29 protein-coding genes, 2 tRNA genes and 1 CRISPR repeat array are annotated in these 40,732 nt (G+C 33.8%); of the genes, 7 read left to right on the top strand and 24 right to left on the bottom strand.

Annotation, left to right across the window (positions count from 1 at the left end; all coding sequences use genetic code 11):
- Positions 1-325: 325 nt before the first annotated feature.
- Positions 326-735: a CRISPR direct-repeat array (repeat unit 38 nt; unit sequence TGTCGTAGTACATTGTCCATTAAAACAAGGATTAAGAC).
- A gap of 498 nt (positions 736-1,233) precedes the next feature.
- Genes HPY79_08600 through HPY79_08570 form a run of 7 tightly spaced genes read right to left on the bottom strand, consistent with a single transcriptional unit; the run spans position 1,234 to position 9,172 of the window.
- Positions 1,234-2,751, bottom strand: a complete 1,518-nt coding sequence (locus HPY79_08600) for an MBOAT family protein (GenBank protein ID NSW45857.1) — start codon at positions 2,749-2,751, stop codon at positions 1,234-1,236.
- Positions 2,748-3,959, bottom strand: coding sequence for a hypothetical protein (locus HPY79_08595; GenBank protein NSW45856.1), 1,212 nt, complete (start codon positions 3,957-3,959; stop codon positions 2,748-2,750). Before HPY79_08595 ends, HPY79_08600 begins: the two co-directional genes overlap by 4 nt.
- Positions 3,956-5,377, bottom strand: a complete 1,422-nt coding sequence (locus HPY79_08590; protein ID NSW45855.1) for a hypothetical protein — start codon at positions 5,375-5,377, stop codon at positions 3,956-3,958. The genes HPY79_08595 and HPY79_08590 overlap by 4 nt, the downstream gene beginning before the upstream one ends.
- A 10-nt stretch (positions 5,378-5,387) precedes the next feature.
- Positions 5,388-6,920, bottom strand: coding sequence for a LysM peptidoglycan-binding domain-containing protein (locus tag HPY79_08585; protein NSW45854.1), 1,533 nt, complete (start codon positions 6,918-6,920; stop codon positions 5,388-5,390).
- A gap of 27 nt (positions 6,921-6,947) precedes the next feature.
- Positions 6,948-7,499, bottom strand: a complete 552-nt coding sequence (locus HPY79_08580) for a hypothetical protein (protein ID NSW45853.1) — start codon at positions 7,497-7,499, stop codon at positions 6,948-6,950.
- A 6-nt stretch (positions 7,500-7,505) separates the two neighbouring features.
- Positions 7,506-8,369 (bottom strand): ParB/RepB/Spo0J family partition protein, encoded by an 864-nt coding sequence (locus HPY79_08575; GenBank protein NSW45852.1) that lies wholly within the window; start codon positions 8,367-8,369, stop codon positions 7,506-7,508.
- Positions 8,366-9,172, bottom strand: coding sequence for a ParA family protein (locus HPY79_08570; protein NSW45851.1), 807 nt, complete (start codon positions 9,170-9,172; stop codon positions 8,366-8,368). Before HPY79_08570 ends, HPY79_08575 begins: the two co-directional genes overlap by 4 nt.
- Positions 9,173-9,509: 337 nt before the next feature.
- Here HPY79_08570 and folE point away from each other — a divergent pair, with 337 nt between their 5' ends.
- From folE to corA, 4 genes are all read left to right on the top strand, one after another.
- On the top strand, positions 9,510-10,139 hold the full coding sequence (gene folE, locus HPY79_08565) for a GTP cyclohydrolase I FolE (protein ID NSW45850.1): 630 nt from the start codon (positions 9,510-9,512) through the stop codon (positions 10,137-10,139).
- Positions 10,140-10,210: 71 nt separating this feature from the next.
- Positions 10,211-10,283: transfer RNA gene (locus HPY79_08560), tRNA-Thr, on the top strand.
- Positions 10,284-10,290: 7 nt separating this feature from the next.
- A tRNA-Gly gene (locus HPY79_08555) sits at positions 10,291-10,363 on the top strand.
- Between the two features lie 33 nt (positions 10,364-10,396).
- On the top strand, positions 10,397-11,341 hold the full coding sequence (gene corA / locus HPY79_08550) for a magnesium/cobalt transporter CorA (protein ID NSW45849.1): 945 nt from the start codon (positions 10,397-10,399) through the stop codon (positions 11,339-11,341).
- A gap of 4 nt (positions 11,342-11,345) precedes the next feature.
- On the opposite strand, the gene HPY79_08545 is transcribed toward corA, so the two are convergent.
- From HPY79_08545 to HPY79_08510, 8 genes are read right to left on the bottom strand one after another with little or no spacing between them, the layout of a single operon-like run.
- Positions 11,346-12,107, bottom strand: coding sequence for a tetratricopeptide repeat protein (locus HPY79_08545; protein ID NSW45848.1), 762 nt, complete (start codon positions 12,105-12,107; stop codon positions 11,346-11,348).
- Between the two features lie 11 nt (positions 12,108-12,118).
- On the bottom strand, positions 12,119-13,939 hold the full coding sequence (locus HPY79_08540) for a protein BatD (protein ID NSW45847.1): 1,821 nt from the start codon (positions 13,937-13,939) through the stop codon (positions 12,119-12,121).
- Between the two features lies 1 nt (position 13,940).
- Positions 13,941-15,650 carry a VWA domain-containing protein gene (locus HPY79_08535; protein ID NSW45846.1) on the bottom strand — a complete coding sequence of 570 codons (1,710 nt, stop codon included), beginning with the start codon at positions 15,648-15,650 and terminating at the stop codon, positions 13,941-13,943.
- A gap of 1 nt (position 15,651) precedes the next feature.
- Positions 15,652-16,635: a VWA domain-containing protein gene (locus HPY79_08530; protein ID NSW45845.1), complete on the bottom strand. Its 984-nt coding sequence runs from the start codon at positions 16,633-16,635 to the stop codon at positions 15,652-15,654.
- Between the two features lies 1 nt (position 16,636).
- The gene (locus tag HPY79_08525) at positions 16,637-17,611 is read right to left on the bottom strand and encodes a hypothetical protein (GenBank protein ID NSW45844.1); all 975 of its coding nucleotides are present in this window, start codon (positions 17,609-17,611) and stop codon (positions 16,637-16,639) included.
- 1 nt (position 17,612) lies between these two features.
- Entirely contained in the window at positions 17,613-18,482 is an 870-nt protein-coding gene (locus tag HPY79_08520) for a DUF58 domain-containing protein (protein ID NSW45843.1), read from the bottom strand.
- Between the two features lie 12 nt (positions 18,483-18,494).
- Positions 18,495-18,890, bottom strand: coding sequence for a hypothetical protein (locus HPY79_08515; protein NSW45842.1), 396 nt, complete (start codon positions 18,888-18,890; stop codon positions 18,495-18,497).
- A gap of 11 nt (positions 18,891-18,901) precedes the next feature.
- A complete protein-coding gene (locus tag HPY79_08510) occupies positions 18,902-19,897 on the bottom strand; it encodes a MoxR family ATPase (GenBank protein NSW45841.1) in 996 nt (331 codons plus the stop codon).
- 268 nt (positions 19,898-20,165) lie between these two features.
- Here HPY79_08510 and truA point away from each other — a divergent pair, with 268 nt between their 5' ends.
- Positions 20,166-20,927 (top strand): tRNA pseudouridine(38-40) synthase TruA, encoded by a 762-nt coding sequence (gene truA / locus HPY79_08505; protein NSW45840.1) that lies wholly within the window; start codon positions 20,166-20,168, stop codon positions 20,925-20,927.
- Here truA and HPY79_08500 read toward each other — a convergent pair.
- From HPY79_08500 to HPY79_08485, 4 genes are read right to left on the bottom strand one after another with little or no spacing between them, the layout of a single operon-like run.
- Positions 20,902-21,492: a response regulator transcription factor gene (locus tag HPY79_08500; protein NSW45839.1), complete on the bottom strand. Its 591-nt coding sequence runs from the start codon at positions 21,490-21,492 to the stop codon at positions 20,902-20,904. The two genes, truA and HPY79_08500, sit on opposite strands and share 26 nt — an antisense overlap.
- Positions 21,492-22,193, bottom strand: coding sequence for a hemerythrin domain-containing protein (locus HPY79_08495; GenBank protein NSW45838.1), 702 nt, complete (start codon positions 22,191-22,193; stop codon positions 21,492-21,494). The genes HPY79_08500 and HPY79_08495 overlap by 1 nt, the downstream gene beginning before the upstream one ends.
- A gap of 1 nt (position 22,194) precedes the next feature.
- On the bottom strand, positions 22,195-24,261 hold the full coding sequence (locus HPY79_08490; protein NSW45837.1) for a PD40 domain-containing protein: 2,067 nt from the start codon (positions 24,259-24,261) through the stop codon (positions 22,195-22,197).
- Between the two features lie 14 nt (positions 24,262-24,275).
- A complete protein-coding gene (locus HPY79_08485; GenBank protein NSW45836.1) occupies positions 24,276-25,325 on the bottom strand; it encodes a tetratricopeptide repeat protein in 1,050 nt (349 codons plus the stop codon).
- A 308-nt stretch (positions 25,326-25,633) separates the two neighbouring features.
- Here HPY79_08485 and HPY79_08480 point away from each other — a divergent pair, with 308 nt between their 5' ends.
- Positions 25,634-27,025, top strand: coding sequence for a T9SS type A sorting domain-containing protein (locus HPY79_08480; protein NSW45835.1), 1,392 nt, complete (start codon positions 25,634-25,636; stop codon positions 27,023-27,025).
- A 57-nt stretch (positions 27,026-27,082) separates the two neighbouring features.
- Here HPY79_08480 and secDF read toward each other — a convergent pair whose 3' ends face one another.
- Together secDF and pepE are read right to left on the bottom strand one after the other, a co-directional pair.
- Positions 27,083-30,085: a protein translocase subunit SecDF gene (secDF, locus tag HPY79_08475; protein ID NSW45834.1), complete on the bottom strand. Its 3,003-nt coding sequence runs from the start codon at positions 30,083-30,085 to the stop codon at positions 27,083-27,085.
- Positions 30,086-30,216: 131 nt separating this feature from the next.
- A complete protein-coding gene (gene pepE / locus HPY79_08470) occupies positions 30,217-30,921 on the bottom strand; it encodes a dipeptidase PepE (GenBank protein ID NSW45833.1) in 705 nt (234 codons plus the stop codon).
- Positions 30,922-31,253: 332 nt separating this feature from the next.
- Between pepE and HPY79_08465 the strand changes: the two genes are divergently transcribed.
- A complete protein-coding gene (locus tag HPY79_08465) occupies positions 31,254-32,183 on the top strand; it encodes a hypothetical protein (protein ID NSW45832.1) in 930 nt (309 codons plus the stop codon).
- A gap of 26 nt (positions 32,184-32,209) precedes the next feature.
- On the opposite strand, the gene HPY79_08460 is transcribed toward HPY79_08465, so the two are convergent.
- From HPY79_08460 to HPY79_08450, 3 genes are all read right to left on the bottom strand, one after another.
- On the bottom strand, positions 32,210-38,431 hold the full coding sequence (locus HPY79_08460) for a hypothetical protein (GenBank protein NSW45831.1): 6,222 nt from the start codon (positions 38,429-38,431) through the stop codon (positions 32,210-32,212).
- Between the two features lie 162 nt (positions 38,432-38,593).
- Positions 38,594-40,303 (bottom strand): C10 family peptidase, encoded by a 1,710-nt coding sequence (locus HPY79_08455; protein ID NSW45830.1) that lies wholly within the window; start codon positions 40,301-40,303, stop codon positions 38,594-38,596.
- A gap of 52 nt (positions 40,304-40,355) precedes the next feature.
- Positions 40,356-40,732, bottom strand: a 377-nt coding sequence (locus HPY79_08450; protein ID NSW45829.1) for a gliding motility-associated C-terminal domain-containing protein, incomplete at its 5' end; no start/stop codon positions are given.

Genomic DNA, 40,732 nt, shown 5'->3' with positions numbered 1-40,732 from the left:
TGGTAATGTGGAAATTAGGAAATTTGGAAATGTGGGTGTCGTCGTGCATAGTCCATTAAAATTCTACCAACAACTAACGTTGTTTGGAAGAACTTCGCAAGGATTAAGACGTGGTAATGTGGAAATTAGGAAATTTGGAAATGTGGGTGTCGTAGTACATGGTCCATTTTCGTTCCGAATAGGAATTTAGGAGCCAAAGCAAACTAAATTCCTGAGCAGTGATTTTTGTAGTTGGCATTCGGACGAATCCTTTTGCTACAATAGGAAAAACAAGGATTAAGACCCTTTTATTGTTTCGAGATTAGGCAAATCGACATAATTATTATGTCGTAGTACATTGTCCATTAAAACAAGGATTAAGACTTTTTTATACATTCGATTGTACAAATATCTTTGCATACATGTCGTAGTACATTGTCCATTAAAACAAGGATTAAGACGGATCATGATTTGAAATCACGATTAATTTTTTGTTTTGTCGTAGTACATTGTCCATTAAAACAAGGATTAAGACGTCATTGCAATAATTGAACCATTCTCAATGAAGAGAAGTCGTAGTACATTGTCCATTAAAACAAGGATTAAGACCTCTTACGGCTTTTTTATAGCCGTTTAATACATGGTGTCGTAGTACATTGTCCATTAAAACAAGGATTAAGACTCATGATTGCTTATTACTATTAACTTTTTCATAAACTGTCGTAGTACATTGTCCATTAAAATTTTACCAACAACTAGCGTTGTTTGGAAGAACTTCGCAAGGATTAAGACGTGGTAATGTGGAAATTAGGAAATTTGAAAATGTGGGTGTCGTCGTGCATTGTCCATTAAAATTCTACCAACAACTAACGTTGTTTGGAAGAACTTCGCAAGGATTAAGACATGGTAATGTGGAAATTAGGAAATTTGGAAATGTGGGTGTCGTAGTACATGGTCCATTTTCGTTCCGAATAGGAATTTAGGAGCCAAAGCGAACTAAATTCCTGAGTAGTGTTTTTTGTAGTTGGCATTCGGACGAATCCTTTTGCTACAATAGGAAAAACAAGGATTAAGACTTCGACAACTTTGAGCCCTTTGCAAAACTAAAAAAAACGTACTCGTTTATTGCTATAAAAAGTTCAATCATTTATATTGCTTCTTCTCAATTACATGAGACGAATCGTAATGACAAAAAAAAGTTTTGCAAAGGTCTTGTATTTACACCAATTGATGATTGATAGTAACTCAAAACTGCTAAAACTGGAAATAAATAAAAGGCTGAATATTGCTCGATTTGGCTTGATAAAGCACCAAAATAACCAAAATAACAATTATCATTTTTAACCATAGAGGTGTTTTAATAAACACACCTCGATACCATTCTTTAAACCAAGCTGGCAGCCAATGAACACCGTAAGCCAGCATCATTAAAAAAATAACTGTTGGGTAAGCTTTGGTAAAATCGACTAATATGCTGGCATGAAACGAGGTAAATATTTGTTTAAACATAATACCTATATTTTGCATATCGCTTGCACGGAAAAAAATCCACGTTAAGCAAACCAAATTAAATGTAATAAATACACTTATTAAGCGTCCCCACCAGCGTTGGGTAGGTATAGCCCATTTCATTTGCATAAAGCCTTTGTGGAGCATGAGCGATAATCCGTGAATACCGCCCCAAATAATAAAACGAAGGTGTGCTCCATGCCATAAGCCACCCAACAACATGGTTAGCATAAGGTTGATGTTTTGGCGTACACGTCCTTTGCGGTTGCCACCCAGCGAAATATACAAATAATCCCTCAGCCACGAACTCAACGATATGTGCCAGCGTCGCCAAAAATCGGTGATATTTGTAGCTTTGTAAGGAGAATTAAAATTAACCGGAAGTCGAAAGCCAAGTAACAAAGCAACGCCAATGGCAATATCGGTATATCCACTAAAATCGCAATAAATTTGTATGGCATACCCATAAACAGCCAATAGGTTTTCTACTCCCGAAAAAGCCGATGGATTATCGAACACTCTATCTACAAAATTTACCGAAATATAGTCGCTGATGAGCATTTTTTTTATCAATCCATTCAGAATTAAAAAAACAGCATACGAAAATTCGGCTTTTGTAAGTTGATATTTTTGGAACAACTGCGGTATAAATTCCGATGCTCGCACAATAGGACCGGCTACTAATTGCGGAAAAAAAGTAACATAAAAGCCAAAATCAACTATATTTTTTACGGGTTTTAGTTTGCGTCGATATACATCAATGGTATAGCTCATTGTTTGGAAAGTGTAAAACGAAATGCCTACGGGCAAAATAATAGTCGATACATCGAACGATGTTCCAAACCAGCTATTGGTATATTGAGCCAAAACATTATTTACCTCCCAATGAGTATCGAACAATTGATTTACTAAGTCGGTAAAGAAATAAGCATATTTGAAATATGCCAATAAGCCTAAATTCATAACAAGGCTGATGATTAACCACAATCGGCGTTTAAACTTTTTGCGGGTCGAAGCAATCATCAACCCTGCCGTGTAGTCGATGAGCGTAGATAGAATTAAAAGCGAAAAAAAGTATCCGCCCGACTTATAATAAAAAAACAACGAAACAACAAATAAATAAGCATTACGCCATGTATTATGTTTGTATATAAACGAATAAACCAACATGACTAAGCCCAAAAATATCCAGAAATAGAGTTGTGTAAACAACAAAGGCTCGTTATCGTGATACGTTAATATGTTTATCAACCAATCGTTCATTCTACTAAAAAGCCATTTAAATAAGTATTCATAAATGCTTCGAAAAATAAATTTCCTACAAGATGGTATCCGTTAGCATTTAGGTGAAGTTTATCACCAGCAGTTAAGCGATGGCGATACCATTGCATCATGCTGCCATGTCCACCGGCAACGCGATACAAATCCCAAACAGCACAATGCTCATTTTTAGCAACTTGCAATAATATGTCCCTCATTTTAACCACATTCGTGTTTAAAATTTTTCGTTTGCGATAATGCTCCATAGGAGTTGTAAGCAAAATGGGTACATGAGGATTAAGTTTTTTGATGTTTCGTATAAGTTGCTCAAACGACCGATAGGCTAATATACTATCCATTTTTGCCAAATAACAATCGTTGGTTCCTAAAGAAATGATAACCCAATCGTATTGCATAATTCTAATGTATTCGGGGAGCAAAGTATTTAAAAAGGTGGTAGCTTTGGCTCCGTTAAAACCTAATGAATGATAAACAATTCCTGGATCATCGTTCATGGCAACAAGTCCATACAAAATAAATGGTATAGAATCGGATTTTAAATGAATATCAAAATGAATGGTATCGAGGTAGTTGTTTAAATTGAATTGTCGTATGGCAATACTATCGTTGAGCAACGAATAATGGTGCTTTGTTACAGAAGCTGAGTGCAATACCGTATTGAGGCTGTCGTTATTGGTAAAAAGCAATATTTTATTAAAACTAACATTTTGAATAGCTCTCTTATTTATAGTAAACATAAGCTTTGAATGACAAGTATCGCGTGTAATGGCAGTAAATCCAAGTAATGATTGTGCTTGCGATTTTCCGACCAATGTAAACCCTTCCCAATTGCCGTTGCACAAAAGCTTTGCTGTAACGGGGTTGTTTGATTTAATAATACCATAAGGGAAAGCAATAGATGGAGGTCCCAGTAGATGAAAAAAGGTATTGGCAAAATTTTTACGTATCTGATTGGTAAAGATGTCGGCTTGTACATGCGAATCGCCAATGTGTAAAATGCGAATTTGATGTTCACCGGTAATTTGCAAATCATTAAATTTTAAAAATAAGCTGTCGTAATTGCACTGATTACCCCAAAAAATAAACATATTGCTATCATTACGTAGAAAAGGATAAGAGTTCGTATCATTTTGAGCATATAAAACAATACTCATAAACAACAGAGCAATATGGTATAGATATTTTTTCAAAGTGATATTTTTTTTATTTTTTTAAATTTGATGTAATCGTTATAAATGGCATTATAGAGCATGGTAGCAATTTTTTTTGCTCCTTGAGGTGTAAAATGAGTATAGTCTTTGGCGGCAAAACCAGATTTAACCCATTCGGGCATTGAATTGCGTCCACCCATAGCTTGATAGGTATCCCAAAAAGCGCAACCTGCTTTAAAAGCGGCTCTTTTTTGAGCATCTCGAATGGCTTCAATATTAGGATACGATACCAATCCCGAGTCGGTATTCATCGACATATCCGAAACGCCCACCACCAAAATACTCATTTCGGGGTTGGCTTGTTTTAAAAAATGCAATTGCTGATATACCCATTGTTCGTAAAAGTTATAATTGTCGGAAAAATAGGGCACTACATTAACACCAAATTGATAAATAATCAATTTAACATTTATGTTTTTATAGAATGCTGCAACATGACCTAGTGAAGCCCTTGCAATATCGGTTCCCGAACTACCACGCATAGGTACATTATCGACCCAAATACCTCTTGCCGATTCAAAGCTAACACCATATATATCGGGACTATCTTTACCCACAAATTCTAATACAACTTCTTTGGGTTGTTGTTCAAAATCTAATGATATAATTTGTTCTGCCTGAGTGGGGTTTAAGGTTTTCATCCCAATAAAATTATCGCCATCGTAGTATTGAAGTAATACAGGTCGTTTAAGGTTACCATAATAAAGTTGAATCGTATTAAATTTAAAATTAGAACTATATGCATTACTGTTTGATTTAAAAATCAATGATGCTTCGTAAATGATGCTATCGTTAATGAGTGAATCGGCAATTGGGGCATAACGAACAAATTGTAGTAAAGGTCCGTATTTGCGGTGTTTAATTTTTTTATTTTTATTTCCATACAGTGTGTATCTTTTCCAATTTCCTTTATTTTCAACATCAATTGCTTGTACAATGCCATTAACTTTAACTGGAATAATACAACCAGCTCCCGATCCACCCCAGTTGGTTTGAAAGTGTTGACGTATATAACCCGTAATGCGGTCGCCCTCTATTTGACTATCGCCATAATGCAAAATGTGTATTTTGGGTTCAGATTCGATTGCTTTAAAAAATAAATTTAAGCTTGAACTATTGCTATCTGGGTACTCAATAGATTGACTTACAGGTAAGGTAATTAAACTTACGGTGGTATCTGTATTTGTGATGGTATCGGGTGTATTGAATGACTGAATTATAAGTTTTGCTTTTTTGTTGGTTGTAGGTACTTTTGTTTGAAATGATAAGTTGAGTTTTGGAATTTTAATTTCAATCTGATTTAAATAAAATTTTGATGGAATAGGTAATAGTGATAAAATAAAAAAAAACAAAAAAATAGCCAATAATAGTAAAAACGTATATATAGGCTTAAACATATGGCATTTTTTATTTAGCAGGTAATGATAGTTTTTGTCCTACTTTTATAGGTGAGGTGTTTTTGAGGTTATTTGCTTTGCATAATTCATCAAGTGTAATATCATACATTTTAGCAATAGAATATAAGGTATCGCCTCGTTTTACAATGTGAGTATTAGGTTTTTGCGATGGTTGGGGTGTTGGGAGTAATGGTTTTGTAGTATCGGTTGGGTTAATAGATGTTGAAGAATTTAAAGTATCGTTAGATAAAGAATTATTTAAATTAGTTGGATTTTCTTTCTTTTTACGTGTTACAAAAATAACTAAGTTACGACCTGTTTTTAATGGTTTTTTGCTTCGGATATTATTCCATGATCGTAATTCACTAACTGAAACGTGATATTTTTTTGCAATAGTTGCAATGGTTTCGCCTTTTTTTACTTTATGATAGATGGCCACTTCTTCGTAAGCTGACGATGAGTTTGATGCATATAAACTGGGTCGAATCGATTTAAAGAGCAAAGTATCTTTATATTTGTAAATAGAATCGCCAAGGGCAATAAAATTGTTGATGTATTCAATAGGCAAATAAAGGGGTAGAGGTTGTTCGGGTAATGCGGGTATAATATCTTTTTTATATTGTGGATTAAGTAGTTGTAATAATTCAAAAGGGATATTTAATTTTTCTGATACTTGTCGTAAATGCAGCATTTTGTGCACATAAATAGTATCAACTTTATTGGGTAAATATGTTTTTCGTGGTGTGATATTTAATTCTTTATAATAATGAAAAGTGTAAGCGGCAGCAATAAAAGCAGGAACATAGCCACGAGTTTCGCGGGGTAGATAGTTGTACATGCCCCAATATGTGGTTTTACCTGAGCGTTTAATAGCTCGATTTATATTTCCTGGTCCACAATTGTAAGCTGCAATCGCCAAATGCCAGTCTTGGAAAACATTGTATAAGTCGCGTAAATAACGTGCTGCGGCATCAGAAGCTTTAATCACATCCATACGTTCGTCAATAAACGATGTAGCATTAAGTTTATATAATTTGGCTGTGGGTAAAATAAATTGCCATAAGCCCACAGCTCTAGCGCGGCTATAAGCTCTAGGATTAAGAGCCGATTCTATAACAGGTAAATATTTTAATTCAAGAGGGAGTCCATACCTATCAAGAGCTTCTTCAAAAAATGGAAAATAATATTCGCTATTACCAAGCATATACGATACAAGGTTGCGTCGTTTACGTGCGTAAAAGTCTATATATTGTTTGGTAATGTTATTATAAGTCATTTCTATATATGTGTTCATTCGGTTGAGTTGCGTTAATAATACCTCGTCAGAAAAATAAGGTGCTTGTGCCGTATCATTTTTAAAAAAATCTTGTTCTAGGTCTTTATTAAAAGGAGCATTTTGTTTGTACCATAATTGTAAAAGGCTGTCGGTAAATGCTTCAAATTCTTTAAAATCAGCGTCGGCATCGCTAATAATGGTATCGTTTTGAGCAAAAATACTTAAGTTCAGAATTACAAATAGTATAACAATTAAACGTCGCCCCATAATTCAATTTTTAAGCTGTAATATTAGTTATTTTTCAATGTTTAAACAAATTTTAAATCCAGTTCCTATGGTATTTGTTTGGGCTATGGGTAAAATATCGGGTTGTATTTTTAACGACAAATCGTCGCTGACATCGAAATCGAATAAATAACCGTCAACAGCGGCGTCAACAATATTGAGTACATAAACTCCGACTGTGAAAATAGCATACATATCGCGGTAGCGTCGATAGTAATTTTTTCCTGCCTCAAGTCCTGATAAAGTATAGGTGGTGTTGTACATATTATAAAATCCCGAAGGGTTTGTTTCATAAAGAGTTTTATAAGCTTTTTTAAAATCTTGATAGTAATTGTTATTTCTTATTGTAAGATAGGCAAGCGAACCTATACCAGCATAAACAATGGGTATTTTCCAGTATTTTTTATTATATGCTTGTCCGAGTCCGGGTAAAACGGTCGATAAAGTAGCAGCAAGTTTAGGCGAATGTTGTCTTTTTAAAGTGTCGTTCGATAATTTTTGCGAAAAGCCTTGTGCTAATATGGCATAAGTTAGTATGAGCAAGCAAAGACTTTTGTGCATTGAGTTTTATTTTTTTTGAGATAAAACATTAATTAAATGCTCAAATTCTACTTCGTTTTCGAAATGTAAAATAATTTTTCCACTGCCTTCGGATGTCTTTTTTAAATCGACTTTACATGATAGGTTTTGAGCTATATTTTCGCGAATATTTTTCAATTCTTTAGTGCGTTTGTAATGTATAATTGTTTTGGTTGATGATTTTTCAGACAAATTAAGTTCGCGAACAATATCTTCAACTTTACGAACGGAAAAGTCGTAGCGTAAAATTTGATGATAGATCATTTTTTGTGTTTCTTCGTCGTCGATGTTAATAAGTGCACGGGCGTGCCCAACCGATATTTTTCCTTGTCGGAGACCGGCCTGAATTTCGGGAGAAAGTTTGAGCAATCGCAAAAAATTTGCTACTGTAGAGCGATTTTTGCCAACGCGTTCGCTTAGTTGCTCTTGTGTGAGCTGGCATTCGTCAATGAGTCGTTGATAGCTAATGGCTATTTCGATAGGGTCGAGATCTTGGCGGTGTATATTTTCAACCAAGGCCATTTCGAGCATTTCTTGGTCGTTGGCTTCGCGAACATAAGCAGGAATGGTGTCTAAGCCTGCCATTTTAGAAGCTCTGTATCGGCGTTCGCCCGATATAAGCTGATACTTGTTTTCGTTTATTTTGCGAACAGTAATGGGCTGTATTACACCAAGTTGTTTTATCGATTCGCAAAGTTCTTGTAATGCATCTTCGTTGAATTCAGTTCTTGGCTGAAAAGGATTGGGTTCTATGTACTCAATAGGTATTTCTGATACGGCTGCAGGTTTAGTTTCGGCATCGGAGATAAGAGCTCCTAAGCCACGACCTAAAGCATTTTTTTTGGCATTCATACGTTATCAATTATTTTATCTTCGTTGGCTACTCGGGTTAAATTATTTTTTTGTAATACTTCGCGAGCTAAGTTTAAATAGCTAACGGCTCCGCTACTATTGGCATCGTATAGAATAACAGGTTTACCAAAGCTGGGAGCTTCGCCAAGTTTTACATTTCGAGGTATTATGCTGGTAAATACCATGTTTTGAAAATGTTTTTTTACTTCTTGTACAACCTGGTTCGATAAATTTAGACGTGAATCATACATCGTGAGTAAAAAGCCTTCGATTTGTAATGAAGGATTAAGGCGACTTTGGATTATTTTAATGGTGTTCAACAGTTTGCCAATACCTTCTAAAGCAAAATATTCGCATTGTACAGGAATAATAACCGAGTTAGCAGCAGTAAGAGCATTTACAGTAATTAAACCTAGCGATGGGCTACAATCGATAAGAACAATATCGTAGTCGTCTTTAATTTTATCGATGGTAGCTTTCATCATTTTCTCGCGATTGGGTTGGTTGAGCATTTCTATTTCGGCACCTACTAAGTCGATGTGTGATGGAATAAGATGCAAGCCCGGTATTTCGGTTTCGAGTACAATATTTTTGGGATGAACTTCTTCAATTAGGCATTCATAGATGCTTGTTTTAATATTTTTTAAATCGAATCCTAAACCCGATGTGGCATTGGCTTGCGGGTCGGCATCTACTATTAACACTTTGTATTCTAAAATAGCTAAACTTGCAGCTAAGTTTATGGCTGTGGTTGTTTTTCCTACTCCGCCTTTCTGATTTGCTAATGCTATTACTTTTGACATTGTTTGCTAGTGATTAGTTTTAAACTTGCAAAAATAAGTTGAATTTGGCATTTTATAGCTAAAAAAATGCTTAGTTTTTCAACAAAATTTTGTTTATGTTAATAACTAAGTAGGATGGAGGTGCCATTTTATATTTGATCATTTGAAAATTAAAAAATTGGAATAATACTTTTTTAAAGAAATTTTGTTTTATATATCGTTATTTTTAGATTTAGTCATTACTTAAAAATCTTCTTTTAATTTTATAAATAATTGCTTTACTTTGTTTCTTAAAAAAAATATGAAATAGCCAACCGTCATATAGACGAGATAATTTTAAAATAAAAAATATTTACACATGAAAATAGATGATTTTGATCCAACAGAACAAGAAGGTTTTGCTAAAATTGAATTGTATAATGAATCGGTAACTTATGCTTTGTCTGAGCATTATCGTTGGATATTAGGTTTAGTGGGCGAAAATCCAAACCGCGAGGGTTTAGAAAAAACTCCTGAGCGAGTGGCAAAAGCTATTCAGTTTTTAACGCATGGTTATCATTTAAAACCGGAAGAAATTTTAAATTCGGCTAAGTTTAAAGAAGATTATCGTCAAATGGTCATTGTTAAAAACATAGAAATATATTCTATGTGCGAACATCATATGATACCATTTTTTGGTAAGGCTCATGTAGCTTATATTCCAAATGGCTATATAACCGGGTTAAGTAAAATAGCTCGAGTAGTCGATGCCTTTGCTCGTCGTTTGCAAGTTCAAGAAAGACTCACTACTCAAATTAAGGAATGTATTCAACAAACTTTAAATCCGTTGGGTGTGGGGGTTGTTATTGAAGCACAGCACTTATGTATGATGATGCGTGGTATTCAAAAGCAAAACAGTGTAACTACTACGAGCGATTTTTCTGGTGTTTTTTTAAAAGAACCTACACGTTCAGAATTTTTGCATTTAATTGGCCAAAAATTACATTAAGCTATGATTATAAATTTTACAAAAAAGATAAATGACGTACAAAATAATTTCTTAAATTTGCAGTCCGAAATGCCTCTTTAGCTCAGTCGGTAGAGCAGCGGTTTCGTAAACCGCAGGTCGCGGGTTCAAGTCCCGTGAGAGGCTCTTAAAAGCGGGAATAGCTCAGTTGGCAGAGCATTAGCTTCCCAAGCTAAGGGTCGCGGGTTCGAATCCCGTTTCCCGCTCACAAATCAAAGGTGCAATTAAAATTACTACCAATGGTAAATATTTTTTACAAAGAAAACGACCGAATCTTATTGCACCAGAGCACCGATGGTTTGATGCAAATTCCTAAAGAAAACATTATTTGGATTGACCTTATTCAACCTTCATACGATGAACGAATAAAAACTGAGGAACTTTGCAATATAACACTTCAAACACGTCAAGAGATTGAAGAAATTGAGGTGTCGTCGCGTTATTTTGAAACCAATGAACTTATTGTTAATAACTCTCACTTTTTAATTCCATACGATAGTGAGTTTCGTCGAGAACCGGTTTCGTTTATCATTAAAAATAATATATTGGTTTCGTACCGTAACGCTGAGCTTCGAACCTTTGCCGAAATGTATAAGCGAATGGAATTTAACACACGTATATCCGATGCTTTTCATACATTTCTTACTATTCTCGAAATACGCATCGATCTTGATGCCGATTTAATTGAGTCGATTGTAAAAGAAATAGCTTCGATATCGTCTACCTTAATGCAAAACAAGCTTTCTGAAGAATTGCTTGTACAGATATCGAAATACCAAGAAGATACTATGTTGATTCGAGAAAATATTGTCGATAAACAGCGTGTTTTATCTTCTATTTTAAAAAGTGACTCGTTTCCCGTTGAGATGCATAATAAAGTGCGTATTATGCTCAAAGATATTGGTTCGTTGTTAGATTATACTGCATTTAGTTTTCAACGACTCGATTATTTACAAAATACGGTTTTAGGTCTTATTAATGTTGAACAGAATAAAATTATTAAAATTTTTACGGTAGCTACTGTTATATTTATGCCACCCACACTCATCGCAAGTATGTATGGCATGAATTTTCATCATATGCCTGAAATAAAGTGGAGGTATGGCTATCCCTTTGCTATTTTACTTATGTTAATTTCAGTGGGTATTACCCTTGCATTATTTAAAAAACGTAAGTGGTTATAAATATTTAAATTATTTCAATATCGCTTTGTTTAATCCAACCTGTATTACCATCGGCTAAGCGAATTTCTACCCAATTTTCGAACTCATCGGTGATGGTTATTTTGGTTCCTTCGTGAATAACAAATAAAGTGGTTCCTTTTTCATCGGGAGAGCTTTTAACTTCTAAGGCATCAGCCATTACAATGGCTTCGTTTTGCGATACTTGTTTATGGTATGTGGCATAAGCCGATATCGTTGATATACTAAAAATGATAATTAATAAAACAATAGAAATTTTAACTGCTTTTAATAACCAATCTATTGAAGTAAGAAAATTAACATAAATGAATGCTAATAGCAGCAAAAAGGAGATTAACGAAATCCATGCCCATAAATTAGCTGAAAAAAGGTTGATTAATGAGTTGAACCAGTTTGTATAAAAAGGTTTTGGTAGTTCAGTAATTTTATCGGTTACAAAAGTGTTGGCAAATTGGAGATTATGTTGAATATCAAGGTCAGATGGATGAAGTCGTAATGCACGTTCATAGTATAAAATGGCTTTAGCTATTTGGTTTGAGCGAAAAAAAGCATTTCCCATATTGTAATACATATAAGCAGAGGTGTAACCTTGTTGCTCTATTTTTTGATAGTATTGAATGCATTGTTCATAATTTCCTTTTTGGTATGCTTTAAAAGCACTATCTAGCATTGGTTTAAACGAATGATTGTTAGCAAAACTAATGTATATAATGTTGAATAACAGGATGAATAACCCAATTTTTTTCATAGCCCAGAAATTTAAATTAACGATTCCAATGTTTTGATTGTTTTAGCTGCTTTATTATAGATTTCTGTAATACTTTGGTTAATGGCCGAGGGTGCATAACGTGCATATTCGCAGTTATCTAATATTTGATTAAGCTCATCAATGATTTCGTTTTCGATATTTTTTTCTTTAAGTTTTTCGATAGCACTTTCGCGTGTAAATTCAGCTATAGGAATCATAAGTTTATCGCTAAGATAACCCCATAAAGCCTTGGTAATTTCTTCGTAAAATTGATTTTGGTTGTTCGTTTTAATACATTTTTGAGCTTGTTTGAGTCGTTTGGTTGCAACACGATTGGCTTTTTTGTTGCGCATAGCCATAATATTGGCTCTTTGTTTTATCTGTTCACGGCGTAAAAACAATAGTACAATAAGTAATAAAAAGCTAAAAGGGTACACCATTTTAAATAGTGTTGAAGCCCAAATATATTGATGAATAGGTTTTAGTGGTTCTACTTTGTTTTTAATGTAACGTATATCGCTTCCTAATACGCTAACATCTTTCTTAGCAAATTCGCTTACAACAGCAGTTGCGTTGTACGATGAGTCTTTTGAAACAGAAATAGTAACTTCGTTGATGTGTATGGTTTTATAACTACGGGTTTTTAGGTCGAAATAATGAAAATCGAATGCAGGTATAGTGTAATTACCATGATGTCGTGGTATAATTATATAAGATACTGTTTTAGAGCCAGACGATTGACCATCTTTTATACTATAATTATTTGTTGTTTTAGGGTCGTATACTTCGAAATCGCTTGGAAAATTAGGTTTAGGAATATCGATAAGTTTTATATTGCCAGTACCTGAAAGTTTTAGACTATAGGTAAATGCTTCGTTCATTTTTACAGAAGTATTGTCAACGTGCGATTCTAAATTAAACGATCCAACACCTCCACTAAAAGGTTGAGGTTTGTTTTCGGGAAGTGGTTTAACATAGATGGTGATGGTTGGGCTCACCAATTTTTTAGATACATTTTGATAGGTTCCAAAAAAATCATCAAAAATGCTTCTACGACGACTTTGTACTTTTTGTTGAACCATAATGGTTGCTTGTACAGGGTCGATAGTCAATTTTCCTGAACGTGTTGGGCTTAGTATAACTCTTTTCAATAAGCCAACTCCATATAATTGACCATTGATATATTCTTGCTTTAAATTTATTTGATTGGGGTTTTCGAGGTCTTCGCTCCAAAAACCATTCATGTTAGGAAATTTTATATCTTCAAAGCCAACAATATTTAGTCTTGTGTATATATATACCGATGCTACTAATTGTTCTCCTTGATATACGTTTGTTTTGTTGACATTAACACGTATAAAAACATCTTCGTTGCTAACGTTTGCGGGTTGTGAATAGTTGTCGTTATCATAGTTATAATTTGACCGATTGTTTTGATTAGCAACATTGGTGTTGCCTTTAACCACTTCAATTGTTATAGCATTAGATTTATAAGTTTTTCCGTTCACTATTGCTTCAGCGGGTGAAATGGTATATTTGCCTTCTTTATCGGCACTAAGAACATAAGAATAGGAATATGAAATGTCTTGGCTCACTTGTCCGTTAACTATACTAATACTTGAACTTGATGAGGTACTTGGTCCCATAATTACATTAAATTCTCCAAAATTGGGACCTTTAAAATTTGAGGGTCGGGCATTCACATTGACGGTATATCGAAATGTTGCGCCTGTGGCTACCGTTGTCGGAGCTTGAGCTGTTATACGAACTTCTTGCGAAGTTGCAAGAAAGTTCGTTAAAAGAAATAAGAATAAGGTTATTATTTGTTTCATATTACCAATCTTTTTCTATTTTACGTTTTCCCATTATAATTTGCTCTTGTCTTTTTTTATCTTGCCTATTTTGTTCATCGTTTTGAAGTGCTTGAAGCATACGCTCTGCATCTTCTTTAGATATTTTTTGATTCTGTGGTTGTTGCTGTTGATTTTGCTTGTCTTTGTTTTGTTGTTGATTTTGCTGTTGTTGTTGATTTTGTTGCTGTTGTTGCTGGTTTTTATTATTTTGATTTTTATTTTGTTGTTCTTGTTGTTTTTTTAAGTGTAGTGCATACGATAGGTTATATTTGGTTTGTGTGTCGTTAGGATTTTTACGCAGTGCATTTTTATATGCTTCAATACTTTCGTCTAATTTTTTTTGCATCAAATAAGTGTTTCCTAAATTGTGAAAAGCTTTGGCTTGGTCGGTTGAGTTTTTTGTTTTATTTTGTGCTTCTTGATATAGTTTTTCAGCTTCTTCGAATTTTTCTTGTTTATAAAGTGCGTCGCCTAAATTAAAAGGTGTTTTAAATTCGTTGGGGTTGAGTTTATATGCTTTTCTGAAAGCGACTTCTGATTCTTTGTATTTATTTTTTAGATATAAATTCGTCCCTTGACGCAATTCTTTTTTATAGTTTTGAGCAGATAAACTAAATGAAATTAGTAATAAAATGATAGTTAATGTTTTGGGATTAAGTTTTTTTAGCCATTGTAATAATGAATTTTGTGTTTTTCGTTCTATAAAGAAAAATTCGAAAATAAATAATAAAAAAGCCATAATAAGTGGGTATTGATATTGATGATCGAACTCTGAATAATGTTCAGCTTCGCTTTCTTTTGACGATAATTTTTCAATACGGCTAATAATTTCGTTTAAAATGGTTGATGAATTTTGTGCTCTAACGTAAACTCCATTGGCAGACGATGCAATTTGTTGCATGAGTGCATCGTTAGTTTTTGTAATGATTACATTGCCATCTTTATCGATTTTATAGTCTTTTTTGCCAAATTTATTGATAATGGGAATAGGGGCACCTTCGGGTTTTCCCATGCCAATTGTATGAATAATGATGCCTTGTTTTGATGCTTCTGAGGCTATGTCAATAGCACCTTGTTCGTGGTCTTCGCCATCAGATATAATGATCAGAACTTTGTTTTTTTCTTTTTCTTTTGATGAGAATGATTTAGTAGCCAATTCTATAGCAGCAGCAATGTTGGTGCCTTGAACTGGGACTAAAGCGGGACTAATAGACGAAAGAAACATTTTGGCCGAAACATAGTCGCTGGTTATAGGTAATTGTACAAATGCATCGCCAGCAAATACAATAAGTCCTATTCTATTTTCGTCGAGGCGGTCGATGAGTTTTTCTAATGCCATTTTAGCTGCCTCTAATCGATTGGGGTAAACGTCTTCGGCTAGCATAGAATTCGAAACATCGAGTGCAATTATAACTTCAACTCCTTTTTTCTTAACCTTACTTATTTTACTTCCAATTTGTGGATCGGCAGCAGCAAAAAGAAGAAATGCTAAGCCCAATAAAAGTGCAATAAACTTAATATGTTTTCGTGAGAGGGCTAAATCGGGTAAAATTGCATTTAGATTTTGTTCGTCGGCAAAAGATTTCCATTTTTTTTGTTGGCGAAAATGATACCATAGATATAAAATTATAAGAATGGGTATTACAACTACCATAACCCAAATCAACCAAGGATGTCCAAACCTAAACATATTACGGTAATTTTTTTAGAAGTGAAACATTAAAAATTGAAATTGAAATAAAAATAATCGATGCAATAAGCGTAAAGGGATAAAATTCTTCTTTTTTCTTTTTATATTCGTGAACAAGTATTTTAGTTTTTTCCATTTTATCTATTTCGTTGTAGATTTGACGTAGTTTATCGTTGCTAGTGGCACGAAAATATTTGCCTCCGGTAATTTGAGCAATTTGTTTTAATACAGGTTCATCAATTTCAACTTTCATCATTTGAAGTTGTGTTCCAAAAGGTGTTTGAACAGGGTAGGGGGCTTGCCCAAGAGTTCCTACGCCAATTGTATAAACGCGAATATCATATGTTTTTGCAATTTCTGCTGCTGTAATGGGATCAATAGAACCAGAATTATTTACACCATCGGTAAGTAAAATAATAACTTTGCTTTTAGCATTACTATCTTTAATGCGGAGTATGGCTGTCGATAAACCGTCGCCAATAGCGGTTCCGTCTTCGAGAAAGCCATATTTAACGCCTTTAAATAAATTTATAAGTGCTGCGTGGTCGGTTGTTAAGGGACATTGAGTAAAGCTAGTGGCACTAAAAATAACAAGCCCAATGCGGTCGTTAGGACGGTTGTTTATAAATTCGGCAGCTATATCTTTACTCGCTTCTAACCGGTCGGGTTTAAAGTCGCGTGCTAACATACTACCCGAAACGTCGAGCGAAAGTACAATGTCAATTCCTTCGGTTTCGATATCTTGTAAATTGTTCGATGATTGAGGCCTTGCTAAGGCTATAATGATTAAAATTAAAGCGATAATTTGTAAACCAAATAATAGATGTTTCAAAACAATTTTATAATTATTTTTTTGTTTAAACAAAATAGGTGCTGTGCTTAATATGAGTGATGGGGCTACGGTGTTTCTTTTGAATATATACCAGAATATCATCAAAATAGGAATGATGATTAGAATAAACCAGTAGGGATGAGCAAAGGTAATGTTAGTCATTGCTACCTCCTTTCTGTTCGTCGGTTTTTATTTCTTCTTTTGTTTCTAAATCGGTTGGTTTTGTTTTTTCGACAAACAAATACGCATTTTTTAAATGCCAATCGTTTTCGTCGGGTAGGGGTTCGGCTTTAGCAAATTTAACAAAGTCGGCAGTAGTAAAGAGTGCATTCATAGTACGTACTAGTTCGTCGTCGAAAGGATGTTGTTTTAAATAGTTGATAAGTTCTGAACTTACACTTTCGAGGGCAGGAATATTAAATTGTTGTTCGAGATAAATACGTAAAATGTCAGTTAATTCTGAATAATATTGCTTATATAATTGTTTTTGCCATAATTTTTTTTCTTTTAATTTATTTAAATCGTTTAATGCCACAACATAGGGTGGGTCTTTGGGTTTTTCGGGTATTGGTATAATGGGTTTATTTTTGCGTATCCGTAAATAAATATATACAGCAATCGCTAATATAAGTAAAATTAAGAGTCCCCATAAAATATAGTCGAGTATTTCTTTCCAGCTAAAGGGTTCGGTTAAGGGTGGCTTAATGTCGAAAATAGTTTTCTTATTGGTATCTACAGGCAATGCATGAACAGTAAGTAAAAGTTCGTTGGTATAAATGGTATCGGCTGTGGTGTCGTGGGGTGCAATAAAAGCGAGGGGAGGAATTACGATAGCTCCAGTATCGAATGAAGTTATGGTAAGGGTTTGTTTGAGTTTTATTTGGTTATTTTCTTTAAAAATGGTGTCAATACCAGAGGCATTTACAATTTCGATTGATTTTGAAAGTGTATCCGTAAAAATGGGAAAACTTATGGGTTTATCTTTAGGTTTAGAGAGTGTTAATTCAAGTTTTAGTTGATCGCCAATAAGACATTCGTTTTTGTTGATGGTTGCTTGTGTCTGAATTACTTGCGCTTGCGTCAAAGTAACCCATAAAATAAGCCCACAAAATATAATTATCGCTCTCATATTACTTTGTTCGCATTTTAAACATTTGCATCAAAGGTTTTACATAATCGCTTCCTGTATGGAGTACTAAAGAGTCGACTTTATAACGCGAAAAAGTTTGTTTTAATTGATTAAGGTGTTCGTCAAACCAAGCTGAATATGCCATACGAGTAGCTTTATCAGAAGTATCGATGAGTTTTATCTTGTTGGTTTCGGGGTCTTTAACATACATAAGCCCCATAGCAGGAAATTCTTTCTCTCTATAATCAGAAACCTTTATTGCAACAATATCATGTTTTTTAGAAGCAATTTTTAAGGCTGATTCGAAAGTTTGGTCGAAAAAGTCGGAAATAATAAAGGAGGTAGATTTCTTTTTTATAACATTTGTAAAATATTCTAGTGCATTTGATATATTTGTTTGATGCGATGTAGGCTCAAAAGTTAATATTTCAGAAATAATGCGTAAAATATGTTTTCTGCCTTTTTTAGGTGGAATAAATTTTTCGACTTTATCGGTGAAAAGAATTGCTCCAATTTTGTCGTTGTTAAAGCTAGCTGAGAAGGCTAAAACAGCCGCTAATTCGGCAGTAAGTTCTTTTTTTAGTTGTTTTTGAGTTCCAAAATTTGCTGAGCCACTCATATCGAGTATGAGCATTACTGTTAGTTCGCGTTCTTCTTCAAAGACTTTAACGTATGGGTGATTGAAGCGAGCTGTTACATTCCAGTCAATATTACGAATATCGTCGCCGTATTGATATTCGCGAACTTCACTAAAGGTCATACCTTTGCCTTTGAAGGCACTATGGTATTCGCCTGCGAATATCTGGTTCGACAATAGTCGTGTTTTTATTTCTATTCGTCTAACCTTTTTTAATAATTCCTTGGCTTCCACATTCATTATTTTTTAATAATGATAATTAAGCGAATAATTGTATTCTTCTTGTTCTATTTCGATGATAACATTTGCATTATTTGTTTTACAAGTCCATTTTTTGCCTGTTTTATTGTATTTTTGATTGAGTTCTTGTGATTTACTGGTTAAGTTATCAATATCGTCCATGAATTTAATGTGTTTACATTTTTGAGCTTTGTCGAAGTAAAAAATAAGGGTATTGTCTTTTTTTGCATTATAATATCGCAAAGTATTATCGTTAGTGCTAATTCCAAAATTGTTCATGCTGTATTCGCTGTGATTATTCATCATAGCTTGAATTTCTTTTTTGGTTTTGCCTAACATTTGTTCGAAAGCTATTTGAACATTTAAAAGGCAAGTGGTTAATATAATTATAAATGTTATCATTTTAATGTGGTTTAAGGGACTTCAATGGTATTTAATATTTCGTTAATAATATCTTCGGTGGTAATGTTTTCGGCTTCGGCTTCATATGTAAGTCCTATGCGATGTCGCATTACATCGTGGCAAACAGCTCTAACATCTTCGGGTATAACATATCCACGTCGTTTAATAAAGGCATTGGCTTTAGCTGCCATGGTTAAAAAGATACTTGCACGAGGTGAAGCACCGTAAGAGATCATATCTTTGAATTTTTCGAGTTTATAATCTTGCGGGAATCGGGTAGCAAATACAATATCGAGAATATATCGTTCAATTTTTTCATCTAAATATACTTCTTTTACGACTTCGCGAGCTTTGATAATATTTTCGGGGTTAATAACAGCATTGGCTTTTGGGAATTCTTTGGCAACGTTCATGCGAATAATGCGTTGTTCTTCGTCTTTGGTGGGGTAGCTAATGATTACTTTTAGCATGAAACGGTCGAGTTGTGCTTCGGGAAGCGGGTAGGTGCCCTCTTGTTCGATAGGGTTTTGGGTTGCCAATACCATAAAGGGTTCGTCGAGTTTATAGGTTTGTTCGCCAATAGTTACTTGGCGCTCTTGCATGGCTTCGAGTAGTGCACTTTGTACTTTTGCTGGAGAACGGTTTATTTCGTCGGCTAAAATAAAATTCGAGAAAATAGGTCCTTTTTTAACGGTAAAGTTTTCGTTTTTTTGACTGTAAATGAGAGTTCCGATAAGGTCGGCAGGTAATAAATCGGGAGTAAATTGGATGCGTGAAAATTTTGCTTGTATGGCTTGTGCTAATGTATTTATAGCAAGTGTTTTAGCTAATCCAGGTACACCTTCAAGAAGAATGTGACCGTTAGATAATAATGATATGAGTAAACTGTCAACCAAGTGTTTTTGTCCAACAATAACTTTGTTGACTTCCATTTGAATAAGGTTAACAAATTCACTTTCGCGTTGAATTTTCTCATTAAGTTCTTTAATATCAATTCCTACATTCATAATTGAGGGTATTTTAAATTTGAAACAAAAGTAAAACGATGTTTTGAAAAAAACTTTATATTTTTGTTAAAAGACGTTAACTTATTATGGTTTATACATTTTTTAAGATACTACAAGTTTTATTGTTAATAATTTTATCGAAAATATAAGGGTGATTAACGATATATTTATCATTTGCTATAAATTTGAAAAAAATATATTAAAAGTAAATTGATTATTTAAATTATTTTTTGCAGATTTCTAATAAATAGATTAGGTTTGTGAAAAAATGCGATATTTTATAGAAATATCATTTGATGGCTCTAACTACCATGGTTGGCAAAAGCAAAACAATGGTATAAGTGTACAGGCGGTATTAGAATTGAAACTTTCGCTTCAATTGAGGGAAAATATAGAATTGGTAGGTTGTGGGCGAACCGATGCGGGTGTACATGCACGACAGTTTTTTGCTCATTTCGATGTTAATATTCAGCTTGATTTAAAGCAAACGGTTTTTAAACTAAATCGTTTTTTGCCCTCGAATATAGCGGTTATAGGCTTATATAAAGTACAATCTTATGCACATGCACGTTTTTCGGCTATAGAGCGAACATATAAGTATTATATCCAAACAGTTAAAAATCCTTTTAATACAAAATTTGTGTGGGATTTTACATTATTTTTAGATATGGAATTAATGAATAAAGCTTGTGATATCTTAATGAAAACAACTGATTTTACAAGTTTTTCAAAATTACATGGAGGACAAAAAAATAATTTGTGTCAGCTGTATTATTGCAAATGGGAACGCAACGAACAACAACTAATATTTACGATAGCTGCTAATCGATTTACGCGAAATATGGTACGTGCTATTGTAGGTACTATGGTAGAAATAGGAAAAGGAAAATTAGGTTTAAGTGAATTTGAAAATATTATAGCATCAAAAAATCGCTGTTTGGCAGGTGAGTCTGTTTTTGCAGGTGGCTTATTTTTAGATTCTGTATTATATCCATCCGAAATATTTATTGATTCATTTCGTCTATATTGATAATTCCAAGGCTTATTGCATATACAGTTAAACCAGCAAGCGTTTTAATGCCTGTTTTAGCACTTATGTTTTTTCGATGGGTAAGTACTGTATGATGACTTAAATGAACTTTTTCGGCTATTTCTTTTATAGATTTTCCTTGAGATAAAAGACGTAAAATTTCTTTTTCGCGAACAGATAATTTTTCTTTGTTTTCTTTAGTCTGATTGGTGTTTTTTTGTTCTAAAATAAACTTAATGAGTTGTTGAAATGAATTATCTATATGAAAAACTTGAGTAAATAATGATAAGGTGTCATGCGAAAAGTGTTGATAAACAATTGCAATTGAAATTAATTCATTATGTTTTTCTTTGAACTTTATCCATTGATTTTCTATGTTTTGGATTGTAATTGGGTTTAAAAATACAATGTTGTGACGGATTGTTTGATGTTTATGTATAAAATGTTCTAATGAAGTATATTTTTTTATTTCGACTGAAAGTCCGGATTTTAACCAGTATGAAGAAATTCCTTCAACTATAATTTCTGAGGGCTCAATAATGGCAATAATCCATTTGTTTGTCATTATTCGTTTGCTTCAATGGTTAAAAGAATAGGAATTAATATTTTGTCTTCTATAATGGAGTGAGCATGTAAGTCGTATTGTAATTCGTATAAGTTTAAAATAATTTGTCGTTTAAGTGAAGCAAAGTCGCCAACTTTAAAATGATGAATGAGTAAATTTTTTAAATCGCTTAATTTTTCTTCAATATCATTATGATGTTCTTGGTAATCTTTAATCGAAAAAGAAACCTTATTTTGATAGTATCTTTTTTTTGTAAGTAATTGTTCGATATATGGAAAAACGTTTTTTTCTTCGTATTCGAGGTGTTCAATAACTTCGTTTTTATATGTTTCAAAAAAGTTTTTCAGTATAGTTATTTCTTTTGAATTTACTTTTAGTTGAAGAATATCGAGAAGATTGGTAATAAATGGATATTTTTCGTTTTTATAATATTGATGAGAGTGTTTTAAAAAAGGAACAATGGTTTTAAGGTGTTTTTTTTCAGGTTTTAGTATAATGTTGTTATCATTGCCGTTATAGACATTTAGCAGTGCAATAAATAGTTCTACGTCTAATGAGTATTCCTTGCAAAATGATTTTACTGTTAAATTTTTGGGCTTATCTAAAAGTTGTAAATGTTCAAAAACAAATAGAACATAAGGATTAAGCTCAATGATATCAAAAAGGTTATCACTGAGCTTAATGTTTTTATGGGTTAACATATTAATTTTCTAAAACTTTAAATTCTACACGACGGTTTTGTTGGCGTCCTTCTTCGGTATCGTTGGTAGCAATGGGTTGTAAATATGCATATCCTTTATATTCGAGCCTACTAGCAGAAATTCCTTTACTTATTAAGTAATCGACAACGGCTTTTGCACGTGCCTCCGAAAGTTTTTGATTAAATTGTAATGAAGATTTGTTGTCAGTATGTCCACTAATTTCTATTCTTAATTTTGGTAAGTCGGTTAATAGTTTAACCAATCGATCAAGTTCAGGATATGATTCTGCTCTTAGTGAAGATTTACCATAATCGAAGAAGATGTTGCGAAGTACTACTTTTTGTCCTACTGCAAGTTTGTTTAAAAGGATGTCTTTCGTTATTTCTTGGTAACCTGTAGCGGCAGGAATATCGAAGTTTTCTGAATGGAATAAATATCCTTCTGCTTTAACAGCGATTCCATAATTTCGTCCAGAAGGTAACGATACTAAGTACTTGCCGGTGGTACTATTGGATGTATTAACAGATACTACTTCGTTTTTAGTATTATCTACAATCTCAATTTGAGCCTCAACAGGGGCATTTGTCATGGCATCTTTTATGGTTCCTTTGAGAATAGTAAGTCGCATGGTTTTAATTTCAACTTTTTCAGCCACAACGCTTTCGCCAACAGGAGCTACATTGGCTAATAAATTATCTTCGTTGTGTAATACAGGTGGTTTTTCGGGACCTCTAAAAGTAATCATGTATAAATCGTAATCGCCATATCCGTTATCATTAGCCGAACTATAATAACCATGTTTACCGCTTCCGCTCATTACAAAAAAGAGGTCGTCGTCGGGCGTATTAACGGGGTATCCGATATTTTCAGGTTTCGACCAAGTGCCATCATCATTCATCGTCGATTTAAATACATCGAATCCTCCCATGGTATTATGTCCTCGTGAACTGAAATATAGGGTTCGTCCGTCGGGATGCATAAAAACACCTTCTTCGTCGTATTCGGTATTGATAACACTGCCTATATTACGAGGTTGTCCCCAACGTTCTTTTTCTGTTTCCCATTGAGAAACCCATATATCGTGTCCACCAAATCCACCTTCGCGATCGCTTACAAAATACATGGTTTTTCCATCGAACGAAAAAGATGCAGAGGTTTCATGAAATTCAGAATTGATGTATTTTTTTAAAGGGCTATCGTCGGGTGCTGTCCATTCGGAACCTTTGAGTTTCGATACATAAATATCACCATTATTAATTTTACCATTAAATGTAAATAATTGTGTTCCATCGGGCGACAAACCTACGGTAGCATCGTTGTTCTTGGTATTCAAAGGTTTGCCTACATTTTTAGCTAACGACCAACCATTGCCATCGTTGTAAGATACATAAATATCTTCAAAATAGAGGTTGTCTTCTGGATCGGAGCCACCACCATAAGTGTCGGAACGGCGCGAAGTAAAAAGTAACATTGATTCGTCTGCTGAAATTAAGGGGCTGTATTCGGGTGCCATGGTATTTACATTAGGACCTAAATTATCGATAAATACACGAACAGGGTTTTTTATGAGTTCTTTACCATTGTTGCATTCTTGTATTCTTTTTTCAATTTCTTTGCGTTTTTGTTGTAAGTCGCTGGGCGATAATTGATTTTTATATTTTGTATAGAGTTCTATTGCTTTATCAAAATCAGCATTAAGATGATATCCTGTAGCTAATAGCCATACAATATCGGGTTGAATGGTGGGATTTTGACTATAGGCTTTTTTGAAATAATCGAGGCATTTTACTTTTTGGATGGAATGCAAATAGCACGAACCAATTTTGTAATTGAGCATAGCATGATTAGGGATATATTGATGTACTTTAAGATAAAAATCTAAAGCAGATTTCATTCCTCCTCGTCCTAAGACATAATATTCTTCGGCTTTAGATAAATATTCTTTAGCAATTTTGTAATCGTCTTTACTTGCAAAATCTTCTTTTTTTATGATAACTTCTTGTGCATTCGTGTTATTAAATAAAAAGGCAAATAAAAATAAGTTAATTAAATATTTTATTGTTTTCATTTTTAATCCTCCTATTATTTACAATCTGACATGAATTGATTAACTGCATTTACGCCAAGTTCTTTGGCTTTATTCCAATCGGCACAAGCTTCTTTTTGCATTCGTAATTCTTCATATGCGATGCCTCTGTTTAAGTATGCGTAACCGTAATTAGAATCTTTTTGAATTATTTTAGTATATTCGTCGATAGCTGCTTTATAATCTTTTTCTTTTATTTTGGTGGCAGCTAAATTATTTAGTGCTGGCATGTAGTCAGATTTTATTTTTATGGCTTTATTAAAATCTTCGGCTGCTCCTTTGTAATCTTTTTTTTCAAATTTGGCACTTCCTCTGTTATTATATGCAATGTAACTATTAGGGTTTGCTTTTATTGCCTGTGTATATGCATCGATAGCATCATCGAATTTTTCTTTTTTTCTTAGAACGCTTCCAAGATTGTTAAAAGCATAATCGAGCGAAGCATCCAAAGCCGTCGCTTTTCGATAATCGGCTATGGCTTCATCGTATTTTTCCATTTTTCTATAAGTACTACCACGGTCGTTGTAAGCAACAGCATATTTATTATCTAAAGCTATTGCCTCGGTAAAGTCTTCTAATGCTCCTTCAAAATTATCTTTTAAAAATTGTATTTGACCTCTAAAATAATAAGCTTTAGCATCTTTGGTCCCTTTGTTGATAGCACGGGTAAAATCATCGAATGCTTCATCTTGTTTGCCAAGCAGTTGGTTAGAACGTCCTTTTAAATACCACGCCTGAACATCGTTTGAATCGAGTTCGGTAACTTTTTTGAAGTCTTCAACTGCATCTTTGTATTGTTGTGTTTCAAAATAAACATTACCTCTATTAAAATAGGCTTTTATAAAGTCTGGTTTAAATTTTATTGCTTCGGTAAATGCTTGTATGGCTTCTTGATATGCTTTATTAGTATAGTTTTCAATACCTCGATTGTATGCAAGTTCGGCATCCTGATTCTCAAGAATAACTAAAGTACTGTCTTTTTGAGCATTTACATTATAGAAACATAGCAATGTAAATAGCCAAATTGAGATTAAAAAAGGTTTCATAGCTGACATTTTTTTTGACGGCAATTTATATATTTTTTATTAAAAATTCAATTGAAATCATTTTACTAATGTTAAAAAATATAAATAGTTTTGATTTATATTTGAAATATTGATAGTGCAATAAAAATGTATAAATAGTTTATTGGGTACAATTAAAATAGTTTAAATTTTTTTATCATGTTAAAAATTGCAAGAAATGTATATTAATATGAGGTCTATAAATAGTTAAACGCTTATCTCAATATAATAACAGGCAACTAAATGGATTTTGTTTTTGTCTTTAAATCAAAAACTAAATTTTTTGTTTTATGAGAACCATCATTTTAATTTTAGCTTTAATTTTTTCGTTAAGATTATTTTCGCAGATTTCGGTCTGTGGTAGTTCTATCGAATTAACTGCCGATACTATGGGTACAAATGCAGTTACTGGTATGTGGACTTGTTCGCATAATCAGATTGTAATATCTAATATCGATCCGTCGCCTTTGCATTTTAAAGTGATTGCTGATGCTTCGGGAATACCCAATTTTTTTGTAAACGGTATGCAGTCGGTATGGTTTTATTGGGAATATATGGACCATCAAAATAATTTACATAGAGATAGTATAAATGTGTTGTTTTACGAAATGCCCAATTGTCATCATTATACCGATACCACTATTTGTAATCATTCTTTATATTTAATAGGGCATACTTCTATAAGTAATGCCTTAGTAAACTGGGGTGGTATTGGTTCTAATCCCTCTAATGTTATTTTTTCAAATTCAAATGAAAGTTCGACTAATGCTTTTTTTCCATTGACAGGTAATTATTCTGTTGTATGGACCGAAATGAATGCTGAAAATAATGCATGCAGATGTTCAGATACATTTATGGTCAATATTGTTAATATACCTTATATTGAGGTTGGACCTGATTTGATGATATGCAATAGTCATTTTGCTTATTTATGTGCCCATACAGACAGTAATGTAATAGGTGAGTGGAGTGGTCCTATCGGTATTACTTTTTATGATGGACCCCATGATTCTTTACTTAATCCCAATGGAAAAAATAATAAATGTACTTGGATAAAAAATAACAATTTTAACGAAACTATTACCATGTATTATATTACTTTTAATGGTTATTGTTATAATTATGATTCTGTTAATGTATCATTTTACTTTTCTTATCCGCCTATAATAACAACAAATTTAGCAGATACCGTTTCAAGTTATAATGAGTATCAGTCGTTATGTGCAGTAACACCCACTTATGGTTATGGTTATTGGATTGATAATAATGCAGGAACCCTATTTCAACCATCTAATAATACTCCATGCAATGTTACGGCAGTTGTAAATAACAGTGGCATGCATTGTTTTAATTGGGTAACAGTTAATCATACTTGTAGAGATACAAGTGAGGCTTTTTGTGTTAATTTTACATCGATGGAGTTTGTTGAAAATATAAAAGATTTATATATATATCCCAATTTATTTAACGAGTATATATTTATTATTGCTCCTAAAGCTATGATTGTCTCACTCGAAGGTTATGATGTTTTAGGTAAAAATCGATTTTTGATTAACGATATTCGATTAGAATTGGGTGAGAACAAGGTTCCTATAATAAATAATTTAGAAGAGGGGATATATTTAATAGTAATTCGATATGGTAGTCAAAAAGTTTCATTTAAAACTTATTATAAGCATTGAAAAAATGGGTTCAAATAAAGAATAAAAAAGGCTGCCCTTAAAAGACAGCCTCTTTTTTTATTTTTCAGCAATAGTTTTTTGCTTCCTTTTAAGAATATCGTATGCTAATGGAGTTGCAACAAATACAGATGAATAGGTTCCTATAGTAACACCAACAAGTAATGCAAAAATAAATCCTCGCAATACATCGCCTCCAAAAATAAAAATGGCAAGTAATACTACGATGGTGATACCAGCTGTATTGATGGTACGACGTAATGTAGAATTAATAGCGGAGTTAATAGCAACAGGTAATTCCCAACGAGGATGCAGGGTTCTATATTCACGAATGCGGTCGAAAATAATAACGGTATCGTTGATAGAATAACCTATTACTGTTAATATAGCAGCTATAAATGCTTGATCAATGTCGAGGTTAAAGGGTAATATACCGTTAAAGAATGAGAAAAAGGCAATTACAAACATAGAGTCGTGGAACAATGCAATAACACCTCCTAATCCCCATTGCCATTGGCGGAAGCGAATGGCAATATAAATAAATATAGCTAATAGAGATAATAATACAGCAATAATGGCAGCAACCTTTATGTCATCAGCAATGGTAGGTCCAACTTTAGATGAACTCATGATGCCTTCGGTGCTAACATTAGATGAACTACTGAAATCAATAAAAGAAATATCTTTTTTGAACATAGGTTTTAAGCCTTCATACAATTTGCTTTCAACAATGCTATCGGCTTCGGCAGTATTTTCGTTTATTAAATACTTTGTTGTAATGCGAAGTTGATTGTCCGATCCAAATGTTTTTACTTCGGGTGCTTCACCAAATACTTTAGACAAAGAAGCTCTTACATCGTTAACTTTAACATTTTGGTCAAGACGAACCACATAAGTTCTACCACCTGTAAAGTCGGTGCTCCAACTTAAACCACGTGTAAATAAGCTGATTAAACCTAATATAATAATGCTAGAAGAGAAGATGTAAGCTGCTTTTCTTGCTTTGATGAAATCTAGATTTACATGATCTAAGAAGTTTCGTGTTATTTTTGTTTCGAAAACAAAATTCCAGCCTTTATTAAATCCATATTCAAAAATTAATCTTGAAATAAAGATGGCTGTGAATAGTGAAGTTAATATACCAATAATTAAAGTAGTTGCAAAACCTTGAATTGGACCACTACCAAAGGCATATAAAACAACTCCTGTAATTAAAGTTGTAACGTTTCCGTCGATAATGGCAGAGTATGCATTTTTGTAACCATCTGAAAGGGCAAGTTTTATGCCTTTACCAGCTCGTATTTCTTCGCAAACACGTTCGTAAATAATTACGTTAGCATCAACTGCCATACCTAATGTTAAAACAATACCTGCAATACCGGGTAGTGTTAATACTGCACCAATGGAAGCTAAAACACCAATTAAGAAAAATACGTTTACAAGCAAAGCAATATTGGCAATAAGACCCGGCTTGCCATAGAAGAATAGCATATATAAAAGAACTAATATAAATGCTATAATAAATGATATAAGTCCTGCATTGATACTTTCTTTGCCAAGAGTAGGTCCAACAATTGCTTCTTCAATTATTACTGCAGGTGCAGGAAGTTTTCCCGATTTTAAAACATTGGCTAAGTCGGTTGCTTCTTCTAAAGTAAAGCCACCAGAAATAGAGGAGTTACCACCTTTTATTTCTTGACGAACGACGGGGAATGAATATACATAATTGTCGAGTACAATGGCTATTTGGCGTCCAACGTTTTCGCGGGTAAGGCGAGCCCATTCTTTGGCGCCCTCGCCATTCATCGACATCGATACTTGAGGTTCGTTGGTCATATTATCAAATTCAACACGTGCATTTGTAATAACTCCACCATCTAAAGGAGCTTTATTGGTACGAGGATCGGTTTTTATAGCAATGAGTTGATAAATTTCAGTGTTTTTAAGTGGTTTATACGACCATAAGAATTTTAAATTTGCAGGGAATAAAGCTTTTACCTGCTTCATATTTAAATATTTGTTAACTAACGAAGTGTCTTTACCTAATACCAATCCAACAGCAGCACCTTTGGCCAAACGTTTTTCATTATCAACGCTTGGATACATAATACTAAACAGAGGATTGTTTTGTTTAAATTGTTCTGCCGTTGCATTTTGGGGTGTTTTTTTAGAAGTGTCTTTGTTTTGTTTAACGGCTTCTAATAAAGATTTGGTTGTATCTGTTTTTGCAGCAAGGCTATCATTAACATTTTTTAAAGAGTCGTTTTTTAAAGTGTCGTTACTTTTACCCATTAAGAGTTCAGCTAGAAGTGTGTTAGCTTTTTCTAATAATGGATAGACTTCAGCATTTTCGTATGTTTGCCAAAATTCGAGATTGGCTGTTCCTTGTAATAATTTGCGAACGCGTTCGGGGTCTTTAACACCTGGTAATTCAATTAAAATACGACCCGTTGTTGCTATTTTTTGAATATTGGGCTGTGTTACACCAAAACGGTCGATACGATTTCTTAAAACATTAAACGAATTGTCAATAGCACCTTCGGCTTCTTTGCGAACGATTTTTAATACTTCATCGTTAGGAGTGTTGAAGTCAATTTTTAAATCTTTTGATATAAAAAAGGCAGCTAATTTAGCATTGGGGTCAATTTGCTGAAAAGCTTTGCCAAAGAGAGTGATAAAATCTTCACTACTATTTTTTTGCAATTCTTTTGCTTTGGCAATAGCTTTGTTAAATGTACTGTCGTTTGTATAATGTGCTAAGGAACGAAGCACATCTACAACAGAAACTTCTAAGGTTACGTTCATACCACCTTTTAAGTCGAGACCAAGGTTGATTTCTTTTTCTTGGCATTCACGTAAGGTGTATTTTTTTAACCAAAGAAAATTATATACTGGCTCATTGGCTATAGAATCGAGATAACGATATTCTTTTTGGGGATCGCCTTGAGCGTATTCTTTGGCATCGTTTTGAACCTTACGAACTACAAATGTGAACGATAATTGAAAAATAGCTGCTAATGCTAAAGCAACTGCGAAAAACTTAATAAATCCTTTATTCTGCATGTGTCTATAAATTTAATATTTACAATTTCTCACCTAAAAAAAATCAAGGTGCAAACGTACTGTTTTTTTAGCAAAAATCAAAATAATATTTATATTTGATATAAGTATCAGTAAGTCAGTATTATATGTAGTTATAGGTTAATAATACTGCCTTGTGTTACTTCGTAGGGTGGGGTATTAAACTTAAAAATGCGAGCTGTTTTTGATCCATGGAGTGTAATTGTATTATTATCGACCAATAACCAGCATCCTTCTCTTAATCCCAGTACATGTTTAGTGGGGTTGGCTGCCAGAAATTCTAAAATTCGTTGTTCTCTTGTTTCGCCGGCATGACCATCGGGATTGGCGTCTAAATAATGCGGGTTGATTTGAAAGGGGATGAGGTTAAACGCTTCGAACGAGGGTGGCTGAACAATGGGCATATCGTTGGTAGTGCATATGGTTGGGCATGCCATGTTGCTTCCGGCACTCCATCCAATATAGGGAGTTCCGTTGTTTACTTTTTGGCGAACAATGTCTATTAGATTGTATTCATAAATATGTTTTAATAAATGAAAAGTGTTTCCTCCACCCACAACTATAACGTCGGCGTTTTTAATAAATTCAACCGGTTTTGTTTCGCGATGTACACTACGAACTTTTAACCCTATTTCGCCAAAGCGTTGATTAACTTTATGTTCGTATTCGTCAAACGAAAAAGTTACAGCGGCAAAAGGAATAAAAGCTATAGAATGGGTTTTACTGTTTTTTAAAAAATCTTTTATATGTGGTAAAGGGTAAGTTAAATATTCTTCGCCTGCATTGGTCGAATTGCTAAATAATAGTAATCGCTTCATAATGTTTTTTTTTGTCAAAGATACTTTTTTTAGTTTTATTACCCAAATAAATAAATTTATCATAGAACAAAACTAATTTGACTTTTGTAATTTTGAAAATAAGTTATTTATTATATTATCGATTATCAATTATCAATAGTATAAGTTTTATTTATAAATTATTTTAGACAGCCTTGATTTTCAAGCGGCATATTTTTTTAAACTACGTTGTTATTGCATATATAGTTGGTTTGAATTTACAAATGGTAGTTGTTATTGTATAGTTGGTAAAAACAAATAATGAGATTTAGGCAAAAGCTCGAATTTATTTGTTATTTTTGTCCGATATTTATATGAAGAAAATAGCCATTCATGCAATAAAAGCAGCGACCAAGGTATCGTGGTTGTTAATAAAAGTTTATGTGCCGTTGTCGTTATTGTCATCGTTGTTGCGACAAGTAGGCTTTTTCGATTGGCTAAGTCCTTACCTGTCGCCTGTGATGGAATTTATGGGTTTACCTGGTAAAGCTTCTATCACTCTTATTGCATCTTTTTTAGGAAATGTATATGCGGGAATAGCCACTATTCCTGCTTTAAATCTTTCGGCTCGCGAGATTACTATTTTAGGAATTGTTATTGGATTCTCACATAATTTACTTGTGGAGACGGGTATTTTAATGAAACTTCGTTTTGCTACCATTCGCATTGCTTTTTTTAGGATAGTGTTAGGACTTTTTGCTGGATTTATGGCTAATTTATTACTTCCTGCAGAAGTTTATGGGGCTGTATTAAATCCCTTTTTTAAAACATCGACAACGGTCGATTGGTATAAGGTTGTATTGGGCATTATTACCACTATGATGCAGATTTTCATCTTGGTTTTTCTTATTCAGGTAAGCTATGAGCTGTTAAAACGTTGGTCTTTTATGCAAAAATTAAAACCCATTTTCCATGCAATTGGACGTTTTTTTGGTATTTCAGGTGGGGGAGTGGTACCTTGGCTCACAGGATTTTTCTTTGGTATTGTTTATGGTTCGGGTATTATGTTTCAATTCATGCAAAATGGTGTCATCAAAGTTAAAGATACTGCGTTAATAACTATTTTTCTGGTTTTAGCTCATGCTATTGTCGAAGATTCGCTTATTTTTGCTATTGTTGGCGGAAATTTCTGGATCATTATTTTAACTCGTGTCTTGATAGCTTTTACTATTTTAAAATTATTATCGTTGGGTAATATTTATAAATACCTACATAAGATAGGTTCTGGTAAAAATGAAAACTGAGAAGAGAAGTTGATGGACTTGTCGCTTTATTTAACTACGGCGACTTTCTTGGCTAATGTTCCTTGCGACGATTGTATAACGATGGTGTATAGTCCGGTAGATAAGTTTTGTTTTTCGATGGGGATGGTAGTTATTTCTTCGCCTTCGTAATGCTTTGAAATCATACAACGTCCGATTTTGTCAAATACCTGAACATTGATTTTACCAGATAAAGATGTGTTAAATAATAAGGTTAAATAGTTTTCAGAATTTCCAATACGAACATAGTTTTCTTCTAAAGAATTACATTGAATAGCAATGATTTCAGAAGTTGTTGTTTTTCCATCGTAATCCACTTGCTTGAGGCGGTAGTAATTTACTGCTTGAGAGAGAGCATTTTTGTCGGTGTAATTATATGTTAACATAGTGTTGGAATTTCCGGCTCCTTGAATTTGAGCAATCGCATTGAAGTTAATGGCATCATTGCTTTTTTCTACAACAAAGTAATGGTTGTTTGTTTCAGAGGCTGTAATCCATGTTAAGTCAACATCACCATTATTACACTTTCCGGAGAAATGAACTAAATTTACAGGTAGTGGAGTAGCTGTGCCTTTATAGAAAATAAATTGACTAAAACCTATAACATCTGAAATTTCATAATAAGTATTTCCTAAATCGGTAACGGTAGAATAAATGCCGTAATCGTTGACAGGGGTAGAGGAAGGAGTAGGATAAATATAAGGATTTTTTGCTATACTAATTACGGATAAATCATCGATAGTACCAACATATTTTTTATCAAAATACAATCTTAAATCGTAGGTGTAAGTATTTATATCACCGCCTACGGGTGAAATTTCAAACACAATATTTGAATATTGAGCACCCATTAAGTTGTTGTATGGATTACCTAGACCATCTGTTAAATCAGGATATTTTTGAGAAAAAATAGTAAAATTAACAGCGGTTGGTAAGTTGCTTCCATGCCATGTTATTTGTCCAAATTTAATGCTTCCAAACCAAAATTCAGTAGTATTACCATCAGCGATAGTTCCTACTGTTTTTGCATTGATGGGTGTAGATGTTACCGTAACTTCATCGCAACCAATGTCGGTTGTGCCATCTACAAATGTAGTACTTCGGCTATCGTTGTCAATGTCGTTGTTAATGGTAATTTGATTTCCTTTACCGTTTACAAACCAAGCTTCGCTGTTGTTTCCATTGATATGCAAATCTCCGGAGTTGATATCGTTAAATAAATTGGCAACTATTATTTCGTCGGCATTTGTTGAGGTACTGCTCATGATGCTAATACTTGTAGCTTCACCATTCGAATTCGTTCTTAATGAGTTAATATTTAAATCGCTTGAGTTCCATAATGCAATTGTATTAGTTCCATTGGGGCAAATAAATAAATTGGCATCAGAAATATTCGACCAATTGGTCGTGGGTGATGTGCCTTGGTTTCCAAGGCAATAATGTTTTCCGGTACCTCCTTTACGAATGTTAGCAAAAATATTATTTTTAATGTCTAAAGATACTCCTTGGGTAGTCGAAGAATTATCACCTCTTAACAGAGCAAATGAAGATAAGGCACCGCTCGAAGGAGTTCCTGATATGAGAATAGAGTTATAATATATTTTTGCCGTATATGCATTGGTTGATGATTGAATCCAAATTCCATTAAATTCGGTATTGGTGGTTGCTCCATTACCAAGGCTAATCATGTTATTTCTAATTTCAACTACGGATGAAGCAGATGGTCTGTATATGCTAATTCCTGATGCTGTGGGGGGAGACGTGGTTGTTGTTCTCGTAGAGGCATTTTTTATATTCCAAATTTTATTTCTGTTGATAATTGGGTTAGCAACCGCAGTAATACTAATTCCTGCAACATTATTTTGCACTGTTCCGGTATTATTAAGCAAAAGGTTACTGATTTTATTTTCAGTAATATAAACGCCACCGGTTGCAGCACCACTCACATATATGCCTTGTAAAGCCATGGTATCAATGGTGTTTTTTGAACTAACAGAACGTAAATTATCTAGGGTATTATTGTAAATATTTGATGAGCCGGTTCCGGCATGCCATATTCCAATAAATGTACTGCTTGTTCCTGTACTTGTACATGTGATTCTATAGATATTATTATTCCATATACTTACCGAAGCTGACGAGTTGTTTTTAATTCCAACATTGATTGTATTGCCTGCTAATGCAATATCTGAAGTGCTACTGGGGTCGCCAATGGTATTTCCTTCGGTAGTTCCTATGTTGAATGAACCGTTAAGAGTTTCAATACCATAAAAGGTTGAACTTGCACCTGATAAAGATAGATTTTGAATAACATTTCCTTGAATAGATATAGGCGAACCAACTGTAGAACTTATACTTATGCCTTTAACTGTAACATTGCCTGTATTGGTCCATGGTGTACCACCGCAATTAATAGTACTACCACCAATATAATTTTGATGAATCTGATGACCAATTCCACTTGATATATTGATTGCACTTTGGGCAGTATTTCTGCTTGCTGTTTGATAAAAATGATTGTTGTTTATTATCCAATTATCACCATTTCCTGTAGCTAAAATATTAACACCACTATTTGTAAAATTAAATAGATAACAATTAATAATAGAATTAGAATTATTTAATTTACCAGCAGTGCCGCTTGAATAGATTAAATTGGCAGGAACTCCCGCTGCATCTGAACGATCTCTTACTGTACAATTTATTATTCCATTAAAACTATTTCCAAGGTTTGTAGTTGCTGTAGAGGTTCTGAACAAAACAGCTCCGCTAGTTGCGTTAGTATTTCCTGATTCAATGGTAATATTTTTTAGAGTATCATAGGTAGCTTCATTCATAAAAGTAAATACAGGATTAGAAGTATTGGTATTTCTGAATAATAAGTAATTACCGATTCCATTGTAACTTCCGTCAAATGTAACTTTATCTGAACCATCTAAACGAATCATTCCATTGGCTACAGCCCCTGAAATTGTTTTAATAGTTGCATCAGCAGGTTTAATCGTAATGGTATATCCGCTACCATTTATTTCAGACCAAGGAGTAAGGGCGACTGCTCCAGATTCAGTTAAATCTGAAGTTATGAGTAACGTAACATTTCCTTTTAATCCTCTTGATGCTACTGTTTTAAAAAATCCTGAAGCATCATTATTGGTTAATGAAGTAAAGGGTTGTCCACTCCCACAGTTGTACGTACCGCTTAAAAAGGTTGGAGCAGCTGAACAGAAATAACCTAAACTTGTGATAGTACTAGTGGTAAGCGAGGTGCCACTTTGCGAAGCGTGAATAGTCCCATCATAAACTCCCGAAAGGGTATTCGATTTTGCAATGATAAGATTAGTTGTAGGGTTCGTTTCATATATAATTGCTATTCCATTAGTAAAAGTTCCTGATTGAACTTGAACATTCCAATAGCGGTTAGTGTTAATTTCATAACCGGCAGGAGAAGTGATGCTTCCACCGCAATCTTGATCAAATACTTCAGCTCTAATTGTTACAGTACCTGAAGTCGTCGGATTTTTTAGTTCAAAATATGTATAACCCGATTTGCCAATAGGAAATTTGTAGGTATTAGCTACTGTTGTAATATTACGTTCTAAAGGTCCGTTGATATACGAACTTGATGAACCGCCTGATAAGTCAGTTACGGCTGTAGATAATACTTTTAAAATATTGGTGCTTGTGGTATTAATGATTCCATTGGTTAACGTTAATTTTAAAACCGATAAGGGCATATTTAATGTTATGCCGTTCGAATTGTTGATGCTGAATACTAAATTATTGGTTGCTGAAAGTGTACCGCTACCACTTATAGTTTGTAAGGCTAAACCTGTCATATTAATAGTTGAGCTTGCAGTTGAAACGTCAATGGTTCCATTATTTACTATGTTACCGCCAACATTGAAAGAAATGCCTTTTAAATTCCATGTGCCGGCAATAATGTTAATGTCATTAACAATAATAGGATTAGTTCCTGAAGATCGAGTAAATCGTACAAATCTATCAGTACCAGTAGGATTATTGATTTCTATATTACCCAGTGGAAATCCATAGGTTGTTGGTATGGTAATCATAAAACCGCTGGTAGAACCATTGGCAGAACTACTACCATCGCCTAATCGGATGGTGCCTCCCACTAGTATTTTATTTTGCTCTCCTGATGAAGGAATATAAAAATCGCTTGAAGTAGTATATTTTTTAGGATCAATAAAAGTAATATAACCACCCGTGAATATAACATATGATGTAGTATTAAAATTACAAACATGTCCTGTTGCTAAATTATTCCCTGCTTGAGGATCTAATCTGAAATCACCGGCTGTAATCGTTAAGTGGGCATTGGCTGCAAAATCAGCTTTCCCATAAAAGGTTATTTTAGCATTATCACCATCTAATTGAATAGTACCATTATTTGTTACAGAAAGAGTATTATCGCCACTTCCATAAATAAAATGTCCGGCAGATATTTGTAAAAGACCATCAATAGTAGCATTGCCGGCTCCTGTTGTAGTACCAGCTCCTACACATTGTATAATGGCATTTGGATTATTTAGCCATAAACCTGCTGTTGTGCTTCCTATGGTATTATTGCCATAATAAGGTGATAGGGTTGAGGCGCTCGAAAGTTTGAATAATCCATTCGTTAAATTTAACCTGCTTCCATTTGTTGTGGGTGAACTAATAGTGATAATGCGTTGAATATCAATATATTTATTGTAATTATTGCTTTTGTCAACATAAATGGAATAGAAGTCGCAAGTTGGTCCATTACCGGAAACAATGCCATTTACACTTCCTTTAAAATAAACATCAGCTATTGCAGTTGAGCTACAGTTCATGTCAAAAATACCGTCCACAGTAAGATTACCTTGTGAATAATAACGATTACCAACGATAAGTTTTCTTGTACCTCCGGTAGCTGAACCATCTACATCAAAAGTGGCATTGGGCTTTACCCAAATGTCGCCATCACATGTAAGAGTGGCATTGGTGTTCCCACCGATAAAAGTTAATCTGCCCGAATTCCCTTCGCCTATGGTTAAATTGTTGCAAACGGCAGTAGTGATATCAATAGTTACCGTTGCTCCATCTTTGATAATGACATCATCATTGGGTCCCGGTAAAACACCTTCTTCCCAAGTAGTTGTTTGGCTCCATAAACCTCCAGTAACTGTAGAATGAATGGTTCCTGCAGGTAAAGTAGAACAAACTCCTTCAAGTGCATCACTTCGTGCACCTTCGTTTACAGCATATACTTTCCAGTAATAGGTTCTATCTGGAAGTCCGTTTATAGGTCCTGAGGTGGTAGAATTGGCTGGAAGAACAGCCACTAATTCATAAGTTAATCCACCATCATCGCTTCTATAAACATGGTAATGGGTTTCATTATTAGCATTATCGGTCCAATTTAAGGTTACACTGGTTTGACTAACGCCTGTAAAATATAACCCTGATGGTGCTGCAGGTGCAACAGGAGGAACAAAACGATATACCCTTCGAGCTCCATCGGTTGTTGAGGATAAGCCGGCTACTTCACCGGTTGTAGTTATTTTGGATTGACATATTAGATAAACAGGTAAGGTTGTTCCTATGGAATTGTCAGAAAATGATGTTGTTTTATATAAAACTCCATTATTAGCATTCGAATTGCCTATCCCTATAGCTCCAAGATCACTATTATCTCTTCTTCGTTGCATGTTCATATATCCATAGACATATTCAATAATTCCTGTGGTTTCGTACAAACGAATTTGAAATGTTAATTGACCTAAAACCGGCATGGAAGCAGGAAAGGTACCATAGCAGTTTTTCCATTCCACAATACAAACACGATTGGGGGCTGTGCCTTCTACTTTATAATGAACTTTACCGTTAGATCCTGTAGCCATATCGCAAGAGAAAGCAACAAGTCGTGGCTTATTAACATTCAGTTCGGGAGTGCGACTTATAGCCGATAATGATGTGCCTAAACGCATTACTCCGTCTTCGGTAACAACAAATTGGTCATAAGCAGTGGACATAAAATAAAAAGTAAAACCGATTGGGTTCGTATTTGAAAAAATACCGGTGTTTAAACCATCGGTATTAGGACCAATAAGTTGTGTCGTTCCCGACGACATATCGGTTAATGAACCATCTGATAGCGAGCTAAATGTATAATTAGTTGTACTTTGCGAAAAGATAAGATTACTCGCTATTATTAAACCTATTAAAGTAAATATTCTTTTCATGACAAAAGTAATTTCTTTGTCAATTTTTACGTAAAAGTTTGTCAAACGTTATAAGGCTGTAGGTAAATTTACTCAATTTTCATCAAATAAAAATACGTATTTATCCCATAATGATAAATTTTCGTCAAATAATGAAAAAAAGCTTGTTGAAAAATGAAAAAATTAGTGCTTAACGATGAATTTTTTTCTGATTTTTTGATACTGTTGTGAAATTTCAATTAGATAAAGTCCGTTGTTAAGCGAAGCAGTATTGATTAGCAAATCATTTTTTGTCGTCTGTGAATAAACCTTTTCGCCCAATACATTATAAATATGAATTGTATAATTTTCATTTGATTTAGAGGTGATTGTTAAATAATTATTAACAGGATTAGGGAAAAGTTGAAACTGATTTTCTAAGTTGATTGGTTCAATTCCAACAAAAATAGAAGTGTAATATAGTTCCCATCCTTGCCCTTGAATGGTATCATTGGTATTGAATGTTAAAAACAAAGCATTCCCGGTAGATAAAATCTCACTAGGTAATTGGTTGCCCGAAAAACTTCCAATAAGGGGAGCTTGATCGGTTTCGCCATCATAAATGGAGAGAACGTCATAATTAGTTTCGGTATTAAAATTTGTGAAATTTAATTTTATTTGACTAGCGCCTCTGGGTTTTATAAGCCATGAACAATGTGTATTATTCCAATAATAAGATAATCCGCTACCATCTTCCAATGTTCGTGTAGTGTCAATTAAGATATTGTCTTGATTACAATAATCTGCAAAATACGGCATAATGTTTATAACAGCTCCTTGGCCATAAGAGAAATCATTACTTCCAGGAGTTAGGTCATTGTAGTAATAGTAACCATTAGCGTAACCACTCCATCCCCAATTAAAATGATAAAAACAAGTATCTTGATAACCGTCGCAAACAAATGCATGTCCACCTGTACCGCTCCCACTATAAATAACAGGTCGTTTAAGATTTAATTGGTCTCTTATTAGAATATCCCAGTCATAATCGGTAAACTTAGATCTATCTTTAAAACGGATAGAAGGATGATATCTAAAGTAATCTTTCATAGCATCTGGAACCCATTCTGTGTAACTTGAAGATCCATCGGGTCCATAGTTCATATTAACGGCTACACCACAATGATACATCAATTCAGCTATAGCATCGCCACTCTGACTATTGGCATAAGACGTCATTTCAGACCATCGATAATAGGTGTTTTCGTAATCAATGGTGTCAATATCTGACCAGATAAAAGTTTTTTCACCTTTCCCATGTTCAGGATAATTGTAATATTTCATCGTCATTGCCATAGCTGTGGCAACACAACCCGTGACGCAGTGACCACCAGGACCATGACTACTTGGTGGACAGTAGTTATTATAAGGTACTCCTTGATCCCAGTATAAATTCAAAAAAGGACTTATTGCATTACTTGATAACGTTGTTTTGGTTAGAGGTTCATTTTCAATTTTAAGCCAGATATCGTTATAATAACTTTTTTTTAATTCTCTAGCTTTTAGAATTTGTTCAGATGCCAAATCTAAATAATTTTTCATAGACTCCGGTAATTGCTGAGGTATAATATCTTCATTAAAAGAATATCCAATAATTGGAAAAGCGTTATCATCTGCACTGGTAATAACAAATCCATTGGGGTTTATTCTAATAATATAGCATGCTAAACGATTATTTATAAAATAACTATGAACATCTTTTATCGAGATGTTTTTAATTTCATAGTTAAAACGATAGTATTGTTTTTGATAAAATTGTTTAGCTACTTTAAGAGCTCTATCTGATTCTACATACTTGGCAAATACAAAAAATGGAATAACAACCAAATATAAAAAAGCAAAAGTTCGTATCATAACAAAAAAATTTTTGTCAAAGATACGAACTAAATCGTTTTAATCAAAAAAATTATCGAATTACAGAAACTGCTCCAACTTCTTCGTGCAACTTATCAAAACTATCTCTAAACACAGCCCTCCATGTATAGGTGCCGATTGGCACAATTTCATGGTTTTTAGCACGTCCGTCCCATTTTTCGCTACGCTCATCGAGCTTGCTATAGGTCTTAGTGCTCCAAATTACCTCGCCCCAACGATCGTAAACCTCTAAATAAAAGCCTTCTTCTTTAATACCATGAGCTACCACATAGAAAAAGTCATTGTTGCGGTCGCCATCGGGACTAAAGGCAGTAGGAGCATAGAACGTATATTGCTCAAGTATTTTTATGATAGCCTTGGCGGTATCGGTACAACCCTTATTGGTAACGGCTACTAACTGCGTTTCGT

The sequence above is a fragment of the Bacteroidales bacterium genome (assembly GCA_013314715.1).
In the GTDB taxonomy this organism is placed as follows: Bacteria; Bacteroidota; Bacteroidia; order Bacteroidales; family GWA2-32-17; genus Ch61.
Note: the sequence above shows the minus strand (reverse complement) of the source record. Positions and strands in the feature narration are given on the sequence as shown.

Coding starts and splice junctions, on each gene's coding strand:
- HPY79_08600 (NSW45857.1), bottom strand. CDS start 2,751: ATGAACGATTGGTTGATAAACATATTAACGTATCACGATAACGAGCCT.
- HPY79_08590 (NSW45855.1), bottom strand. CDS start 5,377: ATGTTTAAGCCTATATATACGTTTTTACTATTATTGGCTATTTTTTTG.
- HPY79_08585 (NSW45854.1), bottom strand. CDS start 6,920: ATGGGGCGACGTTTAATTGTTATACTATTTGTAATTCTGAACTTAAGT.
- HPY79_08580 (NSW45853.1), bottom strand. CDS start 7,499: ATGCACAAAAGTCTTTGCTTGCTCATACTAACTTATGCCATATTAGCA.
- HPY79_08575 (NSW45852.1), bottom strand. CDS start 8,369: ATGAATGCCAAAAAAAATGCTTTAGGTCGTGGCTTAGGAGCTCTTATC.
- HPY79_08570 (NSW45851.1), bottom strand. CDS start 9,172: ATGTCAAAAGTAATAGCATTAGCAAATCAGAAAGGCGGAGTAGGAAAA.
- folE (NSW45850.1), top strand. CDS start 9,510: ATGAAAATAGATGATTTTGATCCAACAGAACAAGAAGGTTTTGCTAAA.
- corA (NSW45849.1), top strand. CDS start 10,397: ATGGTAAATATTTTTTACAAAGAAAACGACCGAATCTTATTGCACCAG.
- HPY79_08545 (NSW45848.1), bottom strand. CDS start 12,107: ATGAAAAAAATTGGGTTATTCATCCTGTTATTCAACATTATATACATT.
- HPY79_08540 (NSW45847.1), bottom strand. CDS start 13,939: ATGAAACAAATAATAACCTTATTCTTATTTCTTTTAACGAACTTTCTT.
- HPY79_08535 (NSW45846.1), bottom strand. CDS start 15,650: ATGTTTAGGTTTGGACATCCTTGGTTGATTTGGGTTATGGTAGTTGTA.
- HPY79_08525 (NSW45844.1), bottom strand. CDS start 17,611: ATGAGAGCGATAATTATATTTTGTGGGCTTATTTTATGGGTTACTTTG.
- HPY79_08515 (NSW45842.1), bottom strand. CDS start 18,890: ATGATAACATTTATAATTATATTAACCACTTGCCTTTTAAATGTTCAA.
- HPY79_08510 (NSW45841.1), bottom strand. CDS start 19,897: ATGAATGTAGGAATTGATATTAAAGAACTTAATGAGAAAATTCAACGC.
- truA (NSW45840.1), top strand. CDS start 20,166: ATGCGATATTTTATAGAAATATCATTTGATGGCTCTAACTACCATGGT.
- HPY79_08500 (NSW45839.1), bottom strand. CDS start 21,492: ATGACAAACAAATGGATTATTGCCATTATTGAGCCCTCAGAAATTATA.
- HPY79_08495 (NSW45838.1), bottom strand. CDS start 22,193: ATGTTAACCCATAAAAACATTAAGCTCAGTGATAACCTTTTTGATATC.
- HPY79_08490 (NSW45837.1), bottom strand. CDS start 24,261: ATGAAAACAATAAAATATTTAATTAACTTATTTTTATTTGCCTTTTTA.
- HPY79_08485 (NSW45836.1), bottom strand. CDS start 25,325: ATGAAACCTTTTTTAATCTCAATTTGGCTATTTACATTGCTATGTTTC.
- HPY79_08480 (NSW45835.1), top strand. CDS start 25,634: ATGAGAACCATCATTTTAATTTTAGCTTTAATTTTTTCGTTAAGATTA.
- secDF (NSW45834.1), bottom strand. CDS start 30,085: ATGCAGAATAAAGGATTTATTAAGTTTTTCGCAGTTGCTTTAGCATTA.
- pepE (NSW45833.1), bottom strand. CDS start 30,921: ATGAAGCGATTACTATTATTTAGCAATTCGACCAATGCAGGCGAAGAA.
- HPY79_08465 (NSW45832.1), top strand. CDS start 31,254: ATGAAGAAAATAGCCATTCATGCAATAAAAGCAGCGACCAAGGTATCG.
- HPY79_08460 (NSW45831.1), bottom strand. CDS start 38,431: ATGAAAAGAATATTTACTTTAATAGGTTTAATAATAGCGAGTAATCTT.
- HPY79_08455 (NSW45830.1), bottom strand. CDS start 40,303: ATGATACGAACTTTTGCTTTTTTATATTTGGTTGTTATTCCATTTTTT.